44 protein-coding genes, 3 tRNA genes and 1 pseudogene are annotated in these 57,671 nt (G+C 45.2%); 35 read left to right on the top strand and 13 right to left on the bottom strand.

From position 1 onward, the window contains the following. The first annotated feature begins 265 nt into the window (after positions 1–265). From N773_RS0106880 to bglS, 3 genes are all read left to right on the top strand, one after another. The gene (locus tag N773_RS0106880) at positions 266–1,993 is read left to right on the top strand and encodes a sensor domain-containing diguanylate cyclase (protein WP_024857101.1); all 1,728 of its coding nucleotides are present in this window, start codon (positions 266–268) and stop codon (positions 1,991–1,993) included. Positions 1,994–2,037: 44 nt separating this feature from the next. Then, positions 2,038–2,844 carry a TIGR02452 family protein gene (locus N773_RS0106875; protein ID WP_024857100.1) on the top strand — a complete coding sequence of 269 codons (807 nt, stop codon included), beginning with the start codon at positions 2,038–2,040 and terminating at the stop codon, positions 2,842–2,844. A 153-nt stretch (positions 2,845–2,997) separates the two neighbouring features. Then, positions 2,998–3,810 (top strand): beta-glucanase, encoded by an 813-nt coding sequence (gene bglS / locus N773_RS0106870; protein ID WP_024857099.1) that lies wholly within the window; start codon positions 2,998–3,000, stop codon positions 3,808–3,810. Between the two features lie 180 nt (positions 3,811–3,990). Here the strand turns inward: bglS and N773_RS0106865 are convergent, their stop codons facing one another. The 4 genes from N773_RS0106865 to N773_RS0106850 all read right to left on the bottom strand — a co-directional run bounded on the left by N773_RS0106865 (position 3,991) and on the right by N773_RS0106850 (position 9,443). Next, the gene (locus N773_RS0106865) at positions 3,991–4,782 is read right to left on the bottom strand and encodes a helix-turn-helix domain-containing protein (RefSeq protein ID WP_051454265.1); all 792 of its coding nucleotides are present in this window, start codon (positions 4,780–4,782) and stop codon (positions 3,991–3,993) included. A gap of 246 nt (positions 4,783–5,028) precedes the next feature. After that, on the bottom strand, positions 5,029–6,468 hold the full coding sequence (locus N773_RS0106860) for an ABC transporter substrate-binding protein (protein WP_024857097.1): 1,440 nt from the start codon (positions 6,466–6,468) through the stop codon (positions 5,029–5,031). A 38-nt stretch (positions 6,469–6,506) separates the two neighbouring features. Continuing rightward, positions 6,507–7,403, bottom strand: coding sequence for an NPXTG-anchored protein (locus N773_RS0106855; RefSeq protein ID WP_024857096.1), 897 nt, complete (start codon positions 7,401–7,403; stop codon positions 6,507–6,509). Positions 7,404–7,631: 228 nt separating this feature from the next. Beyond that, on the bottom strand, positions 7,632–9,443 hold the full coding sequence (locus tag N773_RS0106850) for a glycoside hydrolase family 44 protein (RefSeq protein ID WP_024857095.1): 1,812 nt from the start codon (positions 9,441–9,443) through the stop codon (positions 7,632–7,634). A gap of 390 nt (positions 9,444–9,833) precedes the next feature. Between N773_RS0106850 and N773_RS0106845 the strand changes: the two genes are divergently transcribed. From N773_RS0106845 to N773_RS0106785, 13 genes are all read left to right on the top strand, one after another. After that, on the top strand, positions 9,834–10,508 hold the full coding sequence (locus N773_RS0106845; protein WP_024857094.1) for a response regulator transcription factor: 675 nt from the start codon (positions 9,834–9,836) through the stop codon (positions 10,506–10,508). Then, positions 10,505–11,815, top strand: coding sequence for a sensor histidine kinase (locus N773_RS0106840; protein ID WP_024857093.1), 1,311 nt, complete (start codon positions 10,505–10,507; stop codon positions 11,813–11,815). Before N773_RS0106845 ends, N773_RS0106840 begins: the two co-directional genes overlap by 4 nt. Before the next feature lie 122 nt (positions 11,816–11,937). Further along, positions 11,938–12,702, top strand: a complete 765-nt coding sequence (locus N773_RS0106835) for a polyphosphate polymerase domain-containing protein (protein WP_024857092.1) — start codon at positions 11,938–11,940, stop codon at positions 12,700–12,702. Beyond that, the gene (locus tag N773_RS0106830) at positions 12,695–13,387 is read left to right on the top strand and encodes a DUF4956 domain-containing protein (RefSeq protein ID WP_051454264.1); all 693 of its coding nucleotides are present in this window, start codon (positions 12,695–12,697) and stop codon (positions 13,385–13,387) included. The genes N773_RS0106835 and N773_RS0106830 overlap by 8 nt, the downstream gene beginning before the upstream one ends. A gap of 112 nt (positions 13,388–13,499) precedes the next feature. Next, positions 13,500–15,542 (top strand): carbohydrate-binding domain-containing protein, encoded by a 2,043-nt coding sequence (locus tag N773_RS0106825; protein ID WP_024857090.1) that lies wholly within the window; start codon positions 13,500–13,502, stop codon positions 15,540–15,542. 169 nt (positions 15,543–15,711) lie between these two features. Beyond that, a complete protein-coding gene (locus tag N773_RS21130) occupies positions 15,712–16,851 on the top strand; it encodes an HD-GYP domain-containing protein (protein ID WP_024857089.1) in 1,140 nt (379 codons plus the stop codon). Positions 16,852–17,009: 158 nt separating this feature from the next. Then, complete coding sequence (rpmE, locus tag N773_RS0106815) at positions 17,010–17,210, top strand: 50S ribosomal protein L31 (protein WP_013498176.1); 201 nt, start codon at positions 17,010–17,012, stop codon at positions 17,208–17,210. 101 nt (positions 17,211–17,311) lie between these two features. Further along, positions 17,312–17,944, top strand: coding sequence for a YigZ family protein (locus tag N773_RS0106810; protein WP_024857088.1), 633 nt, complete (start codon positions 17,312–17,314; stop codon positions 17,942–17,944). Positions 17,945–18,084: 140 nt separating this feature from the next. Then, positions 18,085–19,101, top strand: a complete 1,017-nt coding sequence (locus tag N773_RS0106805) for a deoxyguanosinetriphosphate triphosphohydrolase (protein WP_024857087.1) — start codon at positions 18,085–18,087, stop codon at positions 19,099–19,101. 39 nt (positions 19,102–19,140) lie between these two features. Next, positions 19,141–20,937, top strand: coding sequence for a DNA primase (gene dnaG / locus N773_RS0106800; protein ID WP_024857086.1), 1,797 nt, complete (start codon positions 19,141–19,143; stop codon positions 20,935–20,937). Between the two features lie 43 nt (positions 20,938–20,980). Then, entirely contained in the window at positions 20,981–22,081 is a 1,101-nt protein-coding gene (rpoD, locus tag N773_RS0106795) for an RNA polymerase sigma factor RpoD (RefSeq protein ID WP_013498180.1), read from the top strand. Between the two features lie 11 nt (positions 22,082–22,092). Beyond that, positions 22,093–22,515: an RrF2 family transcriptional regulator gene (locus N773_RS0106790; protein WP_024857085.1), complete on the top strand. Its 423-nt coding sequence runs from the start codon at positions 22,093–22,095 to the stop codon at positions 22,513–22,515. Beyond that, a complete protein-coding gene (locus N773_RS0106785) occupies positions 22,505–23,677 on the top strand; it encodes a glycoside hydrolase family 25 protein (RefSeq protein WP_024857084.1) in 1,173 nt (390 codons plus the stop codon). The genes N773_RS0106790 and N773_RS0106785 overlap by 11 nt, the downstream gene beginning before the upstream one ends. Before the next feature lie 145 nt (positions 23,678–23,822). On the opposite strand, the gene N773_RS0106780 is transcribed toward N773_RS0106785, so the two are convergent. The 5 genes from N773_RS0106780 to N773_RS0106760 form a co-directional block, all read right to left on the bottom strand. Then, complete coding sequence (locus tag N773_RS0106780; protein ID WP_024857083.1) at positions 23,823–25,193, bottom strand: hypothetical protein; 1,371 nt, start codon at positions 25,191–25,193, stop codon at positions 23,823–23,825. After that, positions 25,159–25,728, bottom strand: coding sequence for an RNA polymerase sigma factor (locus N773_RS0106775; RefSeq protein WP_242840429.1), 570 nt, complete (start codon positions 25,726–25,728; stop codon positions 25,159–25,161). The genes N773_RS0106780 and N773_RS0106775 overlap by 35 nt, the downstream gene beginning before the upstream one ends. A 739-nt stretch (positions 25,729–26,467) precedes the next feature. Next, on the bottom strand, positions 26,468–27,247 hold the full coding sequence (locus N773_RS21125; RefSeq protein WP_024857081.1) for a helix-turn-helix transcriptional regulator: 780 nt from the start codon (positions 27,245–27,247) through the stop codon (positions 26,468–26,470). A gap of 191 nt (positions 27,248–27,438) precedes the next feature. Further along, positions 27,439–28,590: an RNA-guided endonuclease InsQ/TnpB family protein gene (locus tag N773_RS0106765; RefSeq protein ID WP_347495405.1), complete on the bottom strand. Its 1,152-nt coding sequence runs from the start codon at positions 28,588–28,590 to the stop codon at positions 27,439–27,441. Continuing rightward, entirely contained in the window at positions 28,562–29,185 is a 624-nt protein-coding gene (locus N773_RS0106760; RefSeq protein WP_024857080.1) for an IS607 family transposase, read from the bottom strand. The genes N773_RS0106765 and N773_RS0106760 overlap by 29 nt, the downstream gene beginning before the upstream one ends. A gap of 708 nt (positions 29,186–29,893) precedes the next feature. Here N773_RS0106760 and N773_RS0106755 point away from each other — a divergent pair. The 16 genes from N773_RS0106755 to N773_RS0106680 all read left to right on the top strand — a co-directional run bounded on the left by N773_RS0106755 (position 29,894) and on the right by N773_RS0106680 (position 49,925). Then, positions 29,894–30,619, top strand: coding sequence for a leucine-rich repeat domain-containing protein (locus tag N773_RS0106755; RefSeq protein WP_024857079.1), 726 nt, complete (start codon positions 29,894–29,896; stop codon positions 30,617–30,619). A gap of 148 nt (positions 30,620–30,767) precedes the next feature. Then, entirely contained in the window at positions 30,768–32,300 is a 1,533-nt protein-coding gene (locus N773_RS0106750; protein WP_024857078.1) for an asparagine synthetase B family protein, read from the top strand. A 152-nt stretch (positions 32,301–32,452) separates the two neighbouring features. After that, a tRNA-Pro gene (locus tag N773_RS0106745) sits at positions 32,453–32,528 on the top strand. A gap of 42 nt (positions 32,529–32,570) precedes the next feature. After that, positions 32,571–32,644 (top strand) — tRNA-Pro (locus N773_RS0106740). A gap of 28 nt (positions 32,645–32,672) precedes the next feature. Continuing rightward, positions 32,673–32,748: transfer RNA gene (locus N773_RS0106735), tRNA-Pro, on the top strand. An 86-nt stretch (positions 32,749–32,834) separates the two neighbouring features. Next, entirely contained in the window at positions 32,835–33,365 is a 531-nt protein-coding gene (locus N773_RS0106730; RefSeq protein ID WP_024857077.1) for a DUF4256 domain-containing protein, read from the top strand. Positions 33,366–33,511: 146 nt separating this feature from the next. After that, positions 33,512–33,976: an SMI1/KNR4 family protein gene (locus tag N773_RS0106725; RefSeq protein ID WP_037288903.1), complete on the top strand. Its 465-nt coding sequence runs from the start codon at positions 33,512–33,514 to the stop codon at positions 33,974–33,976. 484 nt (positions 33,977–34,460) lie between these two features. Next, positions 34,461–35,786: an IS200/IS605 family element transposase accessory protein TnpB gene (locus N773_RS0106720; protein ID WP_024857075.1), complete on the top strand. Its 1,326-nt coding sequence runs from the start codon at positions 34,461–34,463 to the stop codon at positions 35,784–35,786. A gap of 215 nt (positions 35,787–36,001) precedes the next feature. Next, positions 36,002–36,253, top strand: a complete 252-nt coding sequence (locus tag N773_RS0106715; RefSeq protein ID WP_024857074.1) for a DUF6171 family protein — start codon at positions 36,002–36,004, stop codon at positions 36,251–36,253. A gap of 181 nt (positions 36,254–36,434) precedes the next feature. After that, on the top strand, positions 36,435–37,541 hold the full coding sequence (locus N773_RS0106710) for an ATP-binding protein (RefSeq protein ID WP_024857073.1): 1,107 nt from the start codon (positions 36,435–36,437) through the stop codon (positions 37,539–37,541). Next, a complete protein-coding gene (locus tag N773_RS0106705; protein WP_024857072.1) occupies positions 37,502–39,919 on the top strand; it encodes a DUF5682 family protein in 2,418 nt (805 codons plus the stop codon). The genes N773_RS0106710 and N773_RS0106705 overlap by 40 nt, the downstream gene beginning before the upstream one ends. After that, a complete protein-coding gene (locus N773_RS0106700) occupies positions 39,916–41,067 on the top strand; it encodes a VWA domain-containing protein (RefSeq protein ID WP_024857071.1) in 1,152 nt (383 codons plus the stop codon). Before N773_RS0106705 ends, N773_RS0106700 begins: the two co-directional genes overlap by 4 nt. Positions 41,068–41,071: 4 nt before the next feature. Further along, positions 41,072–42,859 carry a hypothetical protein gene (locus N773_RS0106695; protein ID WP_024857070.1) on the top strand — a complete coding sequence of 596 codons (1,788 nt, stop codon included), beginning with the start codon at positions 41,072–41,074 and terminating at the stop codon, positions 42,857–42,859. 18 nt (positions 42,860–42,877) lie between these two features. After that, on the top strand, positions 42,878–46,231 hold the full coding sequence (locus N773_RS0106690) for a DUF4132 domain-containing protein (RefSeq protein ID WP_024857069.1): 3,354 nt from the start codon (positions 42,878–42,880) through the stop codon (positions 46,229–46,231). 178 nt (positions 46,232–46,409) lie between these two features. Then, positions 46,410–46,886 (top strand): MarR family winged helix-turn-helix transcriptional regulator, encoded by a 477-nt coding sequence (locus N773_RS0106685; RefSeq protein WP_024857068.1) that lies wholly within the window; start codon positions 46,410–46,412, stop codon positions 46,884–46,886. A gap of 3 nt (positions 46,887–46,889) precedes the next feature. Continuing rightward, on the top strand, positions 46,890–49,925 hold the full coding sequence (locus N773_RS0106680) for an ABC transporter ATP-binding protein/permease (RefSeq protein ID WP_024857067.1): 3,036 nt from the start codon (positions 46,890–46,892) through the stop codon (positions 49,923–49,925). Positions 49,926–50,021: 96 nt separating this feature from the next. On the opposite strand, the gene N773_RS0106675 is transcribed toward N773_RS0106680, so the two are convergent. After that, positions 50,022–52,601, bottom strand: a complete 2,580-nt coding sequence (locus N773_RS0106675) for a hypothetical protein (protein WP_024857066.1) — start codon at positions 52,599–52,601, stop codon at positions 50,022–50,024. A gap of 412 nt (positions 52,602–53,013) precedes the next feature. On the opposite strand from N773_RS0106675, the pseudogene N773_RS22190 reads away from it, so the two are divergent. From N773_RS22190 to N773_RS0106665, 3 genes and pseudogenes are all read left to right on the top strand, one after another. Next, positions 53,014–53,205, top strand: a pseudogene (locus N773_RS22190) (IS5/IS1182 family transposase); the annotation flags it as partial. Between the two features lie 84 nt (positions 53,206–53,289). Then, positions 53,290–53,676, top strand: coding sequence for a NifB/NifX family molybdenum-iron cluster-binding protein (locus N773_RS19895; protein ID WP_037290451.1), 387 nt, complete (start codon positions 53,290–53,292; stop codon positions 53,674–53,676). Beyond that, complete coding sequence (locus N773_RS0106665; protein WP_024857064.1) at positions 53,676–54,140, top strand: C-GCAxxG-C-C family protein; 465 nt, start codon at positions 53,676–53,678, stop codon at positions 54,138–54,140. The genes N773_RS19895 and N773_RS0106665 overlap by 1 nt, the downstream gene beginning before the upstream one ends. Before the next feature lie 81 nt (positions 54,141–54,221). Here the strand turns inward: N773_RS0106665 and N773_RS0106660 are convergent, their stop codons facing one another. The 3 genes from N773_RS0106660 to N773_RS0106650 all read right to left on the bottom strand — a co-directional run bounded on the left by N773_RS0106660 (position 54,222) and on the right by N773_RS0106650 (position 57,105). Next, positions 54,222–55,052 (bottom strand): hypothetical protein, encoded by an 831-nt coding sequence (locus N773_RS0106660; protein WP_024857063.1) that lies wholly within the window; start codon positions 55,050–55,052, stop codon positions 54,222–54,224. Between the two features lie 182 nt (positions 55,053–55,234). Further along, on the bottom strand, positions 55,235–56,575 hold the full coding sequence (locus N773_RS19890; RefSeq protein ID WP_024857062.1) for a PASTA domain-containing protein: 1,341 nt from the start codon (positions 56,573–56,575) through the stop codon (positions 55,235–55,237). After that, entirely contained in the window at positions 56,575–57,105 is a 531-nt protein-coding gene (locus tag N773_RS0106650) for an RNA polymerase sigma factor (protein WP_024857061.1), read from the bottom strand. The genes N773_RS19890 and N773_RS0106650 overlap by 1 nt, the downstream gene beginning before the upstream one ends. Positions 57,106–57,671: the final 566 nt, after the last annotated feature.

Raw genomic sequence — 57,671 nt, 5'->3', positions numbered from 1 at the left:
TATTATCTTCAATTTAGCTGATAAAGTTTTTTAATTTTGGTATCATTGCTTCGTTTATTTTTATTATACCAAGCATTAATGAAAATGTCAATTCGTGAATCAATTTTATTTTTTAATGAATTGTTTTATATATTTCGAAAGGATAATTATGTACAAATAAAATAATATAATTTTTAAAACTCTCTTGAAGTTTTGGAAAAAATGTGGTATAATAATTCATAGGGATCAACTAAGTTTTACGTTTTACCGAATGGAGGCAGAGCCCTTGAGACAATTTCAGTTTGATTATTATAACGACTTTTCGCTGAAGACCGAGCTTACTAAAATACGTCTGTGGTGCGATTCGAGCGTTTACTCGCATATAGTTTTTCAGATATATTCCGAACAGGTCGACAGAGAAAAGATAAGCCATGTCTGCTCTATCATAGAGTCTGCCATGCCACAGGCTGAATACTTCGGCTGTTCAACCAACGGCAATATCATCGGCGGAGAGTTTTCGGAAAATGATATAACTATCATATGCACTGTGTTTGAATATCCCTCGACTAAAATGCTGTTCAGACAATACGAGCTTTCCGACCAAACGGCGGACAGCGTAACAGGCGATATTCTTCATCTAATTGACGAGAATCCCTGGGTCAAGGCAGTTGAGCTGGTGACAACTATCAGAGGAATGTCCATGACAGGCTTCTGTGAAAATCTAAGCAATTCAAGAGCTGATATACAGATATTCGGCGGCGGAGCTTTCGCATCGGATATCAATAATGAGGAAGCCTGTGTTTTCTCAAAAAACGGCGGCATATCTTCAGGCGGAGTAGTTTTCTGGCTGCTTGGCGGCGAAGACCTCGCTATCGATTCGACATATGTAACAGGCTGGAAACCTCTCGGCAAGATGCTTCATGTCACCCGTTCAGAGGGCAGCAGGCTCTATGAACTGGACGGAGCTCCTGCCTATGATGTTTACTATAAGTATCTCAACATCAAAAACGATGCCCACTTTTTCAACCACTCACTGGAATTTCCGTTTTTCTATAAATGCCACGGCATTAGTATACTGCGTGCACCAACTGCCAGCCTTGATGACGGTTCACTTATAATGACATCTGATATCGAGTCCGACGAGTATGCACAGCTTGCATACGGCGACCCCGGCACGATACTGGAAAGCGTTCGTGAAGAGGGTACAAGAATACGTGATTTCCGACCGGAGATAGTGCAGATATTTTCCTGCGCCGCAAGACGAAGCTTCTGGGGCAATAACGAGATATCCAAGGAGTCCAAGCCATTCTGCGGCATTGCGCCGACTTCCGGATTTTACACCTCCGGTGAATTTCTGCGTACCGGTAAGTACTTAAATCAGCATAACGTAACTATGGTACTTGTAGGTATGCGTGAGGGTCTGGCTGATGATATCCCAAAAAAGACACTGGAGATAGATGAAAGCGAATTTACAGGTAAAATGGCGCTTATAAACCGTCTGGCGAACTATATAAATGCTGCATTCCGCGAACTTGAAGAATCTGCTATCCTCGACGGTCTTACCAAGCTTTATAATCGTGCCGAAATTCAGCGCAGGATAAACGAACGCCTTCTCAGCGGTGAAAAGCTTTCGCTGATAATGATAGATATCGACAACTTCAAGTCTGTCAACGATACCTATGGTCACAACGAGGGTGATAATGTCATCATTGGTCTGGCGAAAATGCTGAAAGACGGTATTTCCAGCCGCGGAAATTATGCTTCCGCAGGAAGATGGGGCGGTGAGGAGTTCATGGTATTGTTGCCTAATGACATCAACAGTGCAATTGTTGCAGCAGGGGAGATGTGCAGTGCTTTCAGGGAGATCAATTTCCCTCTGGCAGGTCATCGCACTATAAGTGTCGGCGTTACCGAAGCCAAAGCCGACGATACTCTTGATAAACTCCTTATTCGTGTTGATTCAGCACTTTATGATGCTAAACATAACGGCAAGAACAGGGTCGTTGTGGTATGATCTGAAGCCCGAAGTTTTTTCGGGCTTTTTTTGAAGGTGACTAGATGAACAATATAGCAATAGCAAAAGAAACGATAAAAATAACTTCCGAGCTTGAGTATACCGCTGACGGAAAAAAGGTTACTCTGCCAAAGCATGATACTTCCGCAGTAGAAGTGATAACTCCCGAAATGGGCAAAGCTATGCTGAATAAGGATATTTCGGAATACCATGTCGGTGCGCCCTGTATGATCGAGGTCACCTGCGAAGATTCTTTTACGGCCGCAGGCAGATTGACAGAACCAATGGTCATGAATTTCGCAAATGCACACAATCCAGGTGGTGGTTTCCGTCTCGGTGCATCAGCCCAGGAAGAATCACTGTGCAGATGCAGTACGCTTTACAGTTCCATCACATCTAAGACAGCAAGCGTGATGTACCGCTACAATAATACCCACCTCAGCAAGGTGGAATCAGATTATATGCTCTTTTCACCTGAGGTATGGGTCATTCGCAGCAGTGATCTTAAGCTGAAGGCAGATCCTTTCAAGGTTTCAGTCATCACAATACCCGCGCCAAACAGGCGTGGTGCTGCATTTTTAGCTTCCGACAGCCTTATAGAAGCTACCATGATCTCCCGTATAAGGATCATGCTGCATATAGCAGCTTCCCACGGCTGTAAAGAACTTGTTTTGGGTGCATGGGGCTGCGGAGCTTTTGGAAACTCACCGCAGAAAGTATCAGGATATTTCAGAAAAGTCCTGATAGACGAAGGCTATGAAAAATGTTTCACCCACATAGTTTTTGCTGTTTACGGTAAAACGGACGGCAAAAATATCACCGCTTTCCGTGAAACATTCTCGGATAGATAATCGCGGTTGAGTTATAATTTTGATATAAAAATTATTTGCGTGATATAGTTTTCTCAAAAAAAGTTGTATTATATAGTCAATGAAAACGAATACAGATATTTGATCAAAGGGTAAAAAACGGAATTGTTTTTAAAAATGAACGGAGGATATCGCATGAAAAAAATAGTTACATCAATGCTTGCTTTTATAACTGTTATGTCGTTTGCTTCCTGTGGAGATACCAAAACATCCGACAGCAGCAAGGCTGAAACAAAATCTTCCGCCGTTGAGATAGAATCTGCTGAGCAAACTGAATCTGTTGAAGAAGCAGTAACCGAGGACGACAGTCCTTATACTGTACTGGCTGATTTTTCAAAAGGTGAATCCGCAAGCTTTATTTGCTCAGATGGCTGGTCTAACGGCTCGCCTTTCGACTGCACATGGAAAAAGGATAATGTAACCTTTGAGGATGGTCTGATGAAGCTGACTATCAGCAGTGCTATTGAAGATGAATACAATGCTGCAGAGTACCGCTCCAACGATTTCTATGGTTACGGACTTTACGAAGTCAGCATGAAACCTATGAAGAATGTCGGCGTAGTTTCCTCCTTCTTTACTTATACAGGTCCTTCCGACAATAATCCATGGGACGAGATAGATATCGAGTTTCTTGGCAAGGATACTACAAAGGTGCAGTTCAATTACTACACCAACGGTAAAGGCAATCACGAATATCTCTACGACCTTGGCTATGATGCTTCCGAAGAATTCCACACCTATGGTTTTGAGTGGAAAGAAGATGCCATAACTTGGTATGTTGATGGCGAAGCAGTATACACTGCCACCGAGAATTTGCCTGTAACTCCCGGCAAGATCATGATGAACGCTTGGAACGGCAAGGGTGTTGACAGCTGGCTCGGCAAATATGACGGCACCACTCCTATCACCGCTGAATATCAGTTCGCACGCTTTACAGCGGCTGAATAATAAGCTTTCTTCCGTTGCTTTCCGAAAGGGGAGCAATGATACCCAACCATATCCATATATCCGTCCGGCGTTCACACACGTCTGACAAAGACTAAGACCCTTTCATAGGGTCTTTTCTTTTGCTGTCATAAATAGTGGATTGAAAAAGACGTTTCTGCATACGCGGAAACGTCTTTGCTGTTATTCTCTGTGCTGCCAGCTTATTCTGAAATAATTCTCGCGGTACTGCTTAGGTGTCAGACCGGTATGCTTTCTGAAGCAGGCGATAAAATGGCTGTGAGAGCTGAAATTCAGGTAATTTCCGATATCCAGCGGAGTGTACTCTGAGAATTTCAGCATATTTTCAGCTGCCTGTATTCTCCTGGACATGATGTATTCAGATATGGTCATGCCTACCTCCTGCTTGAAAAGCTTAGAGAGGTACTGGGGAGTCAGCCCAAGCCTGTCAGCGATCTCCTGAACACGTACACCGTTGTAAATGTTGTCGTAGATAATATCCAGACACATCAGAACGTGCTTTGAATATGCGTTGCCTGAATTTACCTTTTGCATACGCTTTGCATATTCTATGAATACCTCACGATGGATATCCTCAAGCTGATGAATGTCGGTGGCAACATCCAGCCTGTTGATGAAAATATCGCTTATAGTGTAACTGGTCTCGGTAGGCAGACCTTTTTCAATGCAGAATCTGGCAATCAGTGCAATAGTGATAGTCAGATGATATTTTACATTGCGAACGGGATCATCACTGAGTTTGCCGTAGCCTTCAACAGCCAGCGGAGTATACAGCTTGCGCACACGTTCGATATTGCCTGCTGCTACAGCAGAGTAGAACTCCAGCTCCTTCTCATAAGGCGAGTGTGTTTCGCCCGTTTCGCGCTGAATAAATTCACGTTGGGAAAGTTCCTTGTTGATGCCCACGAAGAGCGCCCCTTTCACAGATGTCTGTTTAATAGTATCATACCACATTTTTGTCTCCTTGTCAAAAATACGTCAGCACATAGTTAAGCTGATCAGCTAACATATTTGTCAGATTTCACAGAATTTCGCATATGTTGACAAAATTCGAGTCCGATATTCTGTGAAATATGACAAAATCACAAAACTCATTCAAAAAATATACAAATTTCCGAAAAACCAAAACGGCGGACTTAAAAAGCCCGCCGTTTTGAAAAACCGGAATATAAAAATGAAGGATATTAAAGCAAGATCATATTATTCCTCAGTCTTTTCCTGGGCCTCTTTGATGAGATAATCGAGAGCCTTCTCGTTCTCGGCAACAGTAGAAGTCCATGTGTATGACTCAGCAGGGTTCATAGAATTCTTGATTATACTATCGGTCAGATTTGAAAGATCGCTGGAAACGCCCTGTGCGAACTCAAATACAGGATGCTCTGCAGCTCTTGCATAGATCTCGTCACGCATTTCAAGCATTTCGTCGGTCCAGCCATAGTCGTTTTTATACTGGTCAAGAGTGATCTGGTGAGCTGCCTCGTCGATCTCTGCATATCTTGTGCAGTCGAGCCAAGCAGCAACTCCCTCGGGATTCTTAGCACCCTTTGCGATGCAGAAGCCGTGAACTCTTGAGGGAACATACATATTGTCAGAATCCTTAGCGCAGGGAACGGGCACGAACATTACTTCACCTGCGGACAGATCGCCGTAGGGAGCTGTAGTGCTGGGTGCGTCCTCTATTGCCCAAAGACCGATGGGATAGAACAGTGTCTCGCCGGAAGCGATACCTGTACCGAATACGTCGCCTCTTACCTTCCACTCATGCAGATGCTTGGGATAAACGACGTTATTCTTCTGGAGCTCGTACATCATATTCTGAGCTTTTGCAAGCTCGGGAGTATTGATGTTGTTTACGATCTTGCCGTCCTCCATGCCTACCAGAGGCTTACCAGAGGATTCAGTCAGTGCATTTTCGTAGTACCAGCCGTCCATAGCCCATTTATCAGCTTCTTCGTCGGTGAACTCAATGCACATCTCTGAAAGCTTGTCCCAATTCCACTCGCCGTTGTAATAAAGCTCAGCGGGATCTTCAAAGCCATTTTCCTCCATTACATTTTTATTATAGATCCAGATATAACTGGGGTCAACACGTGAAACTGCGACATAGTGACCGCCCTTGTACATGAACTGGTCATTAGCAGATTTCATAGGGCTCCACAGCTCGCTGTCAAAGTCAACATAATCATCCATTGGCTCGATCATGCTCTTGATTGCACCCTTGGGGAAAACGTCCATATCATCTGCACCTATAAAGTCAGGAGAATCACCTGACAGAATTGCGTTAGCAAGGTCATCGAACTTAGTTTCCCAAGTAGTCTGTCTGTAAATTATCTTACCGTTGTATTTTGTCTGGAACAGTGCCAGATCAACGCCGATATCCTTGTCAGCCGAAGCTGTAGGATTGATATCGTAGAAAGAGAACCAAACTATCTCGTTGTTTGCGAGCTCTTTATCTTCCATTTCACCGGCAAGTCTTGTTACAATGTCTTGCTGGCTCTCTTCGAGCTTCTTTTCAGGCATAGAGGATGCGTCGCCGCTCTTTTTGTCTGAATCGTCGCTGCTGCCTGAACTGCAGGCTGCCATACCGATTGAAAGTGCCAGTGCAAGAAGTGCTGCTGCTGTAAGCTTAATTTTTCTCATATTATATCCCTCCGTGTTGACCCTATGGTCATCGGTTATCAGTGCTTCTTCTTAGCAACGATAGCGCCTGCTGCTGCAACTGCCATCAGACCAAGTACTGCACCTGTAGCTGCACCGGTGTTGGAATTTGTGTTGTCAGTAGCGTCGGAAGCTGCAGAAGAAGTAGCTCCTGTGCCTGTGCCGTTCTTGTTATTATTGTTAGCCTTGCTGTCAGCCTTGGAATCAGTCTTTGAGTCAGCAGTGCTCTCTGTCTTGGACTCAGTCTTGCTCTCAGTCTTGGACTCGGCAGTGCTCTCGCCGCCTTCTGCCTTAGGTGCACCGAAGTCGATAGTGAAGTACAGTGTACCGCCGTTGAAAGCGCCTTCCTCTTCCCAGCCTGCAGTCTCGGGAGTAGCAGCGACTTCAACATCACCTGTATCCTCGTTTACCTTGTCAACAGGACGAATGTGGAATCTGATATCGCCTTCAGCGTCACGCTGCATCTCTGTTACGTTGAGCATATCATTGAATACAGTCTCAGTGCCGTCTTCAGCTACGAATTTAGCGTCTGTAACAGTCAGCTCGATAGGATAGCTTGCATCGTCAAGACCTGCCTTTTCAAGAGCCTTATCAACGTTGCATACCATAACGCCCATCTCACCCAGAGAGCCCTTGTCGGACATTGTCTTGTCAGCAAGGATAGGGCTGATCTTGTATTCAACAGAGATCTTACCCTCTGCATCGATACCGAACCAGTCGCTCTGGTTCCAGGACCATTTACCGTCATTGTTCATGAAAAACCCCATAGCTCCGATGCCATAGTATGCGTCATTGATATCAGCATTTGTCTCGCTAGGATATACCTTATCTGTCAGCTTTGTAGCTGATGCTGTCATTGCAAGTGTTGCTGCGATCACTGTTGCGGAAAGACCCGCAAAAATTCTTTTTGCCTTCATGTTTAATTCCTCCGTTAAACTATATTGCAAGGGCATTCGCTGCCCTTAGGTTGACTCAATTATAACTTAAAAATTGACTTTTTTATATAAAAAATATCACTTAAATATCGAAAATCTAACATAACCCTCGGTCATGTTCTCCAATTACTCCTTATTTCTCAACTCCTTTCGGCATTTTAGTTAACTTGTGCCGTACATCACTCCTTTCGGCGCAAAAATTATTTGCGGTCAAGTTTTATTCTTTTTCTTTGCACGGAATACCCCGAAGCCTGCACCGCATAACGCGGCAGCACCTATAACAGCGGCTATCACGCCTTTGTTATTTTTAGAAGCTTTTTTTCCTTTCTTTTCTGCATCGGAGTTTTCCGTTTTATCGGATATCCCCGCAGAAAAATCGGGAATGCAGTCCTTATCCTTTGCTATCAGAAGCAAAGATACGGTCTCGGGTTCCATCTCATATGTTATGGTGTTATCCATCACCTGAACTGACTTATTCTCGGTGTTATCTTTCATGTTGAATACCTGGGGTGCGATATTATTCAGTCCGTACAGATGCACATAGCTGTATTCTCCGCCCTTGATCTTGATATTCGCCGTAGTTTTGTCCTTGAAGGACTTGTTTGTTACCACCAGTGTGACAACATCGCTGTTATCTCCGAAGGTGGAAGCGTAAGCCGACGATCTTTCAAAATCGCTTGATTCGGTATGTCTCAGCGTATCACCGAAGTGACCGCCGTTATCATCAAAATCAGTAAACAGGTTTATCGCCGCACACTGATAATCAGCTTCCATAGCGAAAAGCGTTGCGAGATAAACATCGTTCTCCATAAATGCGCCCAGTGCGTCTGTTTCGGCTATCGCTCCGCAGATATCGTAGCTTCCGCCGAAATCATATTCGGTTATGGCTATCTTCGTTCCTGGATAGTATTGGTCGATCGACTGCTTCAGATTAGGCAGCAGCGGCAGGAAAGTCCCGCCCGTATCGGTTATCCAGCTATCCTCTTTGTAGGTGTCGTCCCACAGGCTTCTCACCGAATCGAATCTGGCCTGAACGCAGCCTTCGTCATTATAATGCTTGCATGAACGTTCGCCGCAGGGACCTTTAGCTTCGGTATAGTAATGAACATCCAGCGCATCCAGCAGGCGTGTGCCTGTTTCGTCCTCGGCCTTCTTCATTTGGTCAAGGTAGTAGTCTACGAACCAGCGGTAATCGTTTCTTTCAGCCTTGATATTCTTCCAGTCCTTTGCAGAAGAGAAAGTATCGAAAGCGCTGTATCCGAAAAGCGCAGGTCCGAAGACCTCTGCATCAGGGTCTATCTCCTTGACAGCCTTGGCCATAGCCGTGTTCTTCTCAACTATCTCCGCACAGGTGCATTGTTCGGGATGCATACGCGCATGGGTCATATGCCACAGGGAAGGTTCGTTATCCATCGAATACCCTCGTATACCGCCGTTTTTGGCGGAACCCAGAGTCTTTACCAGATAGTTTACATATTCATCCATATATACAGTCCCGTCCGTAAGATCGGGGCTGTCAGCAAATTCTTTTCCCTTGGTGATCTCCACCTTGTTCCACCTGTCCGACGGTGCTTTCTCACCTTCGGAAACCGCTCCGTTCATATCAGCCGAAACATAGCCTGCAAGCTGTAGAGTTGTCATTGGATAGGCGCTGTTCTTCTCCTTGCATTTTCTGCTGAGATTTATCGACATGGCGCCGGGAACATCTGCAAGTTCCTTATCCATTATCTGCGGAAAATAATTATCCGAAAAATGCTCCTTGTCCGAACCTGCATTTGAAGCATTGGTCTCCCAGTTGTAGGCAGAAGATCTGTTGCCTCCCGCACGTATCGCGGTAGGCATAACCGATGTGCCCATAAGTTCTTCGTTCACACCGAAGATGTACGGCGATATCGTTTTGCTCTCTTTTGAAAGATCAACGACTATATCCACCGATCCGCCCTCAGCACCCGCACCCATTGTGCATATGCTGAGTATAGCTGCGGCTGCCGTCATTGCAGCAGCTCTTTTGAGTTTTCCCATTGGTTCCTCCGAATATGAGAATGCTGATCCGCTGAGGAACACAGCATATAATATAGTTATATTATTAGCTATATTGTACCATATTAATTAGGATTCGTCAATAGTATATTACGAAATTTTGTTATTATTTCATCCTGTTAAGCAAAAACTGTCAGAAAAATGGCGTATTTTCGCAATATCGGTCTTGATTTTAGCAATTTTTGATGTTATCATAAAAAGTGTCAAACGCGGCATTCTTTTGTACAAACGGCTGAATAAGTACAAAAGATTTACAAAACAGCTTGCAAAATGGGGTGAGATGTGGTATAATGATTTAAAAATTTAAATTAAAATTAAGCATTGCATGGTAAGATTAAAATAATAAAAAACTATGCAAAGGAGCTGATATCCATGAGATTGCTACTGGCCGAAGATGAAAAGGAACTGTCCAACGCTCTCGTTGCAGTCCTTAAACACAATAACTATTCTGTCGATGCGGTATATAACGGAAATGACGCTTATGATTATATCATTGGCGCCGAATATGACGGCGTGATACTTGACATCATGATGCCCGGCTTGGATGGTGTCACAGTTCTCAGACGTATCCGTGAAAAGGGTATACAGACCCCTGTGCTGCTTCTTACTGCAAAATCTCAGGTAGAAGACAGGATAACGGGATTGGATTCAGGTGCGGATGACTATCTCACTAAGCCGTTCGCTATGGGTGAGCTCCTGGCGAGAATAAGAGCCATGACAAGGCGAAAGACTGAATTCTCACCTAATTTGCTTAAAGTAGGCAATGTTACACTTGACAGGGAAAGATTCGTGATCTCCACCGAAAACGGCGAGACAAGACTCGGCAATAAAGAATTCCAGGTGCTGGAAATGCTGATGCTCAACCGAAATATACTTATCTCCACCGAAAAACTTATGGAGAGGATATGGGGCTTTGATGCTGAGGCTGAGATAAGCGTGGTATGGGTCTATATATCCTATATCAGGAAAAAGCTTGCATCTGTAGGAGCCGATGTCGAGATCAAAGCCAGCAGAGGTGTCGGATATACCCTGGAGGTAAAAGAATGATAAAAAGGCTGCGGCGCAAATTTGTGCTGATAGCAGCCGCAAGCGTTCTTGCGGTGGAACTGGTAGTTGTGGGACTGATAAATATCATAAATATCGGCGAGACACACAAGCGCCAGATGCAGCTTATAGAAATACTCTGCGAGAATGACGGCGATTTCCCCGAATTCGGTATGCGCCATGAACAAATGCACAGCAGTGCTCCCGGCGGTGGATCATTTTCCCCTCCCGTGATGAACGGTGAACGGAAAAGGTTCCCTGATCTTGGCTTCAAGCTGAATGAAGAGACCCGTTATCAGACCAGATATTTCTGCGTTCGCTATAACAGAGAGCTTGTTCCCGTTGAGATAAATACGGGGCATATAGCAGCTGTTACTTCAGCCGATGCGCTGAACTATGCCGAGGAAGTCAGCCAAACAGGGAAGAACTCCGGATTCCTTGGCAATTACCGATATGAGGTAAGGGAAAACTTGGGCGAAACGCTTTACGTTTTTCTTGATTGCCGCGAAGACATACGCACCCAGCGCCTTTTTCTGCTGATATCAGCAGCGATATCTCTCGGCGGCTGGCTGCTGGTCTGCCTGCTTATTATCGTGTGCTCACGGTTCGCGGTCAGACCATTCATAGAAAACTATGAAAAACAGAAAATGTTCATAACTGATGCAGGTCATGAGATCAAGACCCCGCTGGCAATAATACAGGCTAATACCGAAGTCATAGAGATGATAGGTGAACCGAGCGAGTGGACACAAAGCATCAGAAATCAGATAGAAAGGCTAAATGGGCTCATAGCCGATCTGCTGAGATTGTCGCGTATGGACGAGGAGAACGTTAAGTTGGAATGTGAAGAGTTCGATTTGTCCGACGCATTTGACGAGATCGCGGGTCCTTTCAGGACTCTTGCGGAAAACAAGGGACTATCCCTTGAGATCAGGACACAGGAGCGTATCCGTATGAACGGCAACGTATCCTCCATAAGGCAGCTTGTATCCATACTTATCGAAAATGCCGTAAAGTATTGCGATGCGGGCGGCAGTATAGAAGCTTCCGTTGAAAAAACGGCAAGCGGCAGACACGCCATCATTCGGGTGAAGAACGACTGTGCTGAACCTCCCGAACAGCCAGAACGCCTGTTTGATCGCTTTTACAGGGCGGATAAGTCCCGTAAGCGCGAGGACGGTGAAACTAAGTCGGGCTACGGCATAGGATTGTCTGTAGCCAAAGCTGTTACGGAATCTCATAAAGGAAAGATATCATGCAAAGCCGAAAACGGCAAGATAGTATTTACTGTAAGGCTCAGGTGTCTGTAAAAAAATTTATGGAAGAATCAAATTGGTTAAGCTAGATTTAAGGTTGAGGGTCTATACTCTTAATCATAGAAGAAAATCTGGATTACTGTAAAGAAAAGAAACGGAAAGGAAAGTGATGATATATGGGCGCTATACAGGAAATTTTCAAGAGAGTTGAGAAGAAGTACATAGTTACCGACGAACAGCAGGAAGAACTTGTGCGTGCTATGACAGGCAGAGCGGCTGCCGATAACTACGGACTGACGACGATATGCAACATATATTACGATACTCCCGACCATCAGCTTATAAGGACTTCGATGGAGAAGCCCGTTTACAAGGAGAAGCTGCGTATCAGGAGCTACGGCGTTCCCACAAAGGATTCCAAGGTCTTTGTTGAGCTCAAGAAGAAGTACAAAGGCGTAGTCTATAAAAGACGTGTGGATATGTCACTGATAGATTCCTATGAATTTGTGAACTTTGGCGTATGCCCGGGCAAAAATCCCCAGATAGAGAAGGAGATAGAGTATTTCCTGAATTACTATCATGATATCGGACCTGCGATGTATCTGAGTTATGACAGAATAGCTTTTGCAGGGGTCGATAATCCTGATCTCCGTATCACCTTTGACGGCAATATAACCTACCGCGAGGAGGAAGTAAGGCTGGAAAAGGGTGTGTGGGGCGAAAAACTGCTTGATCCCCATACAAGGATCATGGAGATAAAGATCCCGGGAGCTATGCCACTGTGGCTCAGCCATCTGCTGGATGATATGAAGATATATCCCGGCAGCTTCTCAAAGTACGGTGAAGCTTACAAGAAAGTCTTCTGTGAGGCTCTCGATCAGGAAAAATATCTCAAGCTTAACCGCGAAAACGTAAAAGGAAAGGTGAACGATTGTGCTTAATGAATTATACTTGAATGCGGCGGACCTTACGTCATCTATCGGAATATCAACAGGAAAATTTGCGGGGTGCACCATAGTGTCACTCATCGTTGGCGCAATGATAGCTGCTGCCTTCTGCTTCAAACAGCATAAGACCAAGAGCTTCCTGACAACACTGGCACTTCTGCCCATGATAGTACAGGTAGTTATAATGCTGGTAAACGGCAATCTGGGTACAGGCGTAGCAGTTGCAGGTGCGTTCAGCCTGGTAAGGTTCCGTTCGATACAGGGCAGTGCTAAGGATATACTGGCTATATTCCTTGCAATGGCAGTAGGTATCGCAACAGGTACCGGCCATCTGGTACTTGCGGTTGTATTCACACTGATCGTAGGTGCCCTCAATATAGGATACCTCTATGTACCTTTCGGTGATGATGACGAGACCGAAAAGGTGCTGACGATCACTATCCCCGAAAGCCTTGATTACAGCCATGTATTTGATGATATTTTCAGACAGTTCACTTCAAAGGCTACTCTTGAACAGGTAAAGACCACCAATATGGGCAGTCTTTTCAAGCTTAAATACAATATCACACTGTTAAAGGGCGTAAGCGAGAAAGTCTTTATTGATGAGCTTCGTGTTCGCAACGGCAATCTTGAGATACTTTGCTCAAGAAGGATGTCTGACAGCGACAGGCTCTTATAATACTGTAAATTCTGTATTTTTTACTCGCCTGAAGGCTTATTTTTCGGGCGGGTAAAAAAAGCAGAAAATTAATGTTAGAAGTTTTAATAAATTAATAGGGAGGTAATCTGCGATGAGATATAGTGCGATGAAAAGAGCAGCTGCGATAGCAGCGGCACTGATGATGCTTGCAACGAGCGGCTGTGCGGATACAGGAAAGGATAAGTCCTCGAAAACTACGAGCACGGCAGTTGTAACGTCAGCGGATGCAAACATATCGGCTGACGATATCGAAGTGGGCTACGAAGAAAATGACACTGTTGACGCAGTATTTTCCGGCAGCGGCATAGAAGTCAGCGGCAGCGGAATATCCGCAGAAGGCACTGTCCTTACTATCACCGATGCGGGCACATATCGTCTGAGTGGCAGCTGTGTAAACGGCAGGATAGTCATTGAAGCGGATAAAGAAGACAAAGTCAAACTTGTTCTCAACGGGCTTGACCTGACCTGCACCGACAACGCCGTTATAACTGCAAAAGCCGCAGATAAAGTTTACCTCCTGCTTGAAAGCGGCACCGAGAACAAACTGAACGACGGTACCGAATACTCTCTTGCAGAGGGTGATAACACCGATGCGGCAGTATTTGCAAAGTGTGACCTTACCATAAACGGCGAAGGCAATCTAAACGTAACGGGTAATTACAAGCACGGCATAGTATCGAAAGACGACCTTGTCATCACAGGCGGAAATGTCACCGTGAACGCGGTATCATCAGCACTTTCGGGCAAGGACAGTGTAAAGATCAGCGAAGGAACTTTTGACCTGACATCGGGTACTGATGCTGTCAAGTCAACCAATGAAGAAGAGGAAGGCAAGGGCATAATAAGTATTACAGGCGGTACATTCACTATAAACGCAGGCGGTGACGGAATTTCGGCTGCAAAGGAACTTCAGATACGCGGCGGGGAGTTCGATATCACCACAGGCGGCGGAAGTGCAAACGCTTCTATGAAGTCAGACGGTATGCCGAACGGTGATCGGATACAGGGCTTCGGCGGCAGAGGTGACTTCGGAACACCGCCCGATATGGGCGAACATCCGGATTTCGGAGATTTTGACCCATCGGAATTTGAAAAGAACGGCGAACGTCCCGATTTCGGCGACATGGGCACACCTCCCGAAAAGCCCGATGGTGAAACTTTTGGTAAAATGGAAGAAAGATCAGCCGATACCAATAAAGACATTTCTTCCGAAAATGTTGATACTTCCGCAGATACTGAAACAACTTCGGCTAAAGCGCTGAAGAGCGGCGGTGCTATCATCATCGAAGACGGCACTTTTTCGATAGATTCCGCAGATGACAGCCTGCACTGTGACGGCTCGGCAAGCATCAGCAGTGGAAACATCTCGGCGAGTTCTGGGGATGACGGGATCCACGTCGGCGGCGACCTGGTCATCAGCGGCGGCACAATCGATATCTCCAAGAGCTACGAGGGCATCGAGGGCATGACCGTGACTATCACGGGCGGCGATATAAATGTTACCGCTCAGGACGACGGCATCAACTGTGCAGGCGGCAGTGATACGGGTTCATCGGACCGCATGGGCAGGGATAGCTTCGCTGCTCAGGAGGGTGTATACCTTAAAATAAGCGGCGGCACACTGAATGTAAATTCAGCTGGCGACGGTCTTGATTCCAACGGCGACCTTATCATCGAGGGCGGTACCATCTTCGTGAGCGGGCCTGAAAACAGCGGAAACGGCTCCATAGACCACAATGGTGCCGCAAGCATCACAGGCGGTACGATAATAGCATCGGGTGCGATAGGCATGGAAGAAATGTTTGAAGAAAACGGCACCACACAGTGCGCGGTCCTTCACGATTTCACACAAAGCTTCTCAGCTGATACCGAATTCACCGTCACAGATAAGGACGGAAATGCTATCCTGACTTTTACCAACCCCAAGACATGGCAGGGCGTGATATTCTCATCATCTGACCTTAAACAGGGTGAGACTTATATAGTATCCGCAGGCGGCGAAAGCGAAGAGATAACTCTTGAGAATGTCATTACCTCAAACAGCAAAGGCGGCTTCGGCGGTATTGGCGGCCACGGCAATATGAGGGGCGGTAAATTCAAAGGCGAAAACTTGGATAATTTTTCCGATGTATAAATATACCATAGAAAGCACTTCTGTCAGCGCAGAGGTGCTTTTTGCGGTGATAATTAGTCAATACGAGCAGTTGACATTTGCTTAATAGTGTGTTAAAATAAAGTATATATTATGACAATTAATTCAGCAGAATGCTTGTCGGAATTTTTTCAAAAGGGGAGGTGTCCGGGTGGAAGAGAATGAATTGACGGGTATGCTTGAACATATCGAAACAATAGGCGAACGTTTTTCAAGGATAATGAACGTCCTTATAATCGGCTTCCTGATATCGGCTGTACTAAGCTTTCTTTGTGCTGCAGGTGCTCTGATATATGATAAACTTCCCGAGGAATTCGCCAAAAGCTTATATATAAGGGAATTCGACCTCAATGCTTTCAACCTGACGATAGCTTCCGACAGCCTTGATGAATACTACGTTGCAGGCATCGGCTATTTTATATACTCCCTTTATTCCGCGCTTGTGGTGATGATACTCAGCTTTTATCGAAAACTTGTCAATGCTGTGGTCGGTAAAGGTCAGCCCTTTACGCAGGAAGCGGGCAGAATGATGAAAAAGTATTCCTATCTGACTCTTTTGTTCATCATCTCGGGCAATCCCGTTGTGACAATACTCATGTTCATGATACTCAGGCTTTTTGCCGTGCTTTTTGAATACGGCGCGTATCTTCAAAAGAAAGCCAACGAGACTAACCGTATACAGGAAGAAATAATTGTATCATTCGCTGAAATAACCGAGAACAAATCGGGTCAGACAGGTCAGCATATCAGGCGCGTGGCTGAGTATTCAAAGATCATAGCCGCCGAGATGGGGCTTGAAGCTGACAAAGTCCAGCTTATCGGTCTGGCATCGACCATGCACGATATCGGCAAGCTGATAGTGCCCTCCGAGATACTGGACAAGCCCGGCAGACTCAATGATGAGGAATTCGCAACGATAAAGACCCATACCACCTATGGTGCGGCACTTCTCAGCCGTGTTGAGGGCGATATTATGCAGCTTTCAAAAACTATTGCGTTGGAACATCACGAGCGTGTTGACGGCAAAGGCTATCCCCTCGGCAAGGAGGGTCATGCTATCGCCCCTGAAAGCCGTATAGTAGCGGTAGCCGATGTTTACGATGCTCTCACCAGCCGCCGAAGCTACAAAAAAGCCTGGGACCCCAAGGACGCATATAACGAGATAGTCAAGAATTCGGGTACCCAGTTCGATGAAGATGTCATTGATGCTTTCAAGTCAGCCTATGACAAAATAGAGGAAGCCAGAAAGCGCTATGCTGATAAGGATACCGTGGAGGATGGTCAATTGTAAAAAAAATGTTAAAGACATTGACAAACCTGTCGGATGGTGTTATAATATTTTAGTCTGAATAGGACGTAATAATGAATGCTACATAGAACTACTGTCTGAACTAAGGATGATGGGCTTCTATGAGCCATAATTTTTAGTTTGGAAGGAGGTAAGTTCTGATGAGAGAAGGTATTCACCCTAACTATGTCGAGACTACAATTACTTGTGCTTGCGGCAACGTTATAAAGACCAGATCCACCAAGGAGAACATCAAGGTCGAGATCTGCTCCAAGTGCCACCCTTTCTTCACTGGTAAGCAGAAGCTGGTTGACAGCGGCGGACGTGTTGACAGATTCAAGAAGAGATTCAATCTCGGCTAATTATCAAGAAGCTAAAGAGCGGAAATTTTCCGCTCTTTTTTGTATATAGAAGGAGTCTCCGCAGATACAAGTGGGAAAACTATATCGAAAGAGGACAGTGTATGAACTACAAAACGGTCTACGGTTGTGCCCAAGGCACTTATACCGAGAAAAAAAGCGATTTTATAGGGCAGATAGCTCCCGTTAAAACAGCCGAACAGGCTATCGCTTTTATCGAGAAGATAAAGGCTGAGAACCGCAAGGCAAGGCATAATGTTTATGCCTATGTTGTGCGCGAGGGCAATGTTTCACGTTATTCCGATGACGGCGAACCCCAGGGAACAGGCGGGGTGCCCGTGCTTGATGTGATAAACAAGGCGGGTCTGACCGATGTGTGCGTTGTTGTAACAAGGTATTTCGGAGGAATACTGCTGGGCGCCAACGGCTTGGTAAGGGCGTATTCTCAGGCTTGTTCGCTTGCGATTTCCGAAGCTGATATCCTGAATATGTACGAATGCTCGATGATCTCATTCTCCTGCGACTACAACCTCTACGGCAAGATAAAGTATATCCTGCCCGATCATGAAGTTATCACTCAGCGTGAAGACTTCGCCGATACCGTCGATATGGAGCTCCTTGTAAAGACCGAGCTTTGCGACGCATTTCTGAAAAAGCTGACAGACATTTCAAACGGTCAGCTGAAATATGAGATACAAGAGGGACTGTGGGCGGATTTCTCCGTAAATAACCGTTGATTTGTATATTTTGTTTGAGATTTGCATTTTAAATTTGTGATATCCTACAAATCGATTTGAATGCTTCAAAAAAATAAAGGTATTTTTTGAGTAAATGAAGTATATTCTAGTAAACGGCGAAAACAGGCGGAGGTGATGATATGCTGCCCAGAGAACAGTGGGAACAGTTTGAACATAGTATCCTTTGTGAAAAAGCCGCTTTCTCGGATAATTCCGCTGGAAGAGAAAGGAAAGAGGAAAAATGCCCCCTGCGTTCGGAATACAGGCGCGACAGGGACAGGATACTCCACTGCAATTCTTTCAGAAGGCTGAAACACAAAACACAGGTGTTCTTGTCTCCTGCGGGAGATCATTACCGTACCCGCCTTACACATACACTTGAAGTCAGCCAGATAGCAGGCACCATAGCCCGCGCACTCAGGCTGAACGAGGATCTGACCGAAGCCATCGCGCTGGGTCACGACCTTGGGCATACACCTTTCGGTCATGCGGGTGAGCGTATGCTGAACGAACTCAGCCCCTACGGATTTCATCATTACGAGCAAAGCCTGCGCGTGGTGGATAAGCTGGAAAAGGAGGGCAGGGGACTTAACCTTACCCATGAGGTCAGGGACGGAATACTTAAACATACCAACGCCGTCGCAAAGACCTATGAAGGCTACGTCGTTCGCTTTGCCGATGTTATAGCCTATATAAACCACGATATCGACGATTCCATCAGGGCGGGGATACTAAGAGAGGATGATATCCCCTCAAAGATAACTTCGGTTCTCGGTCATTCAAAATCCTCGCGTATCACAACACTCGTAAGTTCGCTGATAGAATGTGGACTTAACGGCGAAGCGGGTGACGAGGATTCGCTGAAAATGACACCCGAGGTGGAAACTGCATATAAAGCGCTGCACAAGTTCATGTTCGACAGCGTGTATACAAATCCTGTCTGCAAATCAGAAGAACGCAAGGCGCAGGATATGATAGCATATCTATACAAATATTATACCGACCATCTTGAAAGACTGCCCGCAATGTATATGAATCTTGCATATCATTACGGAATAGATATGGCGGTCTGCGATTATATATCGGGTATGACCGATGTTTTCGCAGTAGAAACTTTCAAGGAGCTTTTCATCCCCGCGGCATGGATGATAAAGTAAAGCAGATATTCAGCCGCATAGGAGAGGGGGACGCATTTTTTGGATCAGGAATTTCTTGAAAAGCTGAAATATGAGAACCCCATCAACGAGGTAATGCGTGAGAACGGCGTTGAGCTGAAAACATCGGGGCGGGGATATATGTGCAAATGCCCCTTTCACGATGACAGCACAGCTTCATGCAGCGTTGTTCCCTCACAGGGGTTTTTCCACTGCTTCGGCTGTGGTGTCAGCGGAGATGTGGTGACCTTTGTAAGAAAGTACAGAAGTCTCAGTTTCATGGACGCTGTCAATTATCTGGCACAGCGTGCGGGAATGACAGTCCCCACATGGCAGGGCAATGACGATAAAAGCTACAAGCGCAGGATGCGCATATACGAAATGAACAAGTGCGCCGCAAGATTTTTCCGTGACCAGCTGAAAACTCAGGACGGTCTCAGGTGCCTGAATTACCTCGTGCATACCCGTAAGCTTTCAGCTGATGTTATAAAAAAGTACGGTATGGGCTTCGCTCCTAAAAGCTTCACTGCACTGAAGTCCTATATGCTGGGCTGTGGTTACAGCGAGGACGAACTTGTCTCCGCATCACTTCTGGGTCGTTCGCAGACATCGGGCAGAACTTACGATTTCTTCATGGACAGAGCGATGTTCCCATTTATCGATGTCAGCGGAAATATAGTCGGATTCGGCGGAAGAACTCTTGGGGAAGATAAACGTAAGTACCTCAACACGGGCGATACCACTTCCGAAGAATTCCGCAGGACTAATGACGAAAAAAAGCTGGACGGCTATTCAAAGGCGAGGTTCGTATTTTCCCTCAATTACGCCAAAGACGTTTCGGTAAAAAGCCGTGAACTTCTTTTGTGCGAGGGCAATCTCGATGTGATATCCCTTTACCAGCACGGATTCACCAATGCGGTGGCATCCTGCGGTACAGCCCTTACCCCCGAACAGGTAAAGGTAATGAAGAATTACGCCGACAGAGTAGTCATATGCTACGATGCCGACGATCCGGGACAGAAGGCAGCACTGCGTGCAGTTGGTATGCTGCGAAGCGGAGGTCTCGGCAGCAGCGTTATCCACATGGAGGGTGCAAAAGACCCAGATGAATATATAAACAAGTTTGGTGAAGACCATTTCAGGTATCTGGTAAATAATGCCGCTGACGGCTTTGATTTTGAACTCGGATACTATTCCCGCGGACTTGATCTTGAAAAGCGGGACGATAAGATACGTTTCCTGAAAATGGCTTATACGTCAATAGCCGGCGAACCCGACAGCACAGCAAGGGATACTATGGAACGTCAGCTGGCTGAACAGTATAACGTTTCTTTCGATGTCGTGAGAGCGGCAGTCGATGATATAATGATGCGCGAGATGGATTCCCAAAGGCGTGCAAAACAGCGCGAAGAAGTCAGACAGACTATCGTTGCCGATGAAGAAGTCGCGGCTAACAAAGCGGTCTACTGCGAGCGTGGACTGATATACTATATCTGCACCAACGCCGATGCTGCACAGGAGATAGGTCAGCGTATCTCCCCCGATGAATTCACCGATGACCTTAACAGGAAGATACTTCTCGATATCTCGGGCAGGATAGCCCTTGGCGATATCATTTCGGTAGATGTGGTCTGTGAATCGCTTTCGGAAGAAGAAGCCGAAAGGCTGAAACGTTCCTTTGCGAAGTATAAGACCCTCAATGTTGACAGAGGTGTGGCGGAACAGTATATTGACTCCATAAAGGAGTATAATAAGAAAAACGCACCAAAGCAGGACGATGGTCTGACTGAAAAGGACTATTTGAAAATGATGGAGGAACTGCGCAGAAAAAAATGCTGACGCGGTATAAAATATATGTCACCTAAATTAAGGAGAGTTGAACATGACTGACAAGAGCAAGATAATGGAAAACCTGATGGAACACGGCAAGCAGACAGGCAAGCTGACCACCAAGGAGATAACCGACGCACTGGAAAAGCTGAACTTCGATGTTGAGCAGATGGATAATTTCTATGACACCTGCAATAGCCTTAACATCGAGATCATCGACGATGTTGTTGTTGATGATACACTGGATTTCGTCAACCCTGATGACGAACTGGATCAGGACGACGTTGATATCGCCCTTTCCACTGATGGTATAGCCATCGACGACCCCGTTAAGATCTATCTCAAGGAGATAGGAAGAGTGCCACTGCTGACCTCCGAGGAGGAGATACAGCTGGCTGAGATGATGTCCGGCGACAACGACAGGGAAGCTGTAAAGGCGAGAAAGCGTCTGGCAGAAGCTAACCTGCGTCTGGTAGTATCCATCGCCAAGAGATACGTGGGCAGAGGTATGTCCTTCCTCGACCTTATCCAGGAAGGCAACATGGGTCTTATCAAGGCAGTTGAAAAGTTCGACTACAAGAAAGGCTTCAAGTTCTCCACATATGCTACATGGTGGATAAGACAGGCTATCACAAGGGCTATTGCCGATCAGGCAAGAACTATCCGTATCCCCGTGCATATGGTAGAGACCATCACCAAGGTAAAGAAAGTTTCTTCTCAGCTTCTCCATAAGAACGGTCACGATCCGTCACCCGAGGAAATCGCAGAGGAACTGGATATGAGCGTTGAAAGAGTTCGTGAGATAATGAGAATAGCTCAGGATCCCGTATCCCTTGAAACTCCTATCGGTGAGGAGGAAGATTCCCACCTCGGCGACTTTATCCCCGATGATGACGCTCCCGCTCCCGCAGAGGCTGCTTCTCTGGTACTTCTGAAAGAGCAGATAGATCAGGTGCTCTCCACTCTTACCGAACGTGAAGAAAAGGTGCTCAGACTGAGATTCGGTCTCCAGGACGGCAGATCCAGAACATTGGAAGAAGTTGGTCAGGAATTCAAGGTAACCAGAGAGCGTATCCGTCAGATCGAAGCTAAGGCACTGCGTAAGCTCCGTCATCCCAACAGAAGCAACAAGGTCAGGGATTATCTTGACTAAGGGAGGGCGAGATGTACATAACTCTCGAAACTGATTACGCAGTCAGGATAACGTCCCTGCTGTGCAGATCAGAAAGCAGGCTCGACGCTAAGACTATTTCCGAACAGACCTGCGTTACCCTCAGATTTTCCCTGAAAATACTGCGTAAACTGGTGTCTGCAGGGATAGTCAAGTCCTTCAAAGGTACACAGGGCGGATATGTCATCGCTATGGATCCGAAGGATATCACGCTGAAAATGGTGATAGAGGCTATCGAGGGTAAATACTGCTTTTCAAGATGCCTTCAGCCCGATTCGGACTGTAACAGAGGTGCATCCGGCAAATGTCCATTTCAGGATGCTTTTGCCGAGATAACAGATGTAGTATCCGAAAAGCTTGAAAGTCATAATTTTGCCGAGCTTAACAGCAAGTATGAGGTTTCTGATGGAAAATAGACCTGATAAAGATAAGCCCAAGAGCAGCTTTCGTCTCAGCGATGAGGCGAGAGCTGAAATTGACAGGGAATATATGGATGCTCCTGCGGATTATTCAAATTATATCCGTCCCCGCACAGTCGTGCCAAATAATATTTTCAATAACTCAAATCAGTACCATAATAACATTGACTATAATAACGTTGACGAGTACAATGATTATCCTGATGAGTACGAAGATGCTTCGGATGAATACGGCGGATTTCAAGACGGATACGATGATATGCATGACGAATATGAAGCTATCCCCGATGATATCGCCGATGAGTTTGATAACTATGAAGATATCCCCGATGGATTCGGCGATTTTTCCGAAGCGGAAATAACTGAGGACGAGGAGGAAGCACCTCCCAAAAAGAAGAAAAAGCACTGGCTCAGAAGACTGATAATAAGCGTTATAGTGCTCTGTTTTACGGTCATGGCAGTTGATATCGGAATTCTGTTTTTTACGGGACACCTATGGTTCAACGAACCCCGAAAGCGTGACTACCCTATAAGAGGACCCGTTATCACCGAAAAGGCGGGTGAAGTCCAGTGGAAGCGCTTTGCGCAGCAAAATATCCAGATATGCTATATCCGTGCCACCAAGGGCATTTCTTATGAAGATAAGCTTTTCGAGAAGAATAAAGAAGGTTCGGGACAGACCGGTCTGCCCACGGGTATGATCCACATTTTCGATCCCATGCTTGACGGTGAAGAACAGGCAGAACATTTCATTGAAGTCTGCGGCGGCATGGGCGGACGATTGCGTCCTGCTGTGGATTGCGATCTTAGTTTTTTCTATTCGATACTGCCCTCAGACAGTAAAAAGATCGCCGAAAGACTTCGCGCTTATGCCGACAGGATAGAGGAGGAGTACGGCTGTACCCCGATCATTAAGTGCGACAGCGGTTTCTATGAAGATATAGCAAGTGCAGAACTTTTTGATGATTGCCCTATATGGTACGTCAGCGAATATCATAAGCTGCCCAAGGACGTCCGTGCTGACCTGTGGGGATACAGCAGCCGCGTAAAATTCAGCTTCTATGAGAATCATAATTTCCTCGAAATGGTGGTGCTGAATGGCGGCGAAGATGATTACTACAAACTGCTCATTGATGATGCATCGGACGAAACCGAATAGGAAAGTTAAAATGTTCAGCCTTGTCGGACAGCTCAGCCGATGCCGTTATACAGCCTGATAAATAATATAAGCCCCGCGGATCCATTCGGAAACGCGGGGCTTTTCATATAAAAGCGTGGGAAGTATAATGCTGTAAATGTGTGATTTACTCAGCTACGAAAATAACAAAGCAGTTATCGGGGAGAGAATAGCATATTTCTGCAACCTGTCCGGAGCTGAATCTCTTGCTGGGGATCCGCTTGATGATAGAAGTATCTCCGAGATAGCTTACCCACTGCTCAGCCTTTTCAACAGTGCCGCCCTTAAATGTGTTCAGCAGATAGTTGTTCATACTTTCCTTGTATTCGTAAGAGCCTTCGTAACCGAGCTTGGTTACATAGAACTGCTCTGAATGATACATTTTATCGTCATTGTCATATATGAAAACATCTTCGCCGCACAAACCGATATTACCTGCGAAATCGTTCAGTTCAAGCTTGAGCATGACTTTTTCACCAACGCTGCAAAGCTCGGGGAATTCTATTTCGTCCTGCTTTGATGCATAGTACCAGCCGTTGTCGTCATCGTCGGTTATCTTTCTGCCGAGAGGTACCATTACTTCCAGCTCTCCTGTAGAAGGATTATACTGAGGTACCTGTGACAGTTTGTCCATGAGGTCTGCACCCTTGAACCACTGACCGTCAAATTTTACCGTGCATTTGTATTCAAGTGTGCTTATATCCTCAAGCTCATTATTGTTGAACTCGCTTATCGGTCTTGCGTCAAATTTTGAAAGAACACCGTACAGTTCTCTTGAAGTTACAGTCGCACCGCAGATGATCGTAGCATCATCTATCTCACGCTCGAATTCAACGGATACATAATTATCATCGTCGAGCTGATAATTACGATCATTATACATGGTTTCGTCATTGCCTGCCTGTGCGTGCTGACCTCTGTCGTTTTCGTCGTTCAGTTCGTTTTCGGGTTTGCTGTTGTTATTGTTCTTAGTATTGCCCGAGGTATTCTCCTTTGCCTCGGTTTTGTTGTCATTATTCTCCTTGACCTCGGCTGTGCTGCTGTCTTTTTTCTCCTTTACATCGACTCTGCTTATCTCTTCTTTTTTCTCATCATCCTTCACGGTATCATCGTTCTTCTCGTTCTCTGATGTCTCTGAAGCTGAATCTTCATCAGCTGTCACAACGATATCCTTGAGGCTCTCAGGTCTTGAAGAAACGTTGCTGCTGTTTGCAGCTTTCATGGAATTCAGTGCGAATACGCCGCTTCCCATAACAACTACTGCGCAGGCAGCAGCTATGATACCCTTGCTGTTTCTGATCTTTGCACCGTTGTTTGTCATTCTGTTATTAGTCATGATGTTTCTCTCCTCATTCTCAATGTTTTCGATATTACTTTTTTCTCCGATAGTTATTGTTCGGGAACGTTCGCTGCTGTTATTTTCCGCCGCAAGTACGTTCTCGAGTATTCTCTTTTTGGTGTCCTTATAATACTTTTCCGCTACGTCGGAATAACGCATGGCCATCGTCCTCCTTTACTGATTTTTTTAGTTTTTTCAACATTCGGTACATTTTCGTCTTTACCGTGGATTCTTCCATGCTGAGGGCAGATGCGGTTTCTTTTAAAGTCAGCCCCTGCCCGAAGTGAAGCATGAAAATGTTGAACGTTGTGATGTCTTCCTTTTTTAGTTCTCCCATCACCTCTTCATAAGTGGTGCATTCTGTTTGTTCCAGCTCTTCCAGAGCATCATTATCAGGTATATCGAAATGTTCATCGATACTTTCAACCGTGATCCTGCTCCGTCTTTCTGCTGCTGCACTGTAGTGGTCAGCCATATTGTTTTTGGCTATACGCAGAAGATAGTGCTTAGGATTGAGTATCGTACAGCCTTCCAGCATTTTTCTGTAAAATGTAAGGTATACATTTTGTATCATATCCTCAGCATTCTCGCGCGTGTCCGCCTTAGATACGATGTATCGGTATATGTAGTCATAAGTGTCATCGTAGATCTTCTGGAACTTAGCTGTAACATCTTTTTTGCTCAAAGCCAACACCTCCTTCCGCAAGGGATTTTCTTGCCCTTTCGCCTTAATAGACCGCTGTGTTCTGAAAAAAGTTTCACCTTTTCAAAAAAAATTTTTCTGTTCGCGGGAACTGTATCAGCGAGGGTTTTTGTCCCTTTCGCCACAATAGACCGCTCTGTCCTGAAAAAAGTTTCACCTTTTCAAAAAAATTTTTCTGTCCGCGGGAACTGTATCAGCGAGGGTTTTTGTCCCTTTCGCCACAATAGACCGCTCTGTCCTGAAAAAAGTTTCACCTTTTCAAAAAAATTTTTCTGTCCGCGGGAACTGTATCAGCGAGGGCTTTTGTCCCTTTCGCCACAATAGACCGCTCTGTCACGAAAAAAGTTTCACCTTTTCAAAAAAATTTTTTCTGTTCGCGGAAACTGTATCAGCGAGGTTTTTTTTTCCTTTCGCCACAATAGACCGCTGTGTTCTGAAAAAAAGTTTCACCTTTTCAAAAAAAATTTTTCTGTCTGCAAAAGCCTATAAAACCGGGGCTTTTTGTAATATCGAAAAAATAGGATAATTTGAGAATATAGAAAGTATAGCGCGATGCGAAGTTAAAATCAAGCGGGAAAAATAAGATTTCTTTAAACGAATGATTTAAAATGTCAGCAAATGGAAACAGAGTGAACATCCTTATGCAGACTATCGAATTAAAAAGAGACTACGCTCTGCTTTGCAACAAAAAAACGCACCGCGGCAAACGGTGCGTATATATGTAATAGAACTATGTATGATGGTTTCTGTATCTGAGCGGTGTCGTCCCGAATATTTTCTTGAAGCTCCTGATGAAATTCTCACTGCTGCTGTAACCGCATTTTTTTGATATCTCTTCCACGCTCATGCGGCTCTCTTTAAGTAGTGAAGCCGCCATTTCCATGGTCATTTTCTGTATATCCTCCCTCGGCGATACCCCGAAGTGATTTTTGTAAAGCACGCTGAAATGACTGCGCGTCATGTAGAAAGCTTCTGCCATACGCTCCACCGACCATTCTCCCGGGGCTGAACTTACCTCTGACCGTATCTGACGCAAACGCTGTACAGTCAGATTATCCCGCTTTGCTTTCGGGCTTATATCCACACGTACAAGACACAGTTCGTCTATCGCACACCGCAGGGCATCGGCCATCTCGCGGCTGTGATCTATCATAACATCAGTCAGCCACCATGTTATGCGTGATATGCTCTCAACGAACTTCTGGCTTGGTTCAGCGTAGAATACCTTATATATCGGCAGTCCGCTTTTTTCAAGAAGTCCCTCGTCATCGTATGTGAATTTAACGTAGTCGTTTGTGAACCCGCCTTCCAATGACTTGTAATCCACAGGTCTGTCAGGCGGGAATATCAAACAGGCGTGAGGCTTGGTGATGATGCTCTCTCCGTTCAGCAGAAGTTCCACAGGGTCATGAAAATGCACCAGCATATAACATGGCTCACCGGGTATATTTATATGGAAGCTTTCATGCTCCGTGCGGTCATTGAAAGCTCCCCATATCTTAATGCTCATATATCTCTGCCACTCAAAATGTGATTAAATATACTTACATCGAGATGTTGTAAGTTCTCGCGAACATTACTTACTGCTTCACAATGTATGCTTTTGATTGACCGAAATCATATCTACTCACAAGTTCTTGTACACTCCACAGTCGTTAATTCCCGAAATAGCCTTCGGTACATACTTACGTTTGCGTTTAATTATGCAACTTCGTAAGTCATGGCATCTTTCAAATTAAGGGCAGCATTGAGATCTCTGTCTTCGACATAACCACAACTGCATCTATAGATTCTATCTGAAAGCCTTAAATCTTTCTTGATGCATCCGCAACAGTGGCAAATTTTAGATGATGGATACCATCTGTCTACAACTCTTAATTCTATACCATTTTCGTTGCATTTGACCTGAAGTTTCGCTCTGAATTCATAAAACTTCTGTGCCGCAACCGTTTTTGAAAGATGCCTGTTCTTCATCATTCCTTTTACATTCAAATCCTCAATCGTTATATAAGATGGCTTGGTTTTTACTATCTCAGCGATTGTCTTATTGATGTAGTCAGTACGGATATTATCTATCCTATGATAAAGTTTCTGTACTTTGAGCTTTTGTTTTTGTATATTTTTTTGAGTGGACTCTCCTTTCTTTAAATTTTCATATTTGCGAGAAAGACATCTTTGCTCTCTTCGTAATTGTTTTTCAAGTTTCTTAACTTTGCCAGACTTGTTGATATTCTTGAATGTTTTACCATTAGAAATAATCGCTAAATCCTTTAATCCTAAATCAATACCGATACCTTCGCTGCTGTTTTTGGTGATTTTGTTGTCAGGTATTTCTACAAGTGCAGATACATAATATCTTCCTGCTTTTTTAGAAACTGTACCGCTTTTGATTTTCCAACCATCTTTAGTTGTTGGTATATAACCCTTTTCTTTAAGTTTTACCCAACCAAGAGTAGGGATATTTATTCTATGTCTTTCACAAGCACAATCTTTTGGATTATTCTTTACAAAATACATTTTCACATCAGATTTATCCTTTTTCTTATAGTTGGGATAACCGCTTTGATGCTTAAAAAATTTTGTAAAAGCAGCACATCCATCTTCAATAGATTTCTTTACAGATTTAGAACTTACTTCCTTAATCCACAGTTTATCTGGATTATTTGGAAGATATTCGTTATTTAGCCAGACGCTAAAACTCTTTCCACTCATGAACTTTTCGCCTTTATCGTAAAGTTCTTTGTTATGAGTAAGATAAAAGTTATAAACGTATCTGCAAGTTCCAATAGTCTTATTGATTTTAGCTTTCTGTTCCAATGTTGGACTAATTTCCGTCTTGAAGCTCTTTAGCAATTTCCTCATCCCCTTCTATTTGTTTCTTATACTTACGAAGTCCGTACAACCTGCAAGAAAATACATGAAGAATTGAAACAATGTCCTGCACGAGTTCTTCTTGTGGCGATAATTCTTCATTGTTTACCACCACAATAGTTGTATTAAACTTCATGCAGAATTTTTCAAACCAGTCATAGCCAAACCTGATAAATCTATCTTTATGTGTGACTATGATAGTTTTGATTTTTTGTTCCATCACCTCATCTAATAGTTCATTCCACTTTTTACGGTTATAATTTAAACCACTTCCATAATCTTCAATACATTGGTCTACACTAATGCCTTTAGCATTACAGAACTGTCGTAAAAAGGATACTTGATTTTGTAAGTCATCTTTTTGATTTCTCGTAGACACTCTGGCATAAATAACGATCTGACGATTATCGTTTTCTGTATTTATACCTTTAAACTGAAGATATTGGTCGTAAGTGTAATAACGCCTGTCAGTTGGGGTTCGGTTTGCTTTTAATATGCCTTCTCTGTCCCATCGTTGAAGTGTTTTTACTGAAACACCTAACAATTCGGCAAAATCTTTTGGTTTGTAATTTGCGATATTTGATGTATTCATAATAATATACTCCTTTGAGTATATTTTAACACATTTAATCACATTTGTCAACTCATTTGATTACTTAACAACCGCTCCTTGATGGTCAGGTCGTTAACTGTTATAAAGTAAGTATACCATACAAAATGACTATTTTCAAGCCTTAATACGTGAAAATACACTGAAAAATCAGACGATTGCCGAGAAAATGGGAACAAACTGAATATATCACCATTTTATTTCCATTTTCAAAAACGTTTTCGCAGCTGGTTTTAATGATCTGAACCGCCAAAAACATTCAAAAAGTCAGAAATGTTCATTATAGGATGTGTTAAGCTATGAATGGCTCGTTTAGTGACGATGGTTGGTTTGCGACTACGAAAACGATATCGCCGATAAGTCAGAAATTCCGAATTTGCGAAATAATTAATAATTATAACTTTTGAAAGACCTCACCCGAAAACAGTTGTTATCAACCGTATGCTCACTTTGAAAGTATAGTATTTATCAGATGTGCTCCTGTCTTGAGATAGTCTGTATTTTGTATTCCGACTGTTAAAATGTTTTTAATTCCATTGACAATCCGCAATCGATATTGTATAATAATTATATAACATTGATTATAATAGCATCATGTCGGGTCGATTAATGTTTTTTGAAGAAAAATAAACTTTGTACAGTGTTTTGGTGACATAGATACGGAGGAAATATAGTATGGCATTTGAGATAGAAAATGGCGTTCTTGTTGGATATATTGAAGAAGATGGCGTTTCTGATATAGTAGTTCCCGATGGCGTTGTCGAGATCGGTGAAGCCGCTTTCGGCGGATGCAGCACTCTCAGACATATCAAACTTCCCGATGGTCTTCAGATCATCGGCGACTATGCTTTCGGCTGCTGCCGTCATCTAAGGACGGTAAATATCCCCGATACAGTAAAGTCTATCGGTGCAACTGCGTTTTTCAGCAATAAAAAGATGGAGCCGATGCCCATACCCGATAGTGTTACCGTGATCGGTGAGCACGCATTTACCGATACTTCCGTCTTTGCAGGCAAAAAGAGATATGCTGTATACGCATACCAGATGCTTGAAGATAAGGAAGATTTCTTTGAACGGGCTATAATAGAATCCGAGTCCAGCGGCGATGTTGAGTTTGCCGCCCAGAAGATGGCACATCATCTCATGGGTACAGGTGCTGTCGGCGATCTGGTCAATGAACTTGCCCTTGACGGACACCGTCCCAAGGAACTTACAGATGAAGAATATCATTACAAAGTAGCATCGATACACGCATCCAACGAAGCTTACAAGATATGGCTCATCGACGAGGATAGCTGTTCACAGTATTCCGATGATACCCTGAAAAGAATGTTCGATGATAATATGGATCACTTTATCAGACATTACTGCCATAAGTTTGTCATTGATTCCAGAAAGTGACCCTTTCAACTTCATTAAGACTTTTACAGACACTTCTGCTTTTGTGCGGAAGTGTCTTTTTGCTGAAAATTTTTGAGCCGCACTTGCATTTATTGCCATACCATGGTATAATATATGAGTATATATAAATTTCAGAGAGGTGTAATCAATGATAGAATTAAAAGAATACAGAGGTCATATCCGCAACTGGCGTCAGCTTTGCGAAGAACTTGGCATTGACAGCAGTCTGCTCCGCGCAGAAAGAGAAAAGGCTATCATAGTCAAGGCTTGCGAAAAGTGGGGCACCGAGGTCGCTGACCATCTTTACGGTATGTTCGCTTTCGCTGTTGAAAATGACGGCGAGATATTCTGCGTGCGTGACCATTTCGGCACAAAGCCTTTTTATTACTATGAGACAGCTGATGGAAGACTCCTTTACGGCACAACTATCCGCCGCATAATTGAGCAGGAGGGCTTTGTCAAGGAGCTCAATGAGAAAATGCTCCAGATATATATGACCCTCACCTATGTTGCAGGCGAGGACACTTTCTTCAAGGGCGTAAAGAAGCTCATGCCCGGACATTATCTTGTACATAAAAACGGACAGACAAAGATAACCCGCTACTGGCACCCCGAGTTCCATCCCGACGAAAGCAAGTCTCTTGAAGACTGGGCAGATGAGATACACACAACGATCAAGAATATCTTCCCCGAGGTAAAGGAAGACGGCGAAACTGCCGAGAGCTTCCTTTCGGGCGGCGTAGATTCTTCCTATGTGCTGGCTATGTCCGATGCTCAGGTGACAGATTCCTGCGGCTATGATGACGAGCGCTTCGATGAGAGCGGACTTGCAAAGCAGACAGCTGATATCCTTGGCAGAAAGAACAACCGCTGCAAGATAACTCCCGAGCAGTATTTCGATATCGTCCCCTACGTTATGTACAACATGGAGCAGCCTCTGGGTGACGCTTCCGCGATAGTATTCGCCATTGCCTGCAAGGCAACTGCCGAGCATACAAAGCTCTGCTATTCGGGCGAGGGTGCAGATGAATTCTTCGGCGGATACAATATGTACCGAAACGCCGAAAGATACGGCGATAACCTCAAGACCTTCTACGTTGGCAATACCAATATCATGAAGGAGGAGGAAAAGCAGCGCATACTCAAGCACTACGACCCGAATTATCTGCCCATCGACCTTGTGAAGTATATCTACGACGAGACCGAGGGTCTTGACCCGCTTTCAAAAATGTCAGATGTTGATATACAGATATGGCTGGAGGGTGACATCTACCTCAACGTTGACAAGATGAGCGAAGCCGCAGGTCTGGAGATAAGAATGCCCCTGACCGACAGGAGAGTATTCGATATAGCATCACGTATGCCCTCACGCTTCAAGGTGAACGAGGAACAGAACAAGGTTGCATTCCGTACCGCAGCATCAAAGGTTCTTCCCGAGGAGATAGCATTCCGCAAGAAGCTGGGCTTCATCGTGCCTATCCGTATATGGCTGGCTGATGAGCGCTACAATGCCGATGTCAGGGCGAAGTTCAACAGCGATATGGCAGCTAAGTTCTTTGACCTCGATGAGATCAACGCTATATTTGCAGATTACATAGGCGGAAATTCCGATAACTGGCGTAAGATCTGGACGATCTACACATTCCTTGTATGGTATGAGGAATATTTCGTAAAAAGATAAGTGTAAATAGTTTGTAAACGGAGTATTACTAAATACTCCGTTTGCTTATTTTTCTCGGAAATAAAGCCGTTTCAGCATTCTGGAATCTCTAAAAAAAATCTGAAAAAAGTGCTTGACAAATCGGTGCTGATATGCTATAATAATTAAGTCGTCGGGGTGTGGCGCAGGTGGTAGCGCGCTACCTTGGGGTGGTAGAGGCCGTGGGTTCAAGTCCCGTCACTCCGACCAGACTAAAAAACAGACCGCTCATTTTGGGCGGTCTTGTTATATCGAGGTGTGGCTCAGTTTGGTAGAGCGCTACGTTCGGGACGTAGAAGTCGCGTGTTCAAATCACGTCACCTCGATTCAACTAATTTAATATAAACGATTCGTCGGGGTGTGGCGCAGGTGGTAGCGCGCTACCTTGGGGTGGTAGAGGCCGTGGGTTCAAGTCCCGTCACTCCGACCAAAACCGTTGCGGTATTTGATACAATTATCGAGTGCGCAACGGTTTATTTTTTACGGAATAATTAAAATATCTCAGGAGGGGCAATAATGAACAACCCACAACTGATAGAAATATTACGGGAAAGATTTATCAAAAATGCAGCGTTACATTCGGGCATAGATTTTGAAACGATTATAGGCAGACTCACGCCCAAAGTTCTTGAATCTTTAAAATATATGGAAGAATCGGGCGGAGAGCCGGATATTATTGCCTACGATAAATCGGAAGACAAATATATTTTCTTCGACACTTCAAAAGAATCGCCGATCGGCAGACGTAGTTATTGTTACGACGATGAAGCGCTGAATTCAAGAAAAGCAAACAAGCCTTTTTCTTCGGCAATGAAAGAAGCTGTCGATCATTGCGTTGAAATATTAAGTGAAGAGGACTATTTCTTTCTGCAGTCGCTCGGTGATTTCGACTTAAAATCGTCCAGTTGGCTTTATACACCCGCTGAAATAAGAAACAGGGGCGGCGCCATTTTCGGCGACAAACACTTCGGAAGAACCTTTATTTATCATAACGGCGCCGAATCTTATTATTCAAGCAGAGGCTTTCGAGTAAAACTGAGGGTTTGATTCAATTATTTGCACCCGAAAGGTGCATTGTATTAATCATCAGGTGCAGATACAGTAAAAGACCGTCCATAGTGGGCGGTCTTTTTGTATATGGATCAATTCAGCATCATAAAGGGATAATTCTTTGAAAAACAGGAGAAATAAAGATGATATTAAATAATAACTATTCGTACAGACCCGATGAAGAAAGATTAAGTAGAATTGAAAAAATATGGGGTGTTAGATTACCTGAGGAAATCCGTATATTATTAATGGAGGATAATGGTGGCGTTCCTGAAAAAAGAAATTTTCCATGTGGAAAAAGAACTCGTATGATCGTGAGATTCCTCTGTATAAAAGAAAAGGGTACTGATGAGGATTATGCTTGGTATGATATTAATGTAGTTCTTACACAATTGGAAGAAAGAATAATATCTGATCCCGATTTAGTAGGATATGAGATCATTCCGATTGCTGAGCTGTTTGCTGGCGATTATTTATGCCTTGATTACAGAGAATCTGATACTCCTACTGTATGTGTATGGCTTCACGAAGAGTCTGAGGAATGGAATCCTGTGACTGAAAAAGTCGCAGATAGTTTTTCAGAATTTATGGATATGCTTTCTGAATAAGCATAAAACATGAAAGGAAATTGACGATTTTGCCGCCGCACGCTCGTGACTTTAGTCATGAGTTAGGCGGCATTTCTAGACATTCTGTTGTGCATGGTCGAGGGTATGTATATTCATTGTAATACCATATCGTAAGAGCTACCAAATACAGGAAGTCTTGATCATATACTTCGTCTTGTAAACTGTAAGCCTCACTTAAGAATGTCAGATACTATAATTCTTAAGTGAAAGACAGCTAAGTGAGTAAGATCAGCTGTCTTTCTGCTTCTTAGATCTAAAAAAATAATTAAATTTTGATTGTGTCACGCGTGACACAATCACAGCAAAACTTTTAAGTATATATAATTTTTTATTCTTAAATAAATCTGCTATAATATATATGGAATCCATCGTATTTTGTAGCAACTGTAAGCGACAGAAGTCTTAAACAGGTAACAGATTACATTAATTCTCAAAAAACAAGTAGAAGGAGGGAGTCTGCAGTATGCAGATATATACGACATACAGCGTTAAGATCAAGCATTACAACAACATATTTAAAGATACCGTTATCGTATACAGACATGCTGTAGATTACCTTATCAGCGTTTGTCTGGATCATTGGGATAACATTGTTACATTCAAAGGGGTGAGCAGACTCACATATATTGAAACACTGATCCATGCTACAAAAGATAATCCCGATCCAATTTATGATTTTGATGCCAAATTCTATAAGATGCCAAGCTATCTGCGCCGTGGTGCTATTAACGAGGCTATAGGCAAGGTATCATCTTACAAAACCAATCTCGATAACTGGATCAAAGATCCGGTCGGAAGAGAACCATCGTATCCAAAAGCAGGTTATTCATTCCCGTCTATGTACCGTACAGTAATGTACAAACAGACCGGTGATTATACTGCCCAGATCAAAGTCTACATCCGTAATACATGGGACTGGATAACGATAAACCTTAAAAAGTCAGATATGGATTATATATACAGACATTGTCGCTTACGTAAGCAATGCGCTCCAACACTTCAAAAACGAGGCAAGGAGTGGTTTTTGGACTTTCCATTTGAAGAAAAGACCAAACTGGCAGATACATCTGTACACGAGCAGACCATTGTTGCTGTAGACCTTGGGATCAACACCGCAGCTACGGTTTCCGTAATGCGTTCAGATGGCACTATTCTTGGAAGGCATTTTTGTAAGCTTACCAAAGAAACAGACCATCTTATGCATTGTGTTAACCGTATAAAAAAAGCTCAGCAGCGTGGTAACTATAAAACACCAAGGCTTTGGGCAAAAGTCAAAGGAATCAATCACGACATTGCCACTAAAACTGCTGCCTGCATCGTAGATATAGCCGTTCTTTATAATGCAGATGTTATTGTATTTGAGCATTTAGACAAGAACGGTAAGGTCCGCGGTTCTAAAAAGCAGAAGCTCAAGCTGTGGCGCAGTCAGGAAGTTCAGTCTATTGTAACGAATAAAGCTCACAGACTAGGTATGAGAGTAAGCCATATCTGTGCATGGAATACGTCACGCCTTGCCTACGATGGCAGTGGTTTTGTACTTCGTGGTAAATTTGGTGGTTTCAATACCTATGAGCTATGCAAATTTCAAAATGGCAAGACCTACAACTGTGATCTATCTGCTTCGTATAATATAGGGGCAAGATATTTCATACGTGAAATATTAAAATCCTTGGATGAGAATTCAAGGTTGCTCATTGAGGCTAAAGTACCTCAATGCAGTAAGAGAAGCACCTGCACGTTCTCTACCTTAGTTAACCTGAATGCGGAATTTATTGCTCAAACAGCATAATTTTCTTAGTTCAGGCTGTATGGTAGAAACGTAGTCCGCCCACCTAAAGTGGGCGTGTCCGCTAGGACACTATTGGAAGCACGCGACTTTAGTCGTGTGAGGCTTCACTATGAACAAAAATAATCTAATATTTAAATCCCTCACTTGACAAAATCTGTTTTTCTGTTATAATATACCCATATAACTCAGCAAAAACCTGTCCGCAGGAGGTCACTATGAAAATAATCTGCAAAAAATGTCTGCTGGCGGATATCGACCGTGATGCTTATACCGAAAAACTCATGGAGTATATCGCCGCTGTTCCCGAGGATAAGCGCGTGGACGAGGAAGAATATCAGCGCCGACTTACACTGTGCAAACAGTGCGAACAGCTTTCAAACGGTATGTGCGCTGTCTGCGGCTGTTATGTGGAACTCCGTGCGCTGAAACCCGAACAAAGCTGTCCCGGGGAAGGCAAATACTGGTAAATAAATAGCTTTTTAACTGTTCTCTGTTTTTGCGGAGAGCAGTTTTTTATTGCCGCGAACATTTTTAGTACAGAAAATTGTACTGTATTTCATTTTTTATAAAAATCTGTTGTAATCTGAAAATAAATATGTTATAATCAATACATGGATAATTCGTGAACGAATAAGGAGGAGCACCCCTATGGAACAGAACTTCATAAAACCACCCGTGGAGATCAGATATGCCGACCAGCTGAAAGTACTGCGTGAAAACGATAATGGCAAAAAGCCCGAAAACTGGCTGCTTTCACCGAAGGCAGCACGAACTTTCATACTCGGCGGTGAGGTGGATACCCCCGAGGGCAAAGTAAAGATACCCCGCAAGTTCTACGGCAACGACGCACTCGTTGAAAGATGCATTATCACCCTTGCGGGCAGCCGCGGACTTATGCTTGTGGGCGAACCCGGCACAGCAAAGACCATGCTTTCCGAACTTCTGTCAGCCGCCTGCTGCGGTGTCAGCACCAACACAGTTCAGGGTACGGCGGGCACCACCGAGGATATGATAAAGTACAGCTGGAACTATGCCCTGCTGCTTGCAAAGGGTCCCTGCCGCGAAGCCCTCGTCCCCTCGCCACTGCTTGTTGGAATGGAGAAAGGCATATTTGCCCGCTTTGAGGAGATAACCCGTACTCCCGCCGAGATACAGGACAGCCTTATATCCGTGATGAGTGACCAGATACTCAATATCCCAGAACTGGGCGATGAGGGCCTTGTTCAGGCAAAACGCGGCTTCAATATTATTGGCACTGCCAACACCCGCGATAAGGGCGTAAACGAGATGTCGGGCGCTCTTAAAAGACGTTTCAACTTCGAGACCGTTGAACCTGTAAGCGATGTAAGTCTTGAAAAGGAGATAATTATCCGTGAAGCCGAAAACATGGCTAAGGCAGGTCATATCGACTGTCCGATAGATACCGATGTGGCAGAACTTCTGGCAGTAACTTACCACGAACTCCGTGAGGGCAAAACAGCCGAGGGCACCGTGGTTGAAAAGCCTGCCGCTGTCATGAGTACCGCGGAAGCTGTATCCGTCTATTATCAGACTATCAGCCACGCATGGTATTACGGCGACGGCACAGCGGATATGGGCATACTGACAGAGAATCTTCTCGGCGCGGTGTGCAAGGAGAATAAGGACGACCTTGAAAAGCTGAAAGCATATTTCAGAACAGCAGTCAAGGAGAAAGCGAAAAAGGTGGGCGGCGTATGGACGGAATATTCAAAGACAGCCTCTTTACTGAGATAACGGGTGAAGCAGGTGAATTTCTGAAATACGATACTTCACGCAGACTTCTGTTCTTTCCCGTAAGGCACCACAGCCCTGTTTGTTCCTATCAGCTTCTTCGTGCGATAGAGGAATTCTCACCCACAGCGGTACTGGTGGAAGGTCCCGAAAATGCCAACGACCTTATCTCCGTGCTGACCGATGAACGCACCGAACTCCCGGCGGCTTTCTACTACTTCTACAAGGATAAAAAGAAGCTTGTCAGCGAAGATGCCGAGGACTACAAGTGCTACTATCCATTCCTCTATTCCTCACCCGAATTCAACGCACTGGCAGCCGCTGCGGCAAAGGGTATCACTGCCGCATTCATCGACCTGCCTTACAGCGAGATACTCATACACACCGCAAAGGGCAAGGGTCTGCGCAAAGATGCTGAAAAGCACAGCTATACCGATGACACCCGCCTTATACGTTCTCAGTTCTACAAAAGGCTCTGTGAGAAAACAGGCATACGCAATTTTGAAGAATTCTGGGAGAAGTATTTTGAGATAGAGGGTCTTAAACTCACACCCGCCGAATTCTGCAAAAATATGCACACTTATTGCGTGCTGACACGCTCTCAGGAAAAGGATGCCGAGCTTGAAGCAGAGGGCACTCTCGCCCGCGAAAGGCATATGGCTCTTCGAATAAAAGAAGCCCTTGACAAGGGCGAAAAAGTTCTTGTGGTAACAGGCGGACTTCACAGCCTCGGGCTTGCGAAGCTGATGCATAAGGGTAATTTCAAGGCTGAAAAGCTACACAAGATGACACCTGATATTCAGGGCTCTTTCCCCACGGCTTATTCTTACGAAGCCGCAGATGCACTCCACGGCTACGCATCGGGCATGAGATGTCCCGCTTTCTATGACAGCATAATGAAGCGCATCGTAAACGGCGCAGATTCGGCGAATGTCTATAATGATGCCACCCTTGAACTGCTTATAAAGACAGCCAAGGAAAGTTCCCAAAAGGATATCCCCATATCAATAGCCGATATCACTTCCGCAGAGACCGTTATGTCAGGTCTTGCCGCTCTCAGGAACGTGAGCCAGTGCGGTCTTTCGGAACTTGCCGACGGTATCACCTCGGCGTTCATCAAGGGCGAAAAGACCATATCATCCGCAATGCCCCTTGATATAATGAAACGCCTTGCAACAGGGGATAGTATCGGGCGTATCGGCGATAAGACCCATGTACCGCCCCTTGTGGCAGACTTTGAAAAACAGTGTGATATTTTCAAACTGAAATACGCCAGCGTTATCCCGCAGGAGGCTGACGTACCTCTGTTCCTCGGTGAAAGAGGTCTTGCCCTCAGCCGATTACTGCACAGGCTGACTTATCTTGATACAGGCTTTGCTACCCTGACAAAAGGTCCCGACCTGAAACGCGGCAGGGACAGGAGCCGTGTGCGTGAGCTATGGAAATACCGCCGCACTCCGCAGGTGGACGCTTCTCTAATCGACCATACCGCCGACGGTTTCACCATTGAAGAAGCCTGCACCAATCTTGCGGCACGAGCCCTCAACGAGAACCGCCGCTGTCAGGACGCGGCACAGACCGCAATAGACTGCTTCCTCATGGGCATACCACTCACCGACCATCAGAAAGAACTGATTTATGATATAGTTTCCGAAGACGGCGATTTCTTCTCCATTGGCGAGGGTCTGCGCTGTTTCGCCAGACTCTGCGATCTGCAAAAGCTGTACGAATTTGAGGACAGTTCTTCCTTTGCCTGCCTTGAAAAATGTATGTCAAGCCTTATCCCCGCACTGCCCGCAATGGCGAATTCTCCCGAAGATAAAGCAGTTGATGTGGTGGATATCATGCGCCTGATGTACAGCCTGACAGGCAGTATGCTTGAAAGCTGGCGGGGTACTTTTGAAGAAGCGCTCCTTACTCTTGCTGGATCAAAGGACAAGACCCCCGAGATATACGGCGCGGCAATGGGTCTGCTTTATTCTCTCGACCCTACCCGCAGATGTGCCGCAGAAGAAGCCATGCGCGGATTCCTGCAAGGCTCCGAAAAGGTGCGTATGCAGGGTGCTGACTACCTTAAAGGTCTGTTCTGCACCGCAGGTGATATCGTCCTTGCCGATGATTCGTTCCTGTATATGACCGACGACCTGATAACAGGCTTTGATAGGGAAGACTACCTTGAGATACTGCCCTCAATGCGCCTTGCTTTCTCCCATTTCACACCCTCGGAGATACAGTCAATAGCAAAGGCGGTAGCGGGCATACACGGTGTTAAGGATAACGATATAATGTACGGCGATATCATAGACGAAGGCTTGTCCGAATTCGGCAGAAAGCTGGACAGTCTGATAACAGCAAAACTGAACGGAGGTGAGGGGCAGTGACGGAAGAAGAACGCAAAGAATTATCGGTGAACCGCTGGCGTCTGGTACTGGGAAGCCAGTCCGACAGAGATCTGGAATTTTCGGGCAGTGCCTCCGAACTTCATGCACTTGCCGATATGGAAGACCTCCTTGACTACCTCTACAGCCGTTCTTCGGGTGATGATGTACGCGACGAGGGCGGAAGATCCGGGGGCAGGGGAGATTCTAATCTCAGCGCCGCAAAGTGGATAACCAAAGTCCGTGAACTTTTCCCGAACAAGACAGCAGACGTACTTGAAAAGCACGCCCTTGATGAATTCCAACTTACCGAACTTCTCACCGATAAAGAAGTGCTTGAAAAGATGACCCCGAATATGGATCTTCTGAAGACCATAATGCAGCTGCGCCACCTGATGAAAGGTGAGGTGCTGGAGACCGCAAAGCGCATAGCCGCCAAGGTGGCAGAAGAACTCCGCGAAAAGCTGGAAAACAGCGTCAGACAGTCTATACTCGGCAGGATAGACCGCAACAGTTCCAGCCCTGTGCATACGGCGAGAAATCTCGATATCAAAAAGACCATACGCCGCAACCTTAAAAACTACGACAGCGAAAGCGGACAGCTGATGCTGAAAGAGATATATTTCTCCAACCGCGTAAAGCGTTACAATAATAAGACCGTCATAATCGCCGTTGATGAAAGCGGTTCGATGGTGGGATCGGTGATATACAGCGCTGTAATGGCGCAGATAATCTCAAAACTGCCCTTTGCCGAAGTCAAGCTTGTGATATTCGATACCAATATAGTCGATCTCACAGGGCAGGCAGAAGACCCTGCCGAAGTCCTCATGAGCGTACAGCTCGGGGGCGGTACTGATATAGGCAAGGCGATGTGCTACTGCGAACAGCTTATATCCTCACCCTCACAGACAGTTGTGATATGCGTCACAGACCTCTACGAGGGAGGACCTGTCAACAGGCTGATGAACGTCAGCAGGAATATCATCACAAGCGGTGCAAAGCTAAGCTATCTCACCGCACTTGATGAAGATGCCAAAGCAGCATTTGACAGGAATCTCGGTCAGCAGCTGGCAGATATGGGCGCATTCGTGGGCGCACTTACCCCCGACCAACTTGGGGATTACATAGGCAGGATATTCAGCGGGGGGTGAGCACTTGACAGATGCAGCTAAAGAAATACGAAAACTCATAGCCTCAGTCGATGAGGATACCCTTATCGCACTGGCTAACAAAGGCACATACAAGCGTGCCTGCAAAGATGCCGAAGGCGCACCTTCCGATTTTACCGAGACCGATGATGGCATTGTTTTAGACTTTGGCGGCGAGACCGTCACGATAAAAGCACCCCTTGATAAAAGCATCTGCACCTGCCCGTCACGTGCCGTGTGCAGACATATCGTCGGAGCTCTTGTGGTGATGAAAGGTGTTATCCCCGCCGATGAAGCACCTGCCCCCGAACCTGTTCAGGAAACTCCCGCTGTACCCGCAGAGATACCCGCACCAGAGCCGGAAGAATCCGAACCGGAAACCATTTATCTCTCGGAAAAGGACAGGGCTAAAGTGCGTGCCTGTGCAGAACTGTGCAGAGGTCTTCTCGCTGAGATAATAGCAGAGGGACTTGTGCGCACCCCTGCGGATATGCCCGCAAGGATAGAAGCCGCCGCCGTAAAGTGCCACAGCGTAAAAGCCGCCGCAGCAGAAAAGATCATGCGTGAGATAGGCGGCAGGCTCTCGGACCATATCGAGCGCCGTGCGGCATTTGACCTTGATAAATTTACCGAAAGGCTGTTAAAATGCGATGAGCTTCTCCGCGAACTTGAAGAAAAAGATCTTACCGAAGACGACCTCGGTGAGTTCAAAAAAAAGTATACCACACTAGACGGAGATCTTTCTCTTATCCCCGTAGGTGCCCGTGATGTTGATATCGGAGATTACGTTGGGGAGATATTCTACTTTATCGATGAGAACAGAACATCGGGCAGAAACTTCCTGACCGTATCCGATCTCAGACCCGTGTTCTATGAAAGCGGAAAAAAACGCCGCAGAGCCCCCGCTGTATGCCCGTGGGATCTTGCTGTGCCGCTGAGATCTTTCATGAAGAATTCTCTCGTTCTTCACAATGCGAAAATAAGCGATGATAAATTATCCACATCGTCCGAAACGAGGGTAGTGAGCCAGTCAAAGGTTAGCCTTAATTCTCCTGTGGTATACGACCTTATAAAGGACGATTTCAGGGAGATAGCCATAGCCCTTGATACAGCGGGCGACCTTGAGACCGACAGGCTTTTCTTTGTAAGACCCACCGCCTGCCTTAGTCAGCGCTATGATAAGTACGACCAGCAGTTCATCATGGAGATAGAAGATGTCAACGGCTGTCATATAAACATAAAGGCGAAATTCCGCGCCGAGACCAAGGCTTTCATTGATACCCTTGAAAGGATAGGCAAGCGTATGCTGGCAGATAAGGACACCTGCTTCACTCTGCTTGCGGTGGCAAATATTGATGATGGCGAGCTGACAATTTTCCCCATTGAGATATATGATTTCATCGTACCCTTTGAATGCAGCGGCTACAAGCTCCCCGAAAGGTATGATGACGCAGCAGCCTATGCAGGCTACGCCGAAACTCTGCTCGACCTCTTTGCAAAACTAAATGGTATGATGAGTTCCATTATCCACTGCGGACTTCGCTCCGAGATACGCGATGATGAAAAGCTGATAAAATATGCAGGAAACTGCGGAATGAAAGGTCTTGCAGAACTGGCAGGAAAAGTGATCGATACCGCATCATCATTCCGACACAGCACGGGCGGTGATGCCCGTGAAATGCTGGAGAGCATGGAAAAGCTCTCGGCATATATCAGAACAGGTGAACAAAAACTTCAGACCATCAGCGCACTGTCGCAGATGCAGCCTGGTGATATTCGTGAATTAGACCCATAAACGAAAGGAGTAATCAACATGATATACGGTGATGTTTCTGAAAGCATGGCAAAGCTCGGCAAACTGCTGACGGGCATAGGAATGATATACACCAACGAGGATATATTTGTAAAATATATGGATATGGACTCGCCCCGTGATGACAGCCTGCTGAAAGAAGTAAAGACGACTTCCGCCTACGGCAAGTCGAAAAGCAATTTCGCTGGTTTTGAAAAGGCATTAAATACCACAATTTTACGCCCACGTGACCCCGAGCTGACAAGCAGGTTCATATGCTTTCTGTGGGCAGCCTTCGGTGCAAGCTGCACTGCGGACATGATGGTGATAGTCAACAGCTACGAATGTGAAAAATTCTACGATGTCCTTTATGAAAATCTTACTCCTTGGCTGGGCGAAAAAACGGCAAAGCTGTATGCCGAGGCAGGTTCAGCTATGATCGGTGTCGTTACAACGAGCGATCAGGAACTGATATATGACAAATACTCCACAGGCGAACTGGCAGCTTTGGCAGATATTATCCTTGAAACCAATAGCTGGGCTGCAAGTATACTGTACTCAATGGCACTTGATAAAGCAGATGAGAAAAAGGATGCTGTCATCATAAATAAGATAGTCGATCACGCGGTATCACTTAATATACCAAAGCCAAGCCGCTATTACGATAACTGGGACTACACTTTGCTGCTGGCTGAGTGTTTAAGATACACAGACAAAGTCAAGGATAAATTCGCGGAAAGATGCAAGACCGATATGTCAAAGGTACCTGATATTGTCCTGCGAAATAAGTGTTATAAAGCTCTTGATTCCTTCGATAAAGAAAGTACAGCCCGCAAGAACGGCTATGTAAAATTTCTGGTAGATCAATACTGTGAAGATGAAGAGATCCTGCCGCACCTTGAGTATATGGCAAAGGAACACACCGAAGTGTACACCTATTATATGACAAAAGAGACCGATGTAAGCGCAATAAGGTATATGGGTGATATACTCAAAAAGCTGGGTCTGCCCTGTCCCGATATTGACGCCGCTATCCTTGAAAAGGCGCTGACCATCGTAAGCAATACCCACCGCGACGATGCCACCGATATCATCGAATATGTCAAGGGCAGCAAGCCCATAGAGGAAGTTCTTGATAAAATGGTGGATGCACCCATGAACAGAGGGATGAATGAATACTTTGACTATTACCACGATATAGGTGCGGATAAATTCTTCTGCCGTTTCTTTGCGGCAGAGATGACAATAAACGGAGGATACAGCAAGACATGGATGGTGAAAAATGCAACAGGTCTTGATTTCGGCAAATACCCGAAAGAGGGCGTTGAGTGCCTTGTTACAGCAGGTCTGCCAATGAATGTTATACTCAGCTGTACCGCCGATTACATCGATAATCTCTACGACAGCAAAAATGATACCATCCTAAAAACAGCCGATGCAGCTGGAAAGTACAGAGACCTTCTGTTGAAAACCGAGCTTTCAAAGCTTTCCGCTACTGCAAGACAGATAGGCGTTATGGCATACGGTACAGACCCCGATACATTCAAGGATAAGATATTTGCTTCTGCCGATGACAGCAGTAAGGCAGTAAAAACAGCCCTCGCCAAGATACTCGGCAGCAAGCCCGAATGGAAAGATGATATCATCGCTCTGCTTTCAAAGAAAAAAGCTTCTTCCCGCGAGATAGCACTTGCAGCTATCGAAAGACAGGGAAGTGCCGAGTATAAGGAAGCCCTTGAAGCTGCTTTTGAAAGCGAAAAATCCGCTAAAATAAAGGATAAGATAGCTGTACTGATAGGTGCGGCAGTATCTTCCGACGGTGCATCAGCGGCAGCACCCCTTTCAGCTGTCGATATGTTGGAAGAACTTACCAAGGGCGGAAAGGCCAAGAAAGTCGCATGGGCATTTGAGGGCAGTAACTACACCGTCCACAATACAGAGGGCGGTGAAGTTGAACAGAAGTACCTTGAAGCATTGATACTGTGCTATGCGAATATGAGCGAACTGGGAGTAAGCACAGCCGCCAATAACCTTGCAGAGAACCTGAACACCCGTGAACTCAACACCTTTGTACAGAATGTTTTCGGCAAATGGGTTGACCTGGGCGCACAGGCAAAGACCAAGTATGTGCTGTATTTTGCGGCTATCCATGGCGGTGAGGCTATGGTGGATATCCTTATGCAGTACATCAAGCAGTGGGGCGAAAATTCAAGAGGTGCGATAGCCTCGGAAGCTGTACGCGCAATGGCACTCAGCGGAAGCACCACCGCCCTTATGAACGTTGACGGTATGTCCCGCAAGTTCAAAAACAAGATGGTTCGTTCTGCCGCCGCTGATGCTCTCAGCAACGCCGCAAAGGAACTGGGTCTTACCACCGAGGAACTTGCGGACAAGATAGTACCCGACCTCGGCTTTGATGAGAATATGTGCCGTGAGTTCGATTTCGGCCCCCGTCAGTTCAAGGTGTATCTCGGAACAGGTAATACCCTTGAGATATTCTGCGGAGAAAAGCAGGTGAAGAATTTGCCCAAGCCCGGTGCAAATGACGATGCCGAAAAAGCCGCCGCCGCATCAGCAGACTTCAAGGAGATGAAGAAGCAGCTGAAAACAGTTGCAACCAACCAGAAATCCCGCCTTGAAAGCGTACTTATGAACGACAGAAAGTGGACGGTCGATGGCTGGAAGGCTCTGTTTGTGAAGAACGCGGTTATGCACGGATTTGCAACAGGTCTTATCTGGGGACTTTACGATGCCGATGGCAAGCTGACGCAGTCTTTCCGTTACACCGAGGAGGGAAGCTTCAACACCGTTGATGACGATGAAACAGAACTTCCCGCAGAGGGTTCCATAGGTCTTGTACACCCGCTGGAACTTACCAGGGAGGACATAGACGCCTGGAAAGAACAGCTCTCCGATTACGAGATCGAACAGCCTTTCCCTCAGCTGGACAGAAAGGTATATACCATGACCGACGAGGAAAGAGAGTCCACTGAAATACTCCGCTTTGAGAATATCGAACTCAACAGTCTGTCACTCATAGGCAAGCTGACAAAGACAGGCTGGTATAAGGGCTACGCTGAAGATGCTGGGTTCTTCAACTATTTCTGGCGTGAGGATATCAGCAGCCGCGAGAACCTCCCAGACGGCACGACAGTAAGCAAGGGCGTTCATGCCGAACTGGAATTCTCTGGAGCAAGTATCGTAAACTACGATTTCGAGGGTGAAGATGTCACCGTCGGAAAGCTTGAACTCCACCGTCCCGGTGCCGACCACTACCGTTCAAAGCCGATAAAAGTCGGCGAGGTAGGTGACAGGTATTTCAGCGAAATTATCATGCAGCTGACAGCCGTTTTAGGCACTAACGAAAAAGAATAATATGAACATAAGTCCGACAGTTTTTGTGAATGTTGTCGGACTTTTTGCATATTATTTACATAGAATTCACAAACGCAAACGTTTACGTTGTTGACAAATCAACTTATTTGTGTTATACTACTCCACGTTAGGTTGATTTATCAACTTGTTTGATTTTTGTTAGGAAAGGGGCGATAGATTGGACAGATCACTGCTGGAACATCTGGCGGCACTGATGATACAGAAGACCCATTCTTTTGCAAGGATATATGCCTGTATCCCGGCATCAAAGGAACTCAATATCTCATCGGCGGTATGTCTGGGAATCATCAATGGTATCGAGGGCGGATGTTCGGCGACAGAACTGAAAGAGATGTCCTGCTACGATAAGGCACTGATATCCAGGATGCTGACGGATATGCAGAATGACGGATATATAATCCGAAATCCCGAGGATAAAGATAAGCAGAGGGGTATGCGCTATATCCCAAGTGAAAAAGGAAAAATACTCGGGGATATGCTTCAAGCTGAATTCCTGAAGATATCTTCGGAGGTATCAAAGGATATCCCAAAGGAAGATCTTGTAAAGTTTTATGAGGTCAGCTGTAAACTGATAAACAATCTGGGAGACTATTCCAGAGAACTTGAAACTATGAAAACTGAGAAGGGAAAGTAATGTATGTTAAGTTTGAATAACATAACCAAGGACTATGTAGTCGGCGACAGTACCGTACAGGCGCTCCGCGGTGTCAGCATTGATTTCCGTGAGAACGAGTTCGTATCCATACTCGGACAGTCGGGCTGCGGCAAGACAACTTTGCTGAACATCATCGGCGGCCTTGACAGGTACACCTCGGGCGACCTGAACATCAACGGAAAGTCCACCAAGGATTTCAAGGATGCTGACTGGGACAGCTACAGAAATCATTCCATAGGCTTCGTATTCCAGAGCTATAACCTTATACCCCACCAGACGGTGCTTGCAAACGTTGAGCTTGCGCTGACACTTTCGGGCGTATCAAAGGGCGACAGAAGAAAAAGAGCTGTGGAAGCACTCCAGCAGGTAGGTCTCGGCGACCAGCTGAACAAAAAGCCGAATCAGATGTCGGGCGGTCAGATGCAGCGTGTTGCGATTGCACGTGCTCTCGTAAACGACCCCGATATACTTCTGGCGGACGAACCTACCGGCGCACTGGATACGGAGACCAGCGTGCAGATAATGGAGATACTCAAAAAGATCTCCAAAAACAAGCTGATAATAATGGTAACCCATAACCCCGAGCTTGCCGAGCAGTATTCATCACGTATAATCAGGCTTCTCGACGGTAAGGTGACCGATGATACCGACCCGTTCAAGGCGGAGATCAAAAAGGATAAAAAGACGGCACAGGAGAAAAAGGCAGAGCGCAAGAAGCTGAAAACTTCCATGAATTTCCTGACAGCGCTGTCACTCAGCCGAAACAACCTGATGACCAAAAAGGCAAGAACTCTGCTGACTTCATTTGCGGGTTCCATAGGTATTATCGGTATCGCGCTGATACTTTCAATATCAAACGGCGTGCAGATATATATAGATCAGGTGCAGTCGGATACGCTATCGACTTTCCCTCTGACTATCGAAAAGACCACCACCAGCCTCAGTGAGATAATGGACTCAATGGCTGAAGCCCGTGATGCTGAACCCGAACACGGCATGGATAAGGTTTATTCACAGAACCGCATGGCTCAGATGATAAATACTCTCATGCAGGAGACCAAGGTGAACGACCTTGAAAAGTTCAAGACTTTCCTTGATAACAACGATGAGATAAAGAAACTGACCACCGATATAAAGTACAGCTACGCTACCAAGCTGAATGTATTCAAGGCTGATACCTCCGATGGTGTATATCAGGTAAACCCCTCGCAGGTACTGCTGGATATGGGTTATCTCAGCGATACACAGATGATGGGTATGTCCATGGGCGGTTCAATGGGCATGGGCAGTATGGATGTATGGTCCGAGATGCTTGATAACGATGACCTCATCAAAGCGCAGTACGATGTAGTAGCAGGACATATGCCTGAAAACTATAACGAGGTAGTGCTGATAGTTGACAAGCATAACGAGATAAACGACTACATACTCTACTCACTGGGTCTTCTCGATTCTACCGAGATAAACGGCATAGTACGCCGTGCAGTTATGGGTGAAGATGTACAGTTGAAAAACGAACAGCACAGCTACACCTACGATGAACTTCTCGATCTGGATTTCATGGTCGTTCCCACCACTGATTTCTACCGTAAAAATGGCGGTATCTGGGAGGATATGCAGGAGGACGAAGCTTATATGACCGATGTTGTCAATAACGGTCTGAAAGTAAGCGTTGTAGGTATCATACGCCCCAATGAGGACGCAACTGCTACTTCACTCAACGGCGGTATCGCTTATAAGCACGAGCTGATGGAGTATCTCGTGAACAAAGTTAAGGACAGCGAGATAATAAAAGACCAGCAGGCTTCACCTGATATCGACGTATTCTCAGGTCTGAAATTCAAGCCCGAAAATGCAGATGCAGAAGAGGAAGAAAAGACTTCCGATGAAAACCCCACATCTGCTGAAACTGCTGACAGCACACAGGCAGACAAGACCGATATATTAGCAGGTCTTACCGATGAACAGAAGGCGGCACTCATGCAGGGTCAGAAGCCCGAGGGCATGAGCGATGATGACTTCGCGGCTATAATGTCACATATGCCGACCGAGGTACCTGCTGCCGCTGAACAGCCTCAGCTTACCGATGAACAGCTTGCCGCACTGATGGCAGGTCAGCTCCCCGAGGGTATGACCGAGGAAGAAGCTGCTGCACTGATGGCACAGGGCGGTACACAGCAGCAGATGTCCGAACTTACAGATATGGGCATGGACGCTATGTCCGGACTGGATATGGATGCTATGAAGAACGGCGGAAACGGCGGCTTTATGGGTGGCATGACCGACCAGCAGAAGGAATTCCTTGCAAGCCTTACCGATGAACAGCTGGCTATGATGCAGAACATGATAACCGAGTCGGCTAAGACTAATGCAGATGCCCTTGCTAACAGCGGAAAGTACTCCACATCAACATACGATGCAAATATGATGACCCTCGGTTATGCAACACTTGAAAGCCCCAGCGGTATAAACATCTACCCCAAGGATTTCGCCGCTAAGGAGCGCATAGTTGATATAATAGATGAATACAACAAAGAAGCTGATGAATCTTCCAAGATAGAGTACACCGATATCGTCGGCAAGATGATGTCCTCGGTCACTTCCATCATCAATGCGATAAGCTATGTGCTGATAGCATTTGTGGCTATCTCTCTGATAGTATCATCTATCATGATAGGCATAATCACCTACATCTCCGTTCTCGAAAGAACCAAGGAGATAGGCATACTGCGAAGCATAGGTGCTTCAAAGCGCGATATCTCCCGTGTGTTCAATGCTGAGACTGCTATTGTAGGATTTGTAGCGGGTATACTCGGCGTAGGTATTTCCTACCTGCTGACAATACCCATCAATATGATAATCGCCCACCTTACCACAGTACCCATGAGGGCATCGATACCTGTTGCGGCAGCTATCCTGCTTGTGGCGATAAGCATTCTTCTCACTCTGGTGGCAGGTCTGTTCCCATCCCGCATTGCTGCAAAGAAAGACCCTGTTATCGCACTCAGAACAGAATAAGTATTTTAGAGCTGTCCGTTATTGTGGACAGCTCTTTTTGTGCATAAATAACCCGGAAACGATATCTGCTTCGTTTCCGGGTGTTTTTTTCTTATGTCAGCTCAGATAATTCTGAACTGCCTTGCTGTAATTGTACAGCGCCCTGACAGTGCTGCAAAGCTGTGCTTTTGAAGAATCATTCTCGTAGTGGAGAAGAGTTTCATAGACGTATGTCATGGGGCTAAGTGTTTCCTTGCCGCCGTCTGCGAGGGAGACAGTGAACTTGTTTTCAAGATTATCGGCTGTGATATCGGGTATCTCCACATAGTTCATTCCCGACGCGGTGCCTGTAACAAATGTTACGCTCTTGCCCTTGCTGTCAGTTACCTTGCAGTTATCGATACTGCCTTTGAAATACAGCCTGAGAGCCGTATTTGAACGGAGAAGCAGGGACTGTCCGTAGTACACAGTAGTTTTGCCTGCGGTAACAGAAGGTGCAAAGTTCTTGACGTCGCTTGCTTTAAGACCTGTCACGGTCTTATCGGGCGTGCCGTCATCGAAGAATGCCTTTGCATTATTGCCGTATATCTTTACGGATTCGGCGAGTGCCGCAAGCTTTTTGTCACTGCTCTTGCTGAGAGTGTTGAGGTAGTCCGTGGGGCTGTACTCAAAGCTCTTGACAAATGGCGTATCATTCATCAGCGAGAAGTTTGTAGTTGTGCTGTTGCCGTAACCAAAGCTTATCTTTACATTTTCGTTTATATCCTTGGCGGACATATAGTAAGTAGCCTTGTATCTGCCGTTTTCATCGGGGGTTATATCGCTCAAAGGTATCTTGGTATCGCCTGAGCTTCCGCTGAACACTATATAGCCGTTATAGCCGTTTTCTGTAATCATCTTTGCGGGTTTGAAATAAACATTAAGACCAATCTGACTTCCAAGTGTAATACTGACACCGCTGATATAAGTTGTAGAAACATAATATTCGCACTCAGAAACAACTACGTCACCTCCGATGGTGAACGTTAGGGTACCATTTTTGTTATCAGTTTTGTAGTTTAAGAGGTTCGTCATAATAAGTTTTGTAACAGTGAACTCCTTGCGGTATTTCAATGTTATCTTTGTACCTGCTGTATACTTACCGTTAACAGCTGGTCTGTCGGAAGAAACTATATCCAAAGCTTCGGGGATATTCAAGGAGTAAAGCTTGACTGTTTTGGTGTCGATGTAGGTCTTTCCACCGAAATAAACTGATGCGGTATACTGAAGGTCACCGTTGCTGTTGACGGAAGAAGTCACATTTGCCTCAGCAGACTGAGTTTCGGAACAGCCTGTGCATTTGAATACTGCGGTAGCACTGCTCATATCCTCTGACCAGTTCCAGGTCGGCTTTGAAGTATAGCTGTGTTCATGGGCGGGGGGAGTATAGGGTTCATCTCCCAGGTCGTACACAGCGGTGTATGTGGGAGTACCCGAATCGTTTGGTGAAGACTTGTATACAGCATACACCTTGCCGTTATCGATATAACAGCCGTAAATGCTCTTGCCCGAGGGCTTGCTTGGCTTTACAAGAACACCGCTTTCAGAAGTTGCGGGATCAAACCAGCATATGGAATCGGGGGTGTTGTAATAAAGCTTGCTGCCGTGCTTGAAAAGTCCTGTATAAATGCCCATCCAGTATCCCTGGCTTCCTGCCGACCATACCATGTTATCAAGCCTTGAAACGGAAGTACGTTCAAGCTTGCCGCTGTTCTGACCGAGAACTATGTCAAGTTCAACGAGCTGTCTGTCACGAGTGCCTGAGCCTGCATAAATGGCATACAGCTTACCGTTAAGCTCGACGATGGCAGTATCCAGATCCTTTATGCCCGAATTATCAAAGTAAGTGTCATCGGGATAGATGGAATCATAGTCCTTGTGTTTATTATCGCTTTTCAGGGCGGTATCGCCCAGTCCGAAATAGGTGTGCAAAACTCTGCCGTTGACATTGGGCGTAGGGTCGTCCCAGGTGATATCTATATTGAAATATCTTCCCGGGATAAGCTCGGTCTTCAGCCACTCATGGTTCATCGTATCGGAGAAAACTATCTCGGAACGTATGCCGCACTGGGAGAGGAGATATGCATACACCTTTGAATAAAGGTCGCAGTAGCCTATCTTTTCTATCATGAAGCTGTAAGTTTCCTTGTCAGCCACACTGGGTAACTCATAAGCCACATCGTTTACTATGGCATCGTGCAGGACAAGGGCTATTTCAAGGTTTGACATACTGTCGTTGACCAGTTCAAGGTACTTATCAGCCTCGTTATAGAACTCGGAGAGCATACTCATCGCTGAATCTTTATCAACGGAATATACCGGTTGTATCCTGGTGATATATGAACCGCTTGAATAATACCTTGTGGATCTCCAGAAAAAAAGTTCGGGATAATTAGCCTGAACAGCTGACTGAAAATTAGGTAGATCATCTGAATTCGCTCTGAGTTTCAGGGCGCTGATATCTATAAAATCGGAGCTGTAGGAAAGTACTGCTTCGCCGATGGTTTTGATATAGTTTTCGCGGGCTTCCATAACGCTCTGGTCATAATCTATCATTGATGGATCGGTCTGTGTTGCCGCCCATGCGGGGATAGAAGTAAAAGCCATATAAATAGCTGCAGTGATGGAAGCAAATTTTCTTATCACCGGTTTTATCATTTGTTATACCTCCTTAAAATATTGTTAATAGTGTATAAAAAATCTCAAAATTCTATATATATTATATCACATCTGTGCATGAAAGTCAATGTAATAAATGCAGATAAAATGGATGTCAAATATGTTTATAACCTACAATTTACGCATTTTTATCTGATACTTTTTGCCTAATTTGTTTCCGCTGTTTGAACGATAATATTTGATTGTCAAGATGCTGCACTTTATATCAAAATAATTAGTCTCTCCTCAATTCAAATAAAACCTTCGTAGTATCGACAAAAGCGATAAAACATGGTATAATAGAAGTGCAGGAAAAAGCCGGAAAACGAGAAAAAAAGCTTGCACTTTGGAGGATGCCATATATAAGTTCAAGAGAGAAAAGCAGATTTCATTTACCGATTTCAATCAGCCGATGGGACTGCAAATGAACCCGGATAACCGCTGGGTGAAGAAAGCAGCAATGATCCCGTGGGAAACGATCGAGGCTGAGTATGCGAAGCTGTTCCCGAGCCATACCGGTATGCCTGCAAAGCCCCTGCGCATGGCACTCGGTTCGCTGCTTATTCAGAAGCAATATCACTATCCTGATGAGGAACTGGTCGAAGGCGGGCGCATCGTAATTTCAGGCGGAAACTATACTCTTGAAAACAGTATCTCTGAGGAGATCACACGGAAAGGAAGCGCTATTATGAGGATAGCAGTAACATACGAAAACGGACAGATATTCCAGCATTTTGGCAGAACAGAGCAGTTCAAGCTTTATGATGTTGCCGACGGAAAGATCATCAGTGAACAGATAGTCGGAACGATGGGCGCAGGACATGGTGCTCTTGCAGGATTTCTGAAAAATGCTCAGGCTGATGTTCTTATCTGCGGAGGTATCGGCGGGGGAGCGCAGATGGCTATGCAGGAAGCAGGCATCGCTCTTTACGGCGGCAATATGGGTAGTGCAGATGATGCTGTTGCTTCATTCCTTGCAAATACACTTGTTCAGAACGAGAACCCCACCTGCGATCATCACCATGAACACGGCGAGGGTCATTCCTGCGGAACTCACAGCTGTGGTGGTCACTGATGAAGTACGATCATACTGAAAAGGCGGTCAGCCTTTTTACTCAGGGATGTAACTGTGCACAGGCTGTTTTTGCCGCGTTTTCCGATGTTACAGGAATGGATGAGGAGCTTGCCAAAAGGCTGTCATCCTCCTTTGGCGGCGGTATGGGAAGAATGAGAGAAGTCTGCGGCACCTGTTCGGCAATGTTCATGGTAGCAGGTATCCTTTACGGTGAGGGAACCGAACAGGATGACAAGCTGAAAGCCGAACATTACAAGCGTATACAGTATCTCGCGGATGAATTCCGCAAGGAGCATGATACTATCATATGCCGTGACCTTTTGAAAGGTCTGGCGGTAACAAGTGAACCCACTCCCGAAAAACGCACCGAGCAATACTACAAAGTAAGACCATGCGCGAAGTTCGTCAAAACAGCGGCAGAGATACTTGAACGCTATCTTGAAGAAAATCCGCCTAAGAAGTAATAATCTGTAATGAGTATCACATCAAAAAGAAATGAGGTACGTCCGTCGGGCGCACCTCATTTTTATATTATTGATCGATCATCAGGAGTTACTGTTTAACCCGTTCCTCGAAAAGCTGATTATGCAGTCAGGCTCACGGCTGCCGAATATGTTATCTCCCCACGCAAGCCATATCTCGCCACAGGGGGTACCGAGCCAGAGCGCTCCGTTAAAGCCATATTCCTCGGGCGTGAATATTTGGGAAGGTTCTCCGTACATTTCTATGAACTGCGCATAAAGCCTGTCATAGCTTTCCTTGCAGTCAGAAGACGAGGGGTCATTGTCCTGTGCGGTGTTCAGGTCAGGATTTTTGTGAAAGCCCGCAGTGTATATGGTCTTGTCATCATAGTCATAATCAACACTCATGTAAGAAAACTTCTCGCCCAGCACCGAAACACCATCATTGTAATCAAACTGATTTGACAGGTATATCTTATCAAGAGCGTTCCTGAATTCTCCGAGCTCGGTCACTTTGTCTGTTTCACCGAACACGCTTTTTAAAAATTCCACCGCGGTATCATATTCGCTGGGATATACTTTTTCGGAGAACTGCTCAAAGAATGCTATATCATCTGAGGTCACATCCGCGCTGTTATCAGGCTGAATGTCCTGCTGTGAGCTATCTTCTTCCACTGCACTGCTTTCTTCGGGAACTATTTCCGTCTCTGCTGCAGAACTGCTCTCTGTTTCCAACGTCATGCTGCTTTCTTCGGGCGCTTCAACACTTTCGGCAACAGAACTGCTTTCTGTTTCCGCAGGTTCGGCCGCAGTGCTTTTGCTGTTACTGCTGTTTTTTTCAACATTGCCGCAGCCTATAAGCCCAAATGCCATTATAGCCGCAAGCGCTCCTGCAAGAATTCGTTTTGTTTTCATTTTTTTACTCCTTTTTGATTCCATTTTACAAAGGTATATTTCAATTATATCATACCACTAACATTTAGTCAAATGCTGAAATTCATTGATCTTGTCCGTGTCATTTTCAAGAAAAGGCGCGTAAACAGCTTGGTGCCGTTTACGCGCTTTTCCGATCGTTTTGTTATCTCAGTTCGATAATATTATTCTGCGGGATTCAGAGCCAGCAGGTCAGCTGTATTTAAATTCTTATCCATGTCAGCAGTTTTGTTAGTGAAATCCACTGCAAAATCGCCATATATTACCGACTTGTCTGTTTCATCGCTTGTAATTATAATTGTGAACTTCTCAGTGCCAATGCCTTCCAGGTCAAAGTCGAATGTTTTTACCTCTCCAAGCGTATCTGCATTTATGGATTTTGTATACTTCACTGTTCCGTCACCGTCACAGAGATCGATACGGTAGGTGCCGTGCAGATCTGCGGGCAACGGTGTGCTTATTGTCAGCTTGACAGGTTCAGTCACGCCCTCAGAAACACAGATGGTTATATCGTCGTACTTGTTAAGTGTTGTATCAGGCTCGGCAGACTGCTTAACGACAGTACCCTTTTCTTCACTGCCCAAGACCCATTTTGACCTTACACAAAGACCGCTCTCTTTCAGAAGCAGCATTGCTTCGTCCTTTTTCATGCCTACCACATCGGGTACTGTCACGGTTTCGGGTTCACCGGTTTTGCCACTTGAAATAAACAGCGTTATCTTACTCTCAACAGCAGCCTCAGTTCCTGCGGGTGGGTCAGTCTTTATAGCAATGCCCTCGGGGACTTCTTCATCGTATATCTCCTTTACAACAGGGTTGAATCTTGCTGCATAGAGCAGACTTTCAGCAACTTCACGTTCCGATCCTGATACATCGGGAATAATTTCCTTCATTTTGCCTTTGCTGACTTTCAGCTCAAGAGAATCGCCTTCCTTGAAAGGCGTGCCTGCCGGAGTATACTGTCCGAAGATGATGCCCTCTTCGTACTCTGTGTTGTAATCGTAGCCTACATCGAAACTCAGCTTTCCGTCGTACTCTGCGAGTACATCTGTCAGCTTTCTGCCTACCAGATCGGGAAGGAGTTCTTCTGCGTTATCATCCATAGTGTCGGTATCCTCAGCATCGGTTGATTGATCCTCAACTGTAGGCTGACCTGCGGGCTCGGGTATATCGGCATTGATATTGTTCATATGGAGCATACCCACTGTGACCGCGCCAACTGTCAGAACTGCGATGCAGGCTGCAATGATACCGCCGCGTTTTACCTGTATCCTGCCTCTGCGAACCTCTGTATCATCCGTTTTTGATGCTGTTATATTCTTTCGTTTTTCGTTGATTATCTCGTTCATCTCAAATCCTGCCTTTCTCATTACGGAGGAAAGTACACGCTTCTTTTGGGCATCGGTGACTTCGGCATTTTCTTCAAAACCCGCAAAGGTATCCTCGAAAAGCTCTGCGTCCTGCACGGAAAGATCAATTTTCAGTTCATCATTTTCACGCTTCATTACGCTTCCTCCTTTAGTATTTTTCTCAGCTTGACAAGACCTCTCGATACTCTCTTGTCTACCGCTTTAGGATTTAAGTGAAGTTCTTCGGCGATCTCCTTTGTTTTCTGACCGAAGAAGTATTTTCGGATAAATATGCTTGTATCAGGTTCGCCCAGCTTTTTTACTGCCGCGGCGAGAGTGGTACGGTTATCAGACAATGGCTCCTGCGCAGGTATCTCTCCCGCATCTTCCAGTGGAAGGATATCCGGGGAAGATATGTGTTTGCGGAACACATCGGTGCAGTGTCTTCCCGCTATCACGGAAAGGTACGCCCTCACCGAACGTATATCAAAGCCGTTGCTCTGACCCGTCTGATAGAATTTGAAAAATATATCGCTGACCGCTTCTTCAATATCCTCGCTGCTGCAAATGCCGTTCAGTTTTGTACGCGCTATTTTCATAACATAAGCCGTATACCTGTCGACCACAGCCGCAAGCCCCGCTTGGGGTGAGCTTTTCAGCTTTTCGATAAGTTCTTTATCCGTCATACAATGACCTCACTTTTTGAAACGTTTCACTATGTTAGTCGTATCCGAAGCAGGAAATGAGACATCATCGGAAGAAAATTATAACAGATTTTTGTTAACATTTCATGAACGTGCGGAGGGCAATCGTTTTCCGTTGCGGGGAACGAACATTTTTGTTAAATGAATGAAATTTATAAAAACTATCGACATCTTTAACACAGTATGTTACAATTACATAAAGATTAACGGGGTGTTACTGTTATTATTTGGTAAAAAGTGATGTACAGGCGCTGATATAAAACACGAACTTAAACAACAAACTAACAAAAAATCCACTGCTGTAAGGACTTAGTTCTATCTATCCAAATACACATATCGACATTCACGGGGCAGAGAACCTGAGCTGTCGATATTTTAAATGTATCCATCAAAAAGAGAAAAGCAGCAGTATTTTCAGGAACGAATACTGCTGTTTATTATTATCATAAAAATCAAAATGTGATGTGAGCGCGTGTTTAATTTTTACAATGAATGTGAGGTGAAAACATTGGGAAGCATATTACTTAGTCTCTCCTCAATTCAAATAA

Source organism: Ruminococcus albus AD2013, from assembly GCF_000526775.1.
GTDB classification, from domain to species: domain Bacteria; phylum Bacillota; class Clostridia; order Oscillospirales; family Ruminococcaceae; genus Hominimerdicola; species Hominimerdicola alba_A.
This window is presented reverse-complemented; position numbering and strand designations above follow the sequence as displayed.

What these genes read in the sequence shown, in the direction of transcription:
- N773_RS0106875 (WP_024857100.1), top strand. Translation starts at nt 2,038, where the DNA reads ATGAACAATATAGCAATAGCAAAAGAAACGATAAAAATAACTTCCGAG.
- bglS (WP_024857099.1), top strand. Translation starts at nt 2,998, where the DNA reads ATGAAAAAAATAGTTACATCAATGCTTGCTTTTATAACTGTTATGTCG.
- N773_RS0106865 (WP_051454265.1), bottom strand. Translation starts at nt 4,782, where the DNA reads ATGTGGTATGATACTATTAAACAGACATCTGTGAAAGGGGCGCTCTTC.
- N773_RS0106860 (WP_024857097.1), bottom strand. Translation starts at nt 6,468, where the DNA reads ATGAGAAAAATTAAGCTTACAGCAGCAGCACTTCTTGCACTGGCACTT.
- N773_RS0106855 (WP_024857096.1), bottom strand. Translation starts at nt 7,403, where the DNA reads ATGAAGGCAAAAAGAATTTTTGCGGGTCTTTCCGCAACAGTGATCGCA.
- N773_RS0106850 (WP_024857095.1), bottom strand. Translation starts at nt 9,443, where the DNA reads ATGGGAAAACTCAAAAGAGCTGCTGCAATGACGGCAGCCGCAGCTATA.
- N773_RS0106845 (WP_024857094.1), top strand. Translation starts at nt 9,834, where the DNA reads ATGAGATTGCTACTGGCCGAAGATGAAAAGGAACTGTCCAACGCTCTC.
- N773_RS0106840 (WP_024857093.1), top strand. Translation starts at nt 10,505, where the DNA reads ATGATAAAAAGGCTGCGGCGCAAATTTGTGCTGATAGCAGCCGCAAGC.
- N773_RS0106835 (WP_024857092.1), top strand. Translation starts at nt 11,938, where the DNA reads ATGGGCGCTATACAGGAAATTTTCAAGAGAGTTGAGAAGAAGTACATA.
- N773_RS0106825 (WP_024857090.1), top strand. Translation starts at nt 13,500, where the DNA reads ATGAGATATAGTGCGATGAAAAGAGCAGCTGCGATAGCAGCGGCACTG.
- rpmE (WP_013498176.1), top strand. Translation starts at nt 17,010, where the DNA reads ATGAGAGAAGGTATTCACCCTAACTATGTCGAGACTACAATTACTTGT.
- N773_RS0106810 (WP_024857088.1), top strand. Translation starts at nt 17,312, where the DNA reads ATGAACTACAAAACGGTCTACGGTTGTGCCCAAGGCACTTATACCGAG.
- N773_RS0106805 (WP_024857087.1), top strand. Translation starts at nt 18,085, where the DNA reads ATGCTGCCCAGAGAACAGTGGGAACAGTTTGAACATAGTATCCTTTGT.
- rpoD (WP_013498180.1), top strand. Translation starts at nt 20,981, where the DNA reads ATGACTGACAAGAGCAAGATAATGGAAAACCTGATGGAACACGGCAAG.
- N773_RS0106790 (WP_024857085.1), top strand. Translation starts at nt 22,093, where the DNA reads ATGTACATAACTCTCGAAACTGATTACGCAGTCAGGATAACGTCCCTG.
- N773_RS0106785 (WP_024857084.1), top strand. Translation starts at nt 22,505, where the DNA reads ATGGAAAATAGACCTGATAAAGATAAGCCCAAGAGCAGCTTTCGTCTC.
- N773_RS0106780 (WP_024857083.1), bottom strand. Translation starts at nt 25,193, where the DNA reads ATGCGTTATTCCGACGTAGCGGAAAAGTATTATAAGGACACCAAAAAG.
- N773_RS21125 (WP_024857081.1), bottom strand. Translation starts at nt 27,247, where the DNA reads ATGAGCATTAAGATATGGGGAGCTTTCAATGACCGCACGGAGCATGAA.
- N773_RS0106755 (WP_024857079.1), top strand. Translation starts at nt 29,894, where the DNA reads ATGGCATTTGAGATAGAAAATGGCGTTCTTGTTGGATATATTGAAGAA.
- N773_RS0106750 (WP_024857078.1), top strand. Translation starts at nt 30,768, where the DNA reads ATGATAGAATTAAAAGAATACAGAGGTCATATCCGCAACTGGCGTCAG.
- N773_RS0106730 (WP_024857077.1), top strand. Translation starts at nt 32,835, where the DNA reads ATGAACAACCCACAACTGATAGAAATATTACGGGAAAGATTTATCAAA.
- N773_RS0106725 (WP_037288903.1), top strand. Translation starts at nt 33,512, where the DNA reads ATGATATTAAATAATAACTATTCGTACAGACCCGATGAAGAAAGATTA.
- N773_RS0106720 (WP_024857075.1), top strand. Translation starts at nt 34,461, where the DNA reads ATGCAGATATATACGACATACAGCGTTAAGATCAAGCATTACAACAAC.
- N773_RS0106715 (WP_024857074.1), top strand. Translation starts at nt 36,002, where the DNA reads ATGAAAATAATCTGCAAAAAATGTCTGCTGGCGGATATCGACCGTGAT.
- N773_RS0106710 (WP_024857073.1), top strand. Translation starts at nt 36,435, where the DNA reads ATGGAACAGAACTTCATAAAACCACCCGTGGAGATCAGATATGCCGAC.
- N773_RS0106705 (WP_024857072.1), top strand. Translation starts at nt 37,502, where the DNA reads ATGGACGGAATATTCAAAGACAGCCTCTTTACTGAGATAACGGGTGAA.
- N773_RS0106690 (WP_024857069.1), top strand. Translation starts at nt 42,878, where the DNA reads ATGATATACGGTGATGTTTCTGAAAGCATGGCAAAGCTCGGCAAACTG.
- N773_RS0106680 (WP_024857067.1), top strand. Translation starts at nt 46,890, where the DNA reads ATGTTAAGTTTGAATAACATAACCAAGGACTATGTAGTCGGCGACAGT.
- N773_RS0106675 (WP_024857066.1), bottom strand. Translation starts at nt 52,601, where the DNA reads ATGATAAAACCGGTGATAAGAAAATTTGCTTCCATCACTGCAGCTATT.
- N773_RS19895 (WP_037290451.1), top strand. Translation starts at nt 53,290, where the DNA reads ATGAGGATAGCAGTAACATACGAAAACGGACAGATATTCCAGCATTTT.
- N773_RS0106665 (WP_024857064.1), top strand. Translation starts at nt 53,676, where the DNA reads ATGAAGTACGATCATACTGAAAAGGCGGTCAGCCTTTTTACTCAGGGA.
- N773_RS0106660 (WP_024857063.1), bottom strand. Translation starts at nt 55,052, where the DNA reads ATGAAAACAAAACGAATTCTTGCAGGAGCGCTTGCGGCTATAATGGCA.
- N773_RS19890 (WP_024857062.1), bottom strand. Translation starts at nt 56,575, where the DNA reads ATGAAGCGTGAAAATGATGAACTGAAAATTGATCTTTCCGTGCAGGAC.
- N773_RS0106650 (WP_024857061.1), bottom strand. Translation starts at nt 57,105, where the DNA reads ATGACGGATAAAGAACTTATCGAAAAGCTGAAAAGCTCACCCCAAGCG.